This window comes from Nonomuraea jabiensis (assembly GCF_014204795.1).
In the GTDB taxonomy this organism is placed as follows: Bacteria; Actinomycetota; Actinomycetes; order Streptosporangiales; family Streptosporangiaceae; genus Nonomuraea; species Nonomuraea jabiensis.
On the sequence record NZ_JACHMB010000001.1, the window covers coordinates 6,253,547 to 6,310,529 of the forward strand.

A 56,983-nucleotide genomic window follows, 5' to 3' on the forward strand; every position below is an offset into this window, starting at 1 on the left:
TCACCAGCGGCCGCCAGGGCATCTACACCGGCGTCACGCTGTCGGCGAGCTCGTCCACCAGCGGCCACGGCGCGGCGGCGGCGGGCGACGGGAACTACCTGACCTACTGGGACAGCGACGCCGCCGAGCCCGCGCGGCTCACCTTCGACCTGGGGTCCGCCAAGCCCATCCGGTACCTGGCGGTCAACCAGCGGGAGGACTCCACCGTCTACCCGTCGTCCGGGTCGGCGCGGATCTCCGACTACCAGGTACACGTCAGCAACGACGGCTCGACCTGGGGGAGCGCGGTCAAGACCGGGACCGTGCCGAACGCTCGCGGTGTCCAGTTCATCGACCTGAACGCGGTCACCGCCCGCTACGTCCGGCTCTCCAAGACCGGGCACCACGGCGTCGCCCGCTGGCGGGTGGACGAGGCGTGGGTCGGCGGCCAGTACGCGGGCGGCGGCGGCTCCACCGGCACCCGCTACGAGGCCGAGAACGCCACGATCTCGCAGGGCGCCGTCGAGTCCAACCACGCCGGCTACTCCGGCACCGGCTTCGTCAACGGCGACAACGTCACCGGCTCCTACACCGAGTGGACGATCAACGCGCCCGCGGCCGGAACCGCCACGATCGCGCTGCGCTACGCCAACGGCACGACGACCGCCCGCCCGGCGGCCGTCACCGTGAACGGCGGCGCCGCCCAGAACCGCGACTACCCCGGCACCGGCGCCTGGACGACCTGGGTGAGCGACACGTTCACCGTCCCGCTCAACGCCGGGGCCAACACGCTGCGGGTCACCGCGACGACCGACGGCGGCAACCCGAACCTCGACTACGTCGACGTCACGACGGGAGGCACCTCATGAGAGCGGTGTTCGCGGCGCTCGCGCTGACCGCCACCTGCCTGACCGTGCCCGCGGCGCCGGCCGCCGCCTCGGACAACGGGCTGTCCATCAGGCCCGCGATGGGCTGGAGCAGCTGGAGCTTCGTCCGCCGCTGGCCCGACGAGACCAAGATGAAGGCGCAGGCGGACGCGCTGGTCAGCAGCGGCCTGGCCGACAAGGGCTACGTCTACGTCAACCTCGACGACTTCTACCAGAAGTGCGACTCCAACGGCTTCGTCGTCGACAATTACGGCCGCTGGGCGGTGGACAGCGCCAAGTTCCCGTCCGGGATCAAGGCGCTGGCCGACTACGTGCACGCCAAGGGGCTGAAGTTCGGCTTCTACGTCACCCCGGGCATCGCGAAGAACGCCGTCACCGCCAACAAGCCGATCGAGGGCACGTCGTACCACGCGAAGGACATCGCGGACACCTCGCAGACGCACAAGAACTACAACTGCAAGAACATGTACCGGCTCAACTACTCCCACCCGGGCGCGCAGGCGTTCATCAACTCGTGGGCCGACCAGATGGCCTCGTGGGGCGTGGACTACCTCAAGATCGACGGCGTGGACGCCTCCACGGTCGCGGACGTGGAGGCGTGGGACAAGGCGCTGCGCCAGACCGGCCGGCCGATCAACTTCGCGCTCTCCAACAACCTGCCGATCGCCCAGGCCACCACCTGGAAGCGGCTGGCCAACAGCTGGCGCACCCAGGGCGACGTCGAGTGCTACTGCGGCTCCGGCCCGAACGGCAGCGGCTACCCGCTCACCGACTGGTCGCACGTCGTCAGCCGGTTCAACTCGGCCGCCTCCTGGCAGCAGTACGCCGGTCCGGGCGGCTGGAACGACTACGACTCGCTGCAGATCGGCAACGGCGACCAGGTCGGGCTCACCGCCGACCAGCGCCGCTCGCACATGACGCACTGGGCGATGGCCGCGAGCCCGCTGCTGCTCGGCACCGACCTGACCGCGCTCACCTCCGTCGACCTGGCGATGCTGAAGAACGATCGGCTCATCGCGGTCAACCAGGACGGCGTGGCCGCCCAGCGCGTCGTCAACAGCGGCGTCAACCAGGTGTGGCGCAAGCGGGAGGCCAACGGCGACTACGTCATCGCGCTCTACAACACCGGCACGTCGGGCAACTCCACGGTGAGCGTCACCTGGGCGCAGGCCGGCTTCACCGGCCCGGCCGCCGTCACGAACCTGTGGTCGGGCGCCTCCGAGGGCACCATCGCCTCCTCCTACAGCGCCACCCTGCGCCCGGGGGAGACCCGCCTCATCCGCGCCCGGCCGGCCGGCGCCGCGACCCGTTACGAGGCCGAGAACGCGACGATCTCGCAGGGCGCCGCCGAGTCGAACCACTCCGGCTTCTCCGGCACCGGGTTCGTCAACGCCGACAACGTGACCGGCTCGTACGTGGAGTTCACCGTGAACGCCGCCGAGGCCGGCTCGCGCACCGTCACCATCCGGTACGCCAACGGCACCTCGGTGAACCGGCCGATGACCGTCGCGGTCAACGGCGCCGCCGTCCAGACCCGCGACTTCCCCGGCACGGGCGACTGGGACACCTGGGCGGACGCCACGCTCACGGTGTCACTGAACGCCGGGGCCAACACCGTCCGCCTGACGGGCACCACCGCCAACGGCGGACCCAACGTCGACTACCTCGACGTCTCCTGATCGGAGGTACGCCTGTGCACCCCCCACGCTTACGCCGCCTCGTCATCCTGGCCGTCTCCTGCCTGGCCGTCACCGGCCTGGTCGCGTTACCCGCCCGGGCCGCGACCGTGCGGTACGAGGCCGAGAACGCCACCAACGTCCAGGGCGTCGTCGAGTCCAACCACGCCGGGTTCTCCGGCACCGGCTTCGTCAACAGCGACAACGCCGCGGGCCCGTACACCGAGTGGACGGTGAACGCGCCCGCGGCCGGCACCGCCACCCTCGCCATCCGCTACGCCAACGGCACCACCACGACCCGCACCACCGACGTCTCGGTCAACGGCACGGTCGTCTCGGCCGGGCGCACGTTCGGCCCCACCGGGGCCTGGACCACGTGGGCCACCTCCACCCTGACCGCCACGCTCGCCGCGGGCGACAACAAGATCCGCATCACCTCGACGGCCTCGGGCGGCAACCCCAACCTCGACTACCTCGAGGTCACCATGGCCGACGCGCCCGCGACCGAGTACCAGGCGGAGGCCGCCACGCTGTCGGAGGCGACGGTGGCGACCAACCACACCGGCTACACCGGCTCCGGCTTCGTCGACTACGTCAACGCCGTGGGCGGCTACATCGAGTGGTCCGTCAACGTGGCCGAGGCCGGCACGCACACCCTCACGCTGAGGTACGCCAACGGCACGACCGTCAACCGGCCGATGAGCGTCGCGGTGAACGGTGCCGTCGTCCAGACCCGCGACTTCCCCGGCACCGGCAGCTGGGACACCTGGGCGGACGCCGCGTTGACGGTGTCGCTGAACGCCGGGGTCAACACCGTCCGCGCCACCGGCACCACCGCCAACGGCGGCCCCAACGTGGACCGGCTCTCGGTCAGCGGCTCCGGCGGGCCCGACGGGCAGGCGCCGACCGTGCCCGCGAACGTCCGCGTCACCGGCACCTCGGCCTCCAGCATCACGCTGGCCTGGACGGACTCCAGCGACAACGTGGCCGTCACCGGCTACCGCGTCTACGAGGGGACGACCGTGGTCACGACCACGCCGACGGCCGGCGCCACGATCGGCGGGCTCACCGCCGGGTCCACGCACACGTACACGGTCACCGCGATCGACGCGGCGGGCAACGAGTCCGGGCACAGCGCCGCGGCCACCGGCACGACCGGCAGCGGTGGCACCGGGCCCACGGCCGACCAGCTCCTCGCGAAGGTGACCGCGTGCAACCAGATCTCCAACGGCAAGTACAAGACGGACTCCGACGTGAGCTCGGCGACGGTCGCGGTGTGCGAGAAGACCGGGGCGGTGTTCTGGAAGGGCGACATGGACATCGACTGCGACGGGGTGCGCACGTCGCAGTGCAACGAGAACACCGACTGCTGCTTCCAGCCCGACACGGCCTGCCACACCAGCGGGGACTCGCCGCTCAACGCGGCGCAGCTCGCGTACATGGTGGTGCCGAGCTCCAGCTCCATCTGGGACTACCGGACGAAGGGCATCGGCTGCGGCACCGTGGTGGCGATCGTCTACAACGGGCAGGTGGAGTACGCCGTGATGGGTGACACGGGGCCGAGCGGGATCATCGGCGAGGCGTCCTACCGGACGGCGGCCGACCTCGGCATCAACCCCGACCCGAGCAACGGCGGCACGGACAGCGGCGTCACGTACATCGTCTTCACCGGCTCCGGCACCAAAGTCCAGACCATCGAAAACCACACCCAGGCGGTCAATCTGGGCCGCACGCTGGCTCAACGCTTCCTCGACCAGAACTGACGCGCGGCACCATCCTGCGGCGCCGCGCTCCTGCGGCGCCGCCCACCCCCATCCTTTACGGCTGCGCACGGTGGGCCGCACGCGCCGACGTCAGTGACCGTCCGTCATGGCCGGTCGTGAAGGCTCACGGGTCGCTCGCCGTGACGACGCGCATCCTGGGCCGGTTCCGTGGTTCTCCCGACCACGGAACCGGTCCGTCTTCATGAGCGGCCGAGGATCCCGGCGGCCTGCTCGCGCATCTCCACCTTGCGGATCTTGCCGGTGACCGTCATGGGGAACGCGTCCACCACGTGCACGTACCGGGGAATCTTGTAGTGGGCCAGGCGGCCCGCGCAGAACTCCCTGACGCGCTCGGCCGTCAGCGGCTCGGCGCCCGGCCGCATGACGATCCAGGCCATCAGCTCCTCCCCGTACTTCTCGTCGGGCACGCCGATCACCTGCACGTCGGCGACGTCCGGGTGGCCGTAGAGGAACTCCTCGATCTCGCGCGGGTAGATGTTCTCGCCGCCGCGGATGACCATGTCCTTGATGCGGCCCACGATGGTGACGTAGCCGTCGGCGTCCATGGTGGCAAGGTCGCCGGTGTGCATCCAGCGGGCGGCGTCGATGGCCTCGGCCGTGGCGTCGGGCTGGGCCCAGTAGCCGAGCATGACCGAGTAGCCGCGGGTGCACAGCTCGCCGGGCACGCCGCGGGGGAGCGCCAGGCGGGTCTCCGGGTCGACGACCTTGACCTCGATGTGCGGCATGACGCGGCCGACGGTCTCGGTGCGGCGGGCCAGGCCGTCGTCCCGGCGGGTCATCGTGGACACGGGTGAGGTCTCGGTCATGCCGTAGCAGATGGCGACCTCGGTCATGTTCATCTCGCTGACGACGCGTTTCATGACCTCGATCGGGCACGGGGAGCCGGCCATGATGCCCGTTCTGAGGGTCGAAAGATTGAAATTTCCGGACCCGAGCAGGGCCAGTTCGGCGATGAACATCGTCGGCACCCCGTACAGGGACGTGCACCCCTCGGCCTGCACGGCGCGCAGCGTCGCCTCCGGGTCGAAGCCCGGCGCGGGCAGCACGACGCACGAGCCGTGCGAGGTCGCGCCGAGGTTCCCCATGACCATCCCGAAGCAGTGGTAGAGCGGCACCGGCAGGCACACCCGGTCGGCCTCGGTGTAGCCGAGCAGTTCGCCGACGAAGAAGCCGTTGTTGAGGATGTTGTGGTGGGACAGCGTGGCGCCCTTGGGGAAGCCGGTCGTGCCCGAGGTGTACTGGATGTTGATCGGGTCGTCGAACGTCAGCCGCGCCGCCCGCTCCGCCAGCAGGGCCGGGTCGGCGCGCCGGCCGCTGTCGACCAGCTCGTCCCAGCCGGGCTCGCCGATGAACACCGCGTCCGCGAACCCGATCTCGCCGATCATCGCCCGGTAGTCGCTGCTCTTGTGCGCGACCGCGCTGACGAGCAGCCGCATGCCCGACTGCCGCACGACGTAGGCCAGCTCGTGAGCCCGGTACGCGGGATTGACGTTCACCAGGATCGCGCCGATCTTGGCGGTGGCGTACTGGACGAGCACCCATTCGGCGCAGTTGGGCGCCCAGATGCCGACCCGGTCGCCCTTGGCGATGCCGCGGGCCAGCAGGCCGAGCGCCACCTCGTTCACGGCGGCGTCGAGCTGCGCGTAGGTCCAGCGGCGCCCGGCCGCCACGTCCACCAGCGCCTCGCGCTCGCCGAACCGCGCCACGGTGCGCTCGAAGTTCTGCCCGATCGTCTCGCCCAGCAGGGGGACCTCGGTCACGCCCGAGGCGTAGGAGAGCAATGCGTCAGCCATGAACGGACGATTCCCCCTGTACCGGGCCGGCACGCGCTCAGTTGCCCTGCGGGTGGGTGCTCCAGTACTCGTCGGCGGCGGCCTGGATGTCCGTCAGGACCTTCTGGTAGGTGTCCGGCTTGACGACGAAGGCGCCGAAGCCGTCCAGCGCGGCGGTGAGCACCGGGGGCGGGGTGGCCTCGAAGTAGCGGTTCACCAGGCGGTACTCGCCGCTGCCCGCCGCCTTGCTGACCTCGGCGATGGCCTGGTCGGCGATGGCGACCTTGGGGTTGGCCGACACGTCGCCCCTGGCCGTGGCCCACTTCTCCTGCGCGGACGAGCTCACCCACCACTTGAGGTACTTCGTGCTCGCGTCGGGGTCGGGCGCCTTGGCCAGCGAGCAGAGCGGGCCGCTCTCGAAGATCATCGAGGTCTTGGGCAGCGCGGGGTTGACGTTCGGGATGACGAAGAAGCCGTAGTCGGTGCCCGCCTTCATGTCGCGCTGCGTCATGCTCGTGTTGAACCACGTGCCGAACGACACCATCGCGGCCTTGCCGGTCTTGAGCACGTCGCCCGGGTCGGTCTTGTCGCCGGGGTTGTTGAAGTAGCCGGCGTCGATCATCGACTTCCACCGCTTCATCACGTCGACCACGCCGGGGTCGGTGTACTTCGCCTGGCCTGCCGAGAGGCGGTCGTAGAGGTCGGGGTCGGTGCCGGCCAGGAGCTGCTCGAACCAGACGAAGGAGAACAGCACCGACGTGTGGTAGAAGGCGGTCACGCCGTTCTTCTTCAGGGTGTCGGCGACCTTGACCAGCTCGTCCCACGTCGCCGGCGGCTTGAGCTGGTACTTGTCGAAGACGCTCTTGTTGTAGAACATGCCCCAGTACGCCGCGTTCAGCGGCACGCAGTACTGCTTGCCGCTCACCGTGTAGTACTTGGCCAGGTCGGCGGACAAGTCGCCGTTCTTGATCGCCTCCTGCCAGATGGCGGTCGTGTCGGAGACCTGCTTCTGCGCGACGATCTCCGCCAGCCGCCCGCCCGTCGTCCAGGTGAACAGGTCGGGCTTCACGTTCGTGCGGAACGACGCCTTGATGAACGCCTGGTACGTCGGCTCGTCGGTGTAGCCGACCGGCTTCATGGACAGGCCGATCTGCTGCTTGGACAGGCTGCCCATCTCGTCGAAGTATTTGCTCCAGGCGCCCTTGTCGTTGTAGAGCTTCAGCTCCGTCTTGCCGGCGGCCTGCTGGGGCGCGGATCCGCCGGAGGAGCAGGCGGTGAGAGCGAGGCAGATGACGGAGGCGACACCAAGTGACCGGATCATGCCCGGCCTCCTCTTCGATCTTGGGGGGATAAGTCATCTAATCACTTGATATCTGGGCTGTCCATAGGGACGACGGCTCGCCGCGTAACCTCCCGGTAACATCGCGGGGCCATGCCGTACCGCTCCTGGAAGAGCCGGCCGAAATACGACTGGCCGGAGAAGCCGCAGCGCTGGGCGATCCGGCCGATGCCCTCCGTCGTCGTCGTGAGCAGCAGGGCGGCGTGCTCCAGCCGGCGCCCGACCACGAACCCGATCGGCGTGCATCCGTAGTGCGTGCGCATCGAGCGGGCCAGATGCCCGGGGCTGACGGCGGCGAGGGCCTGCAGCCGGGGCAGGCCCTCGCGCAGGTTCTCCTCGCGCCGCATCGCGACGCAGGCCGACACCAGCCAGCCGGGCCGCCGGTCCACGGCCGTCCCGTCGGCGCCCTCCAGCAGCGGGACGACCGCCGTCAGCAGCCCGACCAGGTCGAGCACGCGGGGCGCGCCGGAGTAGGCGGCCAGCAGGCGGGCGAACTCCGCCGCCACCGGCCCGTCCAGGTCGGCGCGGGCCGACGGCGGGAGCTCCCGGCGGTCCCAGTCCGCCGGGCCGGCCAGCCCCGCCAGGTCGGCGAAGGCCCGCCAGCGCTCGCTCGGGAAGGCGATGTTGACGAAGCGCATGCCGTCGATCGAGGCGAACTCGTGCCGGTCGTGCGGCCGTACCAGCACCAGGTCGCCGGCGCGCAGCGGCTGCTCCGCCTCGCCGACCCGCTGCACGCCCGCCCCCGCGGTCACGAGGACCAGCTCGTGGAAGTCGGCGTGGGAGTGCGGCTCGGGCCGGTCCCTGCGGCCGCCCTTCACCGGCACCAGGGCCGCGTGGTACGGCAGGCCGGCCGCGAACTCGACCCAGCGCAGGACGGTCGGCATGTCAGGAAATTAATACTTGTGGAGCGGTGATTACTAGTAACCCGTCCCGCGAAGACCGAAGAATCCGAGTGACCCCCCATCCTCACAAGGAGCGCATGGTGACAGTCGACCGGATCCTTCAGGACTACGACCGCGACGGCTACACGATCTTCCGTGACGTCCTCGACCGCGACCTGATCGCCGAGGCGAGCGAGCACGTCGCCTGGCTCCAGGCCAGGCACCCCGAGCTGCACGGCGAGGACCTGGGCACCGAGCTGGTCGCCCGCGACCCCTTCTGGGTGCGGCTGGTCAGCGACGACCGGCTGCTGGACATCGCCGAGCTCTTCGTCGGCTCCGACATCGCGCTGTTCGCCTCGCACTACATCAGCAAGCCGCCCTTCTCCGGCAAGCCGGTCCTGTGGCACCAGGACGGCGCGTACTGGCCGCTGGAGCCGATGCGCGTCGTCACGCTCTGGCTGGCGGTGGACGAGGCCACGACGGAGAACGGCTGCCTGCGCGTGATCCCCGGCTCGCACCGGCAGGACCTGCACGAGCTGCGGCAGCGCGACGACATCGACAACGTGCTCGGCTCGGAGAGCGCGGTGACGGTGGACGAGTCGCAGGCCGTGGACCTCGTCCTGGCGCCCGGCGACGTGGAGGTCCACCACCCCAACATCCTGCACGCCTCCAACGCCAACACCTCGCCGCGCCGCCGCTGCGGCCTGACCATCCGCTACATCCCGACCTCGACCCGGATCACCAGCGAGGAGCAGCCGTTCGTCTCGGCCCTGCTGTTCCGCGGGGACCCGGGCGTGAACGTCTACCAGCCGTTCCCGGCGTACGTGGAGGGCGAGCACATGCCCTTCGCCGGAGCCGAGAAGTTCGCCTGACCTCCGCCACCCCCGGGCCCGGTGCCGGCGTAGACATATCCAATGACATGTGTGCAAACTAACGGCTGTTACATTCTTTGTGCAACGGAAGGATGTGGGGCCGATGACTGCGGCTGCATGGGGCCTGGGTGCGGCGGTGCTGCTGGCCTCGATCGTGGAGATGGTCGAAGCGCTCACGATCGTCATGGCGATGGGCATGACGCGGAGCTGGCGATCGACCCTCATGGGGGTGGCGGCGGCCCTGGTGGCGCTGGCCGCCTTCACCGCCGCCGCCGGCTACGCCCTGGCGACCTGGCTGCCGGAGGCGGCGCTGCAGCTCGCGATCGGCGCCCTGCTGCTGATCTTCGGCCTGCAGTGGCTGCGCAAGGCGATCCTGAGATCGTCGGGGCGCAAGGCCATGCACGACGAGGACCAGATCTTCGCCAAGGAGGTGGCCGCCGCGAGGAGCGCGGGCGAGGTCAGCGCCAAGGGGCTCGACTGGTTCTCATTCATGATCAGCTTCAAGGGCGTCTTCCTCGAAGGCGTCGAGGTCGTCTTCATCGTGATCACCTTCGGCCTGAGCGCCGGCAACATGCCGGTGGCGATCGCGGCGGCCGTCGTCGGGGTGCTCCTCGTGCTCGTCGTGGGCATCGCCGTCAGGGGGCCGCTGTCGAAGGTGCCGGAGAACACCCTCAAGTACGGCGTCGGCCTGCTGCTGGCCGGCTTCGGCACGTACTGGTCGGTCGAGGGGCTCGGCATCTTCACCGGCAGCCGGGAGAGCCTGGAGTGGCCCGGCGCCGACCTGGCGATCCTCGTGCTCATCGCCGCCTGGTACGGGCTGTCGCGCCTGATGGTGCGCGCGCTCAGGCGTCCGTCCGTCGTCGTGCCGACTGCTTCCGGGAGCTAGACATGGGGTTCATCCGAGGATTCGGGCAGTTCTGGTATGACCTGATCGTCGGCGACGACTGGAAGATCGCCGTCGCCGTGACCGTCACGCTGGCCCTGGGCACGGCGGCGCTGCTGGTGTTCGGGCCGCCGTCGGCGGTGCTCACGCCGGTGCTCGGCGTCTGCCTGATGGCCGCCTTCGCCATCGCGCTGCGGATCGACGTGCGCGACCGGTAGCTCAGCCGGCGCCGTGCTGGAAGATCGCGCTGTCCTCGGCCTCGTAGACCGAGGACGCGAACTCCTCCAGCGTCCGCGCGCAGTCGTCGAGCGCCTCGACGACCTCCTTGCGCCGCGCCGCGCCCAGGACGTCGCGGGCCTTGACCTTCTCGAACCAGCCCCTGAGCTTGGTGAGATCCTCCTCGTTCTCCTCGAGCTCGCTGTACGTGAAGTGCTTGGCCAGCACCTCCTTCTCGACCTCCTTGTGGAAGTCGGCGCACTTGTCGAGGATCTCCTCGTACTCGTCGTCGCGGGCGGCGTTGTAGAGCGCGACCAGGTCGGACTCGCCGATGACCGACGAGGTGCTGACCAGGAACGCCTGGCCGGCCATCGACTCGACGATCTCGCTGCGCAGCGCCCGCAGGGCCCGCTCGCTCTGCGGCGTGCGCGGCGCGGCGGCCGCGGAGTTCTGCAGGTAGACGGCGCCGAGGTTGCGCAGCTTGCGCCAGACCGCGGCCCGCAGCCTGGTCGGCTCGCTGGGCACCCGGTAGATCAGCATGAGCCAGGTGACAGCCTTGGCCGGCTCGACGGCCTGTGGCTCGCCGCCCTTCGCCTCCTCCGTGCCCGGCACCGCGCCTCCTTCTCCGAACGGGACCACTCGATCGTATCCGCGCCCGATGGCGGGACGCCCCATAAGCCGGCGCGCCCCATGAGCGGTCCCGCCGGAGGGGCTACTGCGCGCGGTAGGCGATCTCCCCGTCGAGCATGGTCAGCCACGCGTCCACGCCGGACAGCGCGTCCGCGGGCAGGCTCCGGACGTCGCCGTCCAGGACCACCACGTCGGCGAGCTTGCCGGGCGTGAGCGAGCCGATCCGGTCCTCCATGCGCAGGGCGTACGCCGCGTCGATCGTGTGCGCGCGCAGCGCCTCCTCCAGGGTGATCGCCTGCTCCGCCCCGATCGGGCCGCCCTCCCTGGTGCGGCGGCGCACCGCGTTCGACACCGTCTCCATGGGCCGCAGCGAGGAGACGAACGAGTCGCTGGACAGCACCGGGCGCAGCCCCGCGTCCAGCTCCTCGCGGATCGGCTGCAGCCGGTGCGCGCGGCGCTCGCCGAGCCGGCGCACGAAGTCGGTGCCGCTGTCGTGGAGGAAGTTGGGCTGGTTGACCGGGATCACGCCGAGCGCGGCGAACTCCCTGACCTGGGCGGGCGTCGGGTGGCCGCAGTGCTCGATCCTGGGCCGGGCGTCGTCGCCCGACACCGCCACCGCGGCCTTGATCGCTTCGAGGGAGTAGCCCATGGCCCGGTCGCCCTGGGTGTGGATGCCGATCTGCCAGCCCGCCGTCGCGGCCCGCCGGACGAGGTCGACGAGCTGCTCGGGCTGGTGGTAGAGCGAGCCGGTGAAGCCCTCGCCGTACGGCTCGTCGAACATCGCCGTGCCGCCCAGCAGCGTGCCGTCGCAGTAGAACTTCATCGCCCCGAACCGCAGCCGGTCGTCGCCGAACGGGCCCGCCAGGCCGATCGAGGACAGCTCGTCCAGCATGTGCGACAGCGGCATGATCGCCGTACGCACCGGCAGCGTGCCCGCCTCCCAGGCGGACCGGTAGACGAGCAGCTCGCGGCGCGAGACCTGCGGGTCGCAGACGGTCGTCACCCCGGCCCGCAGGTACGTCTCCCCGGCCAGCTCCAGCCACGACCGCAGCTGCTCCAGGGGCAGGTCGACGTGGAAGTTCGGGCCGTGGCAGCCGATGTCCACGGCCACGGGCAGGATCAGCTCCATCGCCGAGTCCAGCACCATGCCGGTCAGCCGCCCGCCCTCGTCGCGCACGAACGCGCCGCCCGCCGGGTCGGCCACGTCGTCGCCGATGCCGCGCCAGGACAGCGCGGCCGAGTTGACCACCGCCTGGTGCCCGGACACGTGGTAGACGATCACCGGGTGCTCGGTGGTGGCCTCGTCGAGCTGCCGCCTGGTCGGCCGCCCGCCGGGATACTTGGCGTCGTCCATCCCGTACGCCCTGATCCACTGGCCCGCCGGGGTCCTGGCGGCCTCGGCGGCGACGGCGGCGACCAGGTCGGCGGCGCTGCCCACGGCCGGGTAGCGCGCGTCCACCGCCACCAGCGTCTCGGCGGTGGACAGCAGGTGGTTGTGCGGGTCGATGAAGCCGGGCAGCACGCTGCGCCCGCCCGCCCGCACGACCTCGGCCCCCGGGCCCGCCTGGGCGAGGACGTCCTCCTCGCGCCCTACGGCCAGGACGCGGCCGTCGCGTACGGCCACGGCCCCCGCGTACGGGTTCGAGGGGTCCATGGTGATGACGTTCCCGCCGGTGATGACGGTGGTGGACAATGCACTCTCCTATTCGGTGGTGATCGGAGCAGCCGGCACGCGGTCGCGGTGACGGGGCGCCACGAGCAGGCAGAGCACGCTGAGCGCGCACATGGCGACCAGCAGCGCCACGGCCGGCCACGCGGCGCCGCCGTACGCGCCGACGAGGGCGGTGGCGGCCAGCGGCGACAGGCCGCCGAAGATCGCGCCGGCGCCCTGGTAGGCGAGCGAGATCCCGGTGTAGCGGACCTGCGGCGGGAACATCTCGGCCAGGATCGCGGCCATCGGCCCGTACGTGCCCGAGGTGGCCAGCCGCATGACGCCGAGCATCAGGAAGATCAGGAACGTGTTGTGCGTGCCGAGGACCGCGAACTGCGGCACCGCCAGCACCGCCGTGCCGATCAGGAACCAGATGGCGACCTTGCGCCCGCCGAACTTGTCGCCCATCCAGGCGATGCCGAGCGTGGCGACCAGCTCCACGAACGCGGCGAAGCTCAGGCCGTTCAGGATGAGCTGCTCGGTCTCGCCGACCGACGGTCCCGTGGCGTACGACAGCAGGAACGTGGTGAGGATGTAGTAGCCGCCGATGGCCACCGGCAGCGTGCCGATGCCGAGCAGGACCGACCGCCACGACGTGCGGAAGACCTCCTTGATCGGCACCCCGGTCTTGTCGGTCTCCTCGAAGACGGGCGACTCCTCGACGCGGAGCCTGATGAGCAGGCCCACCAGCACCAGCACGGCCGAGACGATGAACGGCGCCCGCCAGCCCCACGAGTGCAGCGCGTCGTCGCCGAACAGGGTCATCAGGCTGAACGCGCCCGTCGCCAGCAGCGCGCCCGCCGGGTTGCCGAGCTGGGCGAAACCGCCGTAGAAGGTCTTCTTGTCCGGGGGCGCGTGCTCAACCGCCATCAGCGCGGCCCCGCCCCACTCGCCGCCGACCGCCAGCCCCTGCACGAAGCGGAGCAGCACCAGGAGCACGGGGGCGAGCGTGCCGATCGACGCGTACGTGGGCAGCAGGCCCACGGCGAAGGTCGCGCCGCCCATCATGAGCAGCGTGACCACCAGCGCCGACTTCCGGCCGACCCGGTCGCCGAAGTGGCCGAACACGATGCCGCCGAGCGGCCTGGCGAAGAAGCCGACCGCGTACGTGGCGAAGGACGCCATGAGCGCCACCGTGGGGCTGGAGGCGTTGGGGAAGAACAGGTCGTCGAAGAGCAGCGCGGCCGCGGTGGCGTAGACGTAGAAGTCGTACCACTCGATCGTGGTCCCGACGAAGGCGGCGCCGGCCGCCCGGGTGGCGCGATTCATGGATCCTCCGGGTCTTCAGGGGGTGCGACGACGATAAGCGCAGGTCAGCCAGACGGGGGCCGGGACGAAACGCACCACCGGCGGTGAATTAGAGTGCGGTATGCACAGCCCTGAGGAACACCCATGGCGTTGACCGTCGCCCAGGCCATGACGCTGCCCGGCATGCGCATGCGGCTGCTGGCCGGGCGCGCCGGCCTGTCCCGCGTGGTCCGCTGGGCGCACGTGTCCGAGCTGGCCGACCCCGTGCCGTGGCTGCGCGGGGGCGAGCTGGTGATGACCATCGGCCTCGGCCTGCCGGGCGACCCCGCCGGGCGGCAGGCGTACGTCGAGCGGCTGTCGGGCGCGGGCTGCGCCGGGCTCGCCTTCGCGCTCGGCGAGGCCGTGACGGCCGTCCCGGAGGAGGTGCTGGCCGCCGCCGACCTCCGGGGGCTGCCGGTGCTGGAGATCCTGACCCCGTTCATCGCGGTCACCGAGGCCGTCGCCCGGTGGCACGCCGACGAGCGCGTACGCGGGGAGCGGCGGGTCGTCGCCGCCCAGGAGGCCATGGCGCGGGCCGCGCTGCTGTCGGGCACCTCGGGCATCCTGCGTGCCCTGGCCGAGCACACCGGCGGCGAGTCCCTGCTGCTGGACCCGCAGGGCAAGTCCAGGGCGGCCACGCCGGCGGGGGAGCGGCCCTGGCACGCCCGGGCCCTGGAGATGGCGGAAGGGGCGGCCCGGCTGAGCGCGGGCGTGCTGGACGACGGCATCCAGGCCGTCCAGGTGCAGAGCCTCGGCTTCTCCGGGCCGCCGACCGGCTGGCTGGCGGTGTGCACGGGCTCGCCGCTGGAATGGCACGCCAGGATGCTGGCCAACCAGGCCGCCTGCCTGCTCGCCATGGAGCTGCTGGGCGTGCGGGCCGGCCGGGCCAAGGCGCACGCCCAGCGGGGCGCGCTGCTGGCCGCCGTGCTCGACGGCGGGCTGTCGCCGCGCCAGCTCGGCGAGCTGTGCCCGGTCGCGGCGCCGCCGTACGAGGTGGTCGTGACGGCGGCGCCGGTCGCGCCGGAGGCGGCGATCGAGGCGCTGGAGGAGGTGGCGGCGGACGCCGAGGAGCTGGCCCTCGTGTGCGCCCGGCCGGAGGGCACGGTTTTCGTGCTGCCGGAGCGTTCGGCTGGGCTCGCCGCACCCCGATGGGGGGCGGAGCTGTGCGCGCGGCTGGGCGTGCCGGGCGGCGGCTGCCGGGCGCTCGGCCTGGACGAGCTCCCCTCGGCGGTCCGGCACGCCGCCACTCTGGCCGGCCGGGGCGACGGCTACCTCCACGTCGACGACCTGGAGGCGTCCGCGCTGCTCAGGGACGCCTTCGTGCCCGACGCCGCGCACCGCTTCGCCGCGACCGCGCTCCGCCCGCTGCGCGAGTACGAGGCGCGGCACGGCGGCGACCTGGTCGACTCGCTGCGGGCGTACCTGGAGGCGGGGTCGAACCTGGAGACGGCGGCGCGGCGGCTGGGCGTGCACCGCAACACCCTGCGCCGCCGCCTGGCCGTCGCCGAACGCGTCTCCGGCCGTCCCCTCACCGACCCCGGGCACCGGCTCCAGCTCTGGCTGGCCCTCTCCCTGGGCGACCTCGTACCTCCCGGCTAGAGCTCACGGCTTCGCGCCCAGCCGGGTCAGGGCCGAAGTGCGCGCCTGGAAACGCCGGGCCGGTGCCGTGCTGGGCCAGCGGTCCCCGTGCCCGGCCCCAGGTGCGTCAGGGGCCGGGTGATCAGGTGGCGAGGGGGAGGGACAGGACGAGGCGGACGCCCCGGGTGAGGGGTTCGGCGCGGACCGTGCCGCCGTGGGCCTCGGCGATCTGGCGCACGATGGCCAGCCCCAGCCCCGAGCCGGGCAGCGAGCGGGCCGCCTTGGCGCGGTAGAAGCGGTCGAAGACGAACGGCAGGTCCTCGGTGGCGATGCCGGGCCCCTGGTCGGAGACCGACAGTGTGCCGCCCGCGGCCACCTCGACCAGCACCTCCCCGCCCGGCGGGCTCCATTTGATCGCGTTGTCGACCAGGTTGGCGGCGGCGCGTTCGACGGCGTCGGGATCGGCGTGGACCAGGCACTCGGCCAGCTCGTCCCGCAGCCGGACGTGCGGCGCCCGCCCCCGCGCCCTGGCGATCACGCGCTCCGCGACCAGGTCGAGGCGGACGTCCTCGGTGTGGATCTGGACGTCGCCGTACCTGGCCAGCTCCACCAGGTCGTTGACCAGCACCCGCAGCTCGCCGGCCTGCGCGCGGGCCTCGTGGACCAGTGCCGGGGCCTGCGGGTCGGCGGTGCCGCGCCCCTCGCCCAGCAGTTCGAGGTTGGTGATGAGGCTGGTCAGGGGGGTGCGCAGCTCGTGCGAGGCGTCGGCGACCAGGCGCCGCTGGGCCAGCAGGGACTCGTTCAGCGCGCCGGTCATCGTGGTGAACGAGCGGGCCAGCCGGGCGACCTCGTCGCGCCCGCTGCCGTCGAGCCCGCTCGCGGTGAGCGTACGGGTGGCGGTGACGTACTCGACCACCTCGGTCAGGCGGCCGATGGGGCGCAGCACGCGCCCGGCGAGCAGCCGCGCCCCCATCCCGGCGATCAGCGCGCCGCCCAGGATCAGCGCCCCCAGCAGGAGCCTCAGGTTGTTCAGCGTGTCGTCGTCCCGGTCGAGCGGGAACGCGGTGCGTACCAGCCCCTCATCCACCTGGCCCAGCGGAGCCGTGTAGACGCGGTAGCGCGCCCCGCCGTAGCTCACCTCCTGGAAGTACGGCGGGAGCTTGCCGAACGCGACCCCGGCGTCCCTGTCGGAGAGCGGGACGAAACCGGTGGTCGGCCCCGAGTTCACGGGAGGCGGGAAGAACTGCAGCAGCGTGTTGCCCACGGAGACCGGATAATCCGGCAGGGGCGCCCGGGCGGCCTTGAACGTGGCCAGCAGCTGGGGCGCCTGCCCGGCGGCCAGCACCAGCTCGCCGTCGTGCTGGCCGCCCAGCCCGCTCGCCATCGCCGGATAGACCACCAGCGAGGCGATCAGCAGGGCCGCCGCCACCACGGCCGCCCCGGCCAGGGCGACCCTGGTCCGCAGCGTCACGGCTCCTCCCGCAGCACGTACCCCAGCCCGCGCACCGTCTGGATCAGCCGCGGCTCGCCCCCGGCCTCCAGCTTGGCCCGCAGGTAGCTGATGTAGACCCACAGCGCGTTGGACGACGGGCCGAAGTCGTACCCCCAGACCGCGTCGAAGATCACGCCGCGGCTCAGCACCCGGTTCGGGTTGCGCAGGAACACCTTCAGCAGCGTGTACTCGGTCCTGGTCAAGTCGAGCACCCGCGACCCGCGGGTGGCCCGGCAGGCGGCGGTGTCCAATTCCAGGTCGGAGAAGCGCAGCACCTCCTCGGCCGCGCCGCTGCGCCGCAGCAGCGCGCGCAGGCGCGCCCGCAGCTCCTCCAGCGCGAACGGCTTGACCAGGTAGTCGTCGGCCCCGGCGTCCAGCCCCGCGACCCGGTCGGCGACCAGGTCGCGGGCGGTGAGCATCAGGATCGGCGTGCGGTCGCCGCCGGCGCGCAGGCGGCGGCACACCTCCAGCCCGTCCAGGCCGGGCATCATGATGTCCAGCACCACCGCGTCCTGCCGCCCGCCGCCGGCCGCCTCCAGGGCGCGCAGGCCGTCGGCGGCGGTGCTCACGTGATAGCCCTCACGGGCGAGCGCGCGCGCCAGCGAACGGCGCACCGCCTCGTCGTCGTCGGCCACAAGGACGTGCATGATCCCACTCTCCTCGCCGGGCCCGCCGCCGCACACCCCCGAGCGCCTGCCGATGGCCGGGCGGGATGGCCGCCGTCCAGCCGCGCAGGCTGGTCGCCCGCCCGGCCGGTCAGGATCCCGGGGTCTTGCCGGCGTCCGGCTTGACGTCCTCTCCCCGTACGAAGGACCGCTTGAAGTCGTCCAGCGCCTGGATCAGCCGCTCCGGCGACACGCCCAGCCGCTCGGCTATCGCGGCGAACTCCGGGGATTTCGGATTTATCCCGCCTTTCTGGCTGAGGAGGTTCAGCTCCTCCTCGGCGGCGGTCGCCCGGTCGAGCCCGACGCCCAGCGAGGCGGCCAGCGCCTTGGCCAGCATCCCGTTCTCGACGAGTTTGGGCTGCTCCTGCTTCTTGTCGGGCCGCTTCACGTCGGGCGAGCATTTCCCGTCGAGTTCGGCCGCCTTGGCTGCCTTGGCCTTGGCGATGTCGGCGGGCGTGCACGCCGCGTCCTTGGCGCATGGCTCGCCGGCAGGCGTGCACGCCGCCGTCTTGGCGCACGGGTCGTCGGCGGGGTCCCGCTGGGACGAGGCCGCCAGCGCCCCCGACCCGCCCAGCGTCAGCACCAGCACCATGCCGGCGGCCAGGCCGGCCTTGCGTCGGTCCATGTCGCGTCTCCTTCTCCCGACCGGCCGGCCCCTCCGGCCCGGTGGCTGCCGCCAGCCAACCCGGCCCACCTTCACCCAGCCGTCGGCGAACCTTAGAAACGCCCTAGAGCAGGCCGGGGAAATGGTCAGAGTGTTGGTGATTGCCCAAATATGTGTGGGTGGCTCATGATGGGCGGCTGTGGACCGTTCCCGCACTGCCGTGCGTGGGCGCGCCGGGTCGGGGGCTCGTAGATCAGGGGATGCCATGCTCCACATTCAGGTCCTCGGACCGCTCCAGGCCGGCCTGCACGGCCGCCAGGTGGACCTCGGCCCGGCCAGGCAGCGGGCCGTGCTCGCGCGCCTGGTGGCGGCGGGCGGCCAGGTCGTGTCGGCCGACCGGTTCATCGACGACCTCTGGCAGGGCCAGCCGCCACCCAAGGCGCTGGCCGCCCTCCAGGTCTACGTCTCGAACCTGCGCCGCGCGCTGGAGCCCGACCGCCCCCCGCGCGCTCCGGCCACGGTGATCGTGAGCGCCCCGCCCGGGTACCGGCTCCGCCTGTCCGAGGAGGACGTGGACGCGTGGCGGCTGCCCGGCCTGATCGACGCCGCCGGGAAGGCGCTGCAGCAGGGTGCGGCGGCGGCCGCGCACGACCTGCTCGACGAGGCGCTGGGGCTCTGGACGGGGTCCGCGTACGGGGAGTTCCCCGAGGAGTGGGCGGTGCCGGAGGCGACCAGGCTGGCCGAGCTGCGGCTGATCGCCGTCGAGTACCGGGCCGAGGCCGCGCTCATGCTGGGGCGCCACGCCGAGGCGGCCCCGGAGCTGCGCCGGCACGTCGACCGGCATCCGCTGCGCGAGAACGCCGTCCGCCTGCTGGCCCTGGCCCACTACCGGTCCGGCGGCCAGGCGGAGGCCCTCTCGGTGCTGCGCCGGGCCAGGGAACAGCTGGCCGACGAGTTAGGGGTCGATCCCGGCCCGGTGTTACGCGCCCTCGAACAGGACATCCTCCGCCAGTCGGACTCCCTGAACGCGCACCCCGTACCCACCCCGGAGCCCGCACCCGCTCAGGACCCGGCGCCCGCTCCCGGGCCCGCGCTCGTCGGCAGGGAGCGCGAGCTGGCCATCCTCCGGGAGGAGGCCGCGCACGCCACCCAGCGCACGGTCTGGCTCGGGGGCGAGCCGGGCGCGGGGAAGAGCGCGCTGGCCGAGGCGTTCGCGGCGGAGCTGGGGGAGCGCGGATGGCGGGTGGCCATCGGCCGCTGCCCGGAGATCGACGGCGACGCGCCGCCCGCGTGGGCGTGGAGCGAGATCGTCCGCCGGCTCGCCGCCGCCCGCCCGCCGGACGACCCGGCCGGGCTGGCGCCCCTGCTGCAGGACGGCGTGGCGATCCAGAACCAGTTCCGGCTGGCCCGGGCGGTGGCCGACTACCTGGCGGCCAACGCGCCGCTGGTCGTCGTGCTGGAGGACGTGCACCGCGCCGACGGCGAGACCCTGCACCTCCTGCGCCACCTCAAGCCCACGGCCAAGCTGCTGGTCCTCGCCACCCACCGGCCCGCCGAGGCGACCGACGACCTGGCCGCCACGCTGGCCGCCCTCGCCGCCGGGAGCAGGCACCTGGAGCTGGCCGGGCTCGGCGAGCCCGACGTCGCCGCGCTGCTCGCCCGCCACTGCGAGCGCGAGCTGGGGCCGGCGACCGTGCGCACGATCGCCGAACGCACGCTCGGCAACCCCCTGTTCGTCTGCGAGATCGCCCGGCTGCTCGCCTCCGAGGGGCCCGCCGCCGCCGAGGCGCTGCCGCCCGGCGTGCGCGACCTCATCCGGCGCCGGATCAGCCGCCTGCCCGCCAGCGCCCAGACCGTGCTGCGCAACGCCGCCGTCATCGGCAGGGACGCGGACGTGGACGTCCTGATCGCGCTGCACGACGGGGACGAGGACACGGTCTTCGACGGGGTGGAGGCCGGGGTCCTGACGGGGCTGCTGGCCGAGCCGGGGCCCGGCCGGCTGCGGTTCACGCACGTCCTGGTCAGGCAGGTGCTGTACGAGGACACCGCCAGGATCCGCCGTACCCGGCTGCACGGGCGGGTGGTGACGGCGCTGGAGCGGATCCGCCCAGGGGACGTGGCGGCGCTGGCGCATCACGCGCTGGAGGCGGCGGCGCCGAGCGCGGTGCGGTACGCGCGGGCGGCGGCCGTTCAGGCGTCCGGCCTGCACGCCCACCGGGAGGCGGCGGCGCTGTGGCGGGCGGCGCTGGAGTTCGCCGAGGACGAGGAGACCAGGCTGGAGCTGCTGTGCGGGCTGGTGTCGGCGCTCGGGCACGCGGGCGACGTCATCGGCGCCGTGGCCGCCCGCACCGCCGCCGTCGAGACGGCCCGCCCACTCGCGGGGCGCGTCGCAGGCAGACCTGTCGCCAGGGCGCTGACCTCGTACGACGCGCCCGTGATCTGGACGATCCAGCAGGACTCCCGCTACGACGAGGACTTCGTCGCGGCGGTGCGGTCGGAGCTGGCCGCGGGACCGGACGACGAGACGCGCTGCCGGCTGCTGGCGGCGCTCGTCTTCGCGCTGGAGGGCCACGACGACGCCGGGGTGGACGGCGCCGGAGCCGAGGCGGTGGCGATCGCGCGCCGGCTCGGCCGCCCCGAGCTGATCTGCCTGGCACTCAACGCGCGCTACTTCGCCGTGCTCTCACCGGATCGGCGCGACGAGCTGGAGTCCATCGGCGGCGAGCTGCTGGAGCTGGGGAGCACCCACCGGCTGGTCGCCTACCTCACGCTGGGCCACAGCGCGCTGCTCATGGCCGCGTTGGGCCGCAACGACGTGGCGGCCGCGGCGCGCCACGCCGACCGTGGCGTGGCGGTCTCCACCAGCGGCCAGCTCGGGCTGTCGCTGGTGATCCTGACGCTCTTCGGCGCGCAGCGCAAGCTGGTCGAAGGGGACTTCGACGCCGCGGAGGCCATCTACACCGGGGTCTCCCGGCAGATGGCCGAGCGCGGCGGCGCGAACGCCGAGGCGATGGGGATGCTGGGCAGGTTCGTGGTGCGGCTGGCCCGCGGCGACGTGCGCGACTCGCTGGACGAGCTCGCCTTCCTGTGGGAGCACGTGCCCAACGACGGCACGGCCGAGCTGTACGCGGCGGCGCTGGCGGCGGCGGGCGAGCCGGAGGCCGCCAGGCGGGTGTGGCGGCCCGGGGCGGTCCATTCGCTCGACTACTACTGGCTGCTGTGGGAGGGGCTGCGCGCGCAGACCGCCGTCGCCCTGGGGGACGTCGAGGTGGCCGCCCGCTGCTACCACAACCTGCGGCGGTGGGATGGGGAGCTGGCCGGGATGCACAGCGGGTCCGTCACGCTCGGGCCCGTCGCGCTGCTGCTCGGCGACCTGGCGCGCCTGATGGGCGAGGATCCGGACCCGTACTACGCGCGGGCGGAGGAGGTCGCGGAACTGGTCGGCTCGCCCCACTGGGCCCGGGCGGCCCGCGAGAGGCGCGGTCACCTGCCGTAGCCGAAGATCAGCGCCTGGCGGCGCCGGTGACCGCGGTTGAGCAGCCTGAGCAGGAGCGCGAGCACCGGCCCCGCCAGCCTGCGCAGCTCGGCCAGCTCCTCCGGCCGCGCGTACTGGCCGATCCGCGGCAGGTCGAAGCGGATGTCCCCGCCCTTGCGCACCTCGTCCTCGACCGACTTCCAGTCCGCCTCCGACACGTACTTCGCGATGACGGGGAAGAGCAGCCGCTCCTCCTCCTCAATGTGCTCGTCGAGGAGGTCGGCGAGCGTGGTCAGGGCCTTGGCCATGCGGCCGGCCGCCGCCCGGTCCGTGCCGAGCCGGGCAGCGGCGGCGGTGATCTCCGCCAGCAGCGGGTCGAGCTCGGCGTGGTCGTCGCTCAGGTCGCTCAGGTCCACCTCGGCGCCGGCCGAGCGGACGATGACGGGCCAGAGCACGTTGTCCTCGGCCTGGTGGTGATGGTGGATACCGGCGCACAGCTTGGTGGCGAACGCGGCGACGGCGTCGAGCCGGGCCCGATCCGCCCGCTCCTCACCGGCGGCGATCCCGCCCAGCAACGTGGCCAGGCGGCGGGCGTCGCCGCGCATGGCGCGGTGCGTGATGCGGAATCCGAGCATGTTGGGGGCCATCGGGTGCTCCTTCGATCGGGGGATGGCACCAGCGTGCGCCCCCGGACTTAGACCTCCCTTGGCGATGACTTGGCGTGGGCTCATCGGCACGTCACCAGTCGCGGGTCGCGATCAGCTCCTCCATGTCCGCGTCCGCGAACCCGTAGGCCGTCGCCACGAACCAGAAGTCCTCGGCGATCACCTCGCGCGCCACCGTCTCCATCTGGCTGCCGGCCGCCAGGAACTCGACCGCCAGCTCGTTGAACTCGTCCGTCGCCGCCTGCGTGAGGACGTACAGCGCCGCCAGGTCCGCGGGCCGATCGGCCTCGATCCGCTCGCACAGGCGCAGCAGGATCTCCCTGCCCTTGTCGACGAGCCGGCGAGGGTAGTAGGCGTCGTCGTACATGCCCTTGAGGAACGGGTGGCCGGCTGTCCGCTGGTCGGTGGGGGGCACCCTGATCTCCTTCGCGCCGTGATCCGGTGTGCCGATCCTGCCCGACGCCACCGACAACGGCCAGTATTGATCCGGCCGTGCGGCGGGGGCCGCCTTTCTCGATGAGCCGGCCCGGCAGGCTGTGGCCCGCAGGTGCCTGGCCCGGCCGCGGGTGGCGGCGAGCGCGATCCCGGACAGGCCCGTACCTGGGCAGCGCCCGGAATGATCGTTAATCTGCAAAAATGTCATCCCATTACCGAGCGCCTGGGGCGTTAGCACTCGCGGCGGCTGTCGCACTCACCACGACGCCGATCACGCCGGCGCACGCGGCCGCCGAGGATCGGGTCTTACGGGTCTACAACAACAACATCGAGAACCTGGTGAGGAACAACGCCGACGGCACGTGCACCCGGATCTCGGGCCCGGACCACCTCGCGTCGATGCTGGTCGACGACGACGGAAAGACGGGCACCTCCGGCGTGCAGGCGCCCGATCTCCTGATCGTGCAGCAGGTACGCGGCACCGGTCAGGCCACGGCCTACGCCGACCAGCTCTCGGGCATGTTCGGATATCCGGCGGGCACGTACAAGGCGATCGTGGCCTGGGACAACCCCGAGGAGTGGGGCAGCACGCACAAGTGCAGCCAGCAGTCGCTCGGCGACCTGAAGAAGAGGCAGACCAACGCGATCCTCTACAACACCCGAACGCTGAGCCTCGCGGCGGGCGACATCTCGAAGTACTGGAGCGCGGGCTGGCTGAAGCCCGGGACCTCGTACGACGGCGGGGCCGGCTGCACGCTGTACAAGCCGCCGGACAGCGACGACGGCACCACCAACCAGTACAAATGGAAGCGCACGAGCGCCATCGCGGCGAGGTTCACGATCAAGCAGACCGGGACGACGGTCTTCGCCGCGACCATGCACCTCCCGGAGCAGAACGGCGCGAACGCCTGCGCGGGCGCGGGCTACACGGGCATCGCGAACTCCGGCATCCACGTCGGCGCGGACGCCACGAGCCTCATGAACGCCTCGACGATCCGCGTGATCGGGATCGACGCGAATCGTACGAACATCGCCGCCACGACCCTCGGCGGCTTCGGCATGACCGGCTACGGAGCGAAGGCGACCTCCGGTTCCAGGAAGATCGACTACCTCTTCGTCAAGGGCACCGTGCGGCCGTCGAGCGTCGACCACACGGTGAGCAGCACGAAGTCGAACCATCTCGCGCTGTACGGCTTCATCGAGTTCTGAACGCCCACCTCTGTCCTCCGGGGCGGGACGGCTCGCTACAGAGGCGCTATAGGACCGCCACAATTGCGGTTCGGGTCCTGTCAAAACGATAGTGAAGGTGATCATCCCCGCCCTAAGATCGCTTCCATGCTGATTCGCCGGACATTACGGATGATCACTGCCCTGGCCGCGACCTGCACCGTCGCGATCGCCGGGGGCGTGGGGACGGCCCAGGCCGAAGCGTCCCACGCGTCATCCAAGGGGCAGTTGCTGTTCTACAACCACGCCTACAGCGTGGTGGACCGCGAGACGGCGGACGCCGTCGAGAACTCGGCGTACCTGCGCGAGTTCGCCAACTTCGAGGTCCGCACCACGACCGGTGGCGGCTTGACCTGGAAGGGCCGCTACCTCAAGGGCCGCGAGACCTACATGGAGCTGTTCGGCGAGGGCGACCTGCCCGGCCAGGACGCCCTTTTCGGCTCCGCCGGGCTGGCCGTCTCGACCGAGCGCGCCGGCGACCTGGCCAAGGTGACCGCGCAGCTGAAGGCCCAGGGCATCTCCGACCCGGCCGAATACCGCCAGACGCGTGACTTCGGCGATGGCGTCCCGATCCCGTGGTTCGACACCATCCGCACCACCTCCGCCCAGTACGAAGCCTTCGACCCGTGGGCGATGGAGTACTTCCCGGAGTACTTCGCCGACCCGCGCAGCCAGACCGAGCCGGAGAGCTACCCCGGTGACGTCAGCCGGGAGCGCTACCTGCCCGACGCCTACCAGGACCACCTGATGCGGGACATCACCTACATCCGCATCGGCGTCCCTGCGCGGGACCTGGCCACCGCGGTGCCGGTGCTGCGAGCCGGCGGGTTCAAGGTCGCGACCGTCGGGGGCGGCGCCATCGCGACCGGCGGTGGCACCACCATCCAGCTCGACTCCGTAGCGCGTGAGCAGGCGGGCCTGAAGCAGGTCACCATGTCGCTCAACCGTTCCGTGGAGACCCGGCACGAGGAGCGGATCGGGCGTTCGACCCTTGCCGTGGGTCCGGGCGCCCGCGCCGAGTGGACCTTCGACGCCCCGCGGTAAGCACTTCTCCGTACGCCCGGCCGGCCGACGACGTTGATCGTCTGCCGGCCGGGCGTCGTCGTTCACGCGGTCGTACTGGTCGTGGTGCTCCTCACGCGCCGAGGCCGTCCAGGATCGCGCCCGACGACCGGGTCGATCAGCAGCCGTAGCTCGTCGAGCAGGCCGGCGCGCAGCAGCTCCTGGACCAGCGTGACGCTGCCGGTGACCACGACGTCCTTGCCGGGCTCCCGCTTGAGCCGCGCGATCTCCTCGATGGCGCTGCCGCTGACCAGCGTGGAGTTGCGCCACTCGAGCGCGGGCAGCGTGGCGGAGTAGACGACCTTGCGGAAAGATCACCTGACTACTACGGAGTCGCCACTGGTTCGCCGCCGAGAAGCACCTACGCCACAATGGCCGCATGCTTCCTGGCGAGCCGCGGGAGGTCTCGCCCCGCGAGGCCGAGGTGCTGGCGGGTTTGGCCGAGCACCTCACGAACGCCCAGATCGCCCACCGGCTGCGGATCTCGATCCGTACCGTGGAAAGTCACGTCTCGTCGCTGCTGCGCAAGTACGGCGTGGCCAGCAGGGCGGCCCTGGTGGCCCTGAGCGGGCCGCAGCCGTCCTCCTCGGCCAGGCCGGGGCACGTCGAGGGGATCCCGGTCAGCCACACGTCCTTCGTCGGACGCGGGCAGGAGCGGCAGGAGGCACTGGCGGCGCTGGCACAGGCGGCGCCGGTGTGCCTGGTGGGCCCCGGCGGCGTCGGCAAGACCCGGCTGGCCGCCGTGCTGGCGCAGGCGGCGTCGGCGTCGTTCCCCGCCGGCGGGGCGTTCATCGATCTGACTCCGGTCGGCGAGGGGTTCGTGCTGCGGACCGTGGCTGACGCGCTGGGCCTGGCCGAGCGTCCTCCCCAGCCGCTGGAGAGCGTGGTCGCCGAGCGGCTCGCGCTGGGACGGTCGCTGCTGGTCCTCGACAACTGCGAGCACCTGCTGGACGAGGTCGGCGACCTGGTGGAGCGGCTGTGCTCGGACTGCCCCCAGGCGGGGATACTGATCGCGAGCAGGGAGCGGCCGGGCCTGCCCGGCGAGCGGGTCATCACGGTGCCGCCGCTGGCGGGGGAGGCCGAGACGCTGTTCCTGGATCGGGCCCGCGCGATCGATCCTGGATTCGCCGCCGAGCCCGAGGTCGTCGCCGAGGTGTGCGCCCGGCTCGACGGGCTGCCGCTGGCGATCGAGCTGGCCGCCTCGCGGGTCGCCGTACTGGGTATGGACGCCCTGCGGGTGGGGCTGCAGGACCGGCTCCGGCTGCTGTCGGGCGCGCGTGGCAGGCCGCCCCGGCACCGCTCGTTGCGCGCGGTCATCGGCTGGAGCTACGACCTGCTGGAAGAGGAGGAGCGCGCGCTGCTGCGTCGCCTGGCGGTGTTCGCGGGCGGGTTCGACCTGGCGGCGGCCACGGCGCTCATGCCGGACACGCCGCCCAGCGCGACGGCCGACGTCATCGGCCGGCTGGCCGACAAGAGCCTGATCGGGGTGGTGGGCGGTGGCCGGTGGCGGCTGCTGGAGACCATCCGAGCCTTCGCCGCCGACCGGCTCGCGGACAGCGGCGAGACCGACGAGACGCTCCGGCTCCGCCTGCGCTGGGCCGCGGGTACGGCTGCGACGCTGGAATCACGGCTCGACGGCACCTGGGCACCGCAGTTCGACCTGGTGGCCGACGATCTGCGGGCCACGCTCGCCGACACGCCCGCCGTACCGGACCGGCAGGCCCACCGCCTGGCCAGGTCGCTGGCGCACCTGACGTTCGCCCGGCGCTTCCACCGGGAGGCGATCGGCCACTACCTGGCCGCGGCCGACCGGGCCCGCGACGCCGTGGACGGCCACCAGGACCTGCTGAACGCGGCCGCCACGGCCGTCTCGATCGCCGACGGCCCACTGGCCTTCCGCCTGCTGGTGCGAGCCGCCGACCAGATCGAACACCCCGACCCGGCCGATCCCGCTGACCCGGACGGACCCGCCGACCCGTCTGAACCTCCCGGCGTGCGCGCGGCCACGCTCGCCTCCGCGCTCGTGGTCACCCACCGCTACAGAGGCGCGCACGACCGCGACCCGATGTCCGAACACCTGCCGGCGCTGATCGAAAAGGCGAGCGCCGCCCCCGCCGATGCGCGCACCGCGGCGCTGGTCGCGATCGCGCGGGCCTGGCACCAGGACGGCCTCGAGCTCGCCCGATCCGCCGTCGAGGCCGCCCGCGGGTGCGGCGACGTCATCGTCCTCCTGGGCGCGCTGGACGTGCTCACACGCGCCTACGCGCGAGCCGGCCGGATGCGCGCCGTCCAGCGGGTCTGTCAGGAGCGGCTCACCCTCATCGAGCACCTGCCGGCGCACGAGCCGTCCGCCGCCGCCGAGATCGTCGACACCTTCCACTCCGCGGCACGCGCGGAGCTGTGTGTCGGCGACCTGCCGGCCGCGCTCGCCGTCGCCGAGCGCGCGCAGCGCGAGGACCCCATCGGCGAGCACCCCTACCTGTCCATCCCGAAGACCATCAGACCGCTCGCCCTGAGCGGTCGTTTCCCGGAGGTCTTCCAGCAGGCGCCCGCCATGTGGGAGGCCTGGCATCAGGCGGGCAGCCCGCGCAGCGCCTGGATGGCGACCGCGATCTCCGCCGCCGCGCTCGCCCACGGCCTGGCGGGCACCGGCGAGTTCGACCTCTGGCGCTCGCGCGCGCTGGAGATGGCCAGGACGGAGGACGCGGCCTCCGCACCGGTCCTGGCCTCCTTCGCCGCCTTCGTCGACGCCAGGGTCGCCGTCCACACCCGCGCGTACGATCAGGCCGCCACCCTGGTCGAGCGCGCTTTCGCGCCCTTCACCGTGCGTTGGTACGAGGCGTACGCGCGCGCCGCCGGAGCCGAGCTGGCGGTCGTCGCCGGCCTGCCCGAGGCGGCCGAACGGGTGGCCGCCGCCATGCCGTACGCCGAGCAGAACGACTGGGCGGCCGCCTGCCTGGCCCGTACCCGCGGGATCCTGCACGGCGACCGCGACGCGCTGGCGGAGGCGGTCGAACGATGGACGTCGATCGACGCGCGGTTCGAGCGCGCCTGCACGCTGCGTTCGCTTTCAGCCCGAGAATGACGTAGCCGGGACAACGGTGGTCAGCTCGGGAGCGGGCTGCCTGCGCAGCCTCTGCCGATGCGGCCCGTCTCGAAGTACCGCACCACGTCGGCGGCGCACTTGGGCACCCGGGTGGTTGACACGTGCACGTCGTCGGCGACCGTGTAGACGGTGCCGCCGATGGCGCGCCGCGTCTGCAGCGTCCAGTCATAGGCGGACATGAACTCGTACAGGTGCCCCGCCAGCACCAGCGAGCCGCTGCCCCGCTTCAACGTGGCCTGCTGCACCGGCAGCGGCCAGCCGGCACACATGACCGGCACTCCCCAGGCCCGGCCGGTCGCCGGATGGCGCTTCACGAGCTGCTGGTAGGCACGCCAGGCGGAGTCGAAATCGGCCCGGCTGCTGTCCTCGTTGCACGCGACGGCCAGGTTCATGGTCATGTTCAGGATTTCGGGCGCGCCGGGGACGGGCGTCCCCATCATCGGCGCGCCCAGCACCTCCTTGACGGTGGGCGGGGCGGTGGTGCCCGTCGCCGTCCGGAGTTCGGCCAGCGCCTTGCCCGCACGTACCCACTCGGTCGAGTTGCGCCTGGCCAGGTCGGCGACGGCCGAGCCGTCGATGGGCCGCTGCAGGTCGGTGTAGATCTTGGGGGTCTTGTCGTACGCGCGGACCAGCTTCGCCACCTCCTCGCGCACCTGCCGAGCGGTGGCGCCGAGCCCGTAGATCTCGTCGCGGCTGGCCAGCCAGGCGGCCATGCGCCCGAAGTTGCGCTCGGCCGCCTCCGCGGCGCCCTTGGCGTGCTCGTCGATACGGGTCCACGGCGGCGCCACGCTGTCCAGGAAGGCCCGTCCGGTGTGCCCGGGGAACACGCTGCGGTACACCATGCCCAGATAGGTGCCCCAGGAGAAGCCGAGCAGGTTGAGGCTGCGCTCGCCCAGCGCGGTCCGTACCAGGTCCAGGTCCCTGGCCACGTTCTCGGTGGTGAGCTGCCCGAGGAAGGCGGGGTCGGAGCGTCCGCACTTCTCGTTGGCGGCGACCTGGGCGTCGTACGTCTTCCTGGCCGCCTCCTCGGTCAGCGTGCCGGGCTCCTGCGGGCCGTTCGGCGACATGGGGCAGGCGACCTTGGTGCTGTACCCGACGCCGCGCGGGTCGAAGCCGATGATGTCGTACCGCTCGTTGAGCCCGGCCATCTGCTCGTTCCTGAGCGCGGTCCGCAGGACCGGGTCCAGGTATCCGCTGTTGCCCGGCCCGCCCGGCAGGACGGCGACGGCGCCGAGCCGCTTGGCCTTGTCGGTGGCGGCCAGCCGGGTCACCGCGATGTCGATCTTGCGTCCGCCGGGCTCACGGTGGTTCAGCGGGACGCTGACCGTCCCGCACTCCAGGCGTTTCATCAAGGAGTGGAAGGCCGCGACCTTGTCCTCCGCCACGCCCATGCCGCGGATCACCTCATCGGAGTAGTCCGGGCAGGCTTTCCACCGCACGGAAGAGGCGCCGGCGCTGGCGGTGGCGCCCGCCGCGGGAGGATGCGCCACCAGCCCCGCCAGCGCCAGTGCCAGGGCCGTCAGTGAAGTTCGGTACGTCATGCGGATCAGTAGTAGCGCGGCGGTTGTTTCCTTACCGTTTCCGCGGAGTGGCCCGTCGCGGCCCGTTCGGTGCCCAGCAGGTCACCGGTCGGACCAGCGTCAGCCCGGAAGGGCGGCGAGCCAGTCCGTGAGAATCCGGTTGACCTGGTCCCGGCGCTCTTGCTGGATCCAGTGGCCGCAGCCGTCGAGTATGTGTGAGGCGACCAAGCCGGGCAAGGTCGCGGGATATGCGTGGATCGCCGCGGTCAGCCAGGTGGTGGAGGCGTCCAGGGCTCCGCCGAGGAACAGGGACGGCTGGGTGATGGGCCTGCCGTGAAAGGCGGCGAGGTCCTCCCAGTCCCGGTCCATGTTCCGGTAGCGGTTGAGCGCGCCGCTCATGCCCGTCCGCTCGAACTCCTCGGCGTAGACGGCGAGGTCGTCGTCGCTGAGCCAGGCGGGCAGCCGGCCGGCCGGGAACCGGTCACGCAACGTCCCGCCCCGGCTGACGAAGTGCGGGTCCGGGGCGCCGGGCGCGGGCATGGTGTCGGCGGACAGAGCGGCGTAGAAGCCCGCGAGCCACCCGCGGACGTCTGGTTCGATCTCCGCCTCGGCCCGCCCGGGGGCCTGGAAGTAGGACACGTAGAACTCCTCGTCCCCGCCCAGCTGCGCGAAGACCTCGCTGGGGCGCGGCCCGCCGGGCGGGGTGTAGGGAACGCTCAGCAGCCCGACCGCCCGGAAGACGTCCGGCCTGGTGAGCGCGGAGTTCGCGGCGATGGTCGAGCCCCAGTCGTGCCCGACGATCACCGCGGTCTCCGCACCGAGCGCCTCCACGACCGCGACGTTGTCGGCGACCAGTTCGAGCATCCGGTACGCGGACACCGGTGCGGGCCTGGAGGAACGCCCGTAACCGCGGACGTCGATGGCGACCGCGCGGTATCCGGCCGCGGCCAGCGCCGGGAGTTGATGGCGCCAGGAGTACCAGAACTCCGGAAACCCGTGCACCAGGAGCACCAGCGGCCCCGTACCCTGCTCGACGAGATGCGTCCTGCCGGCGGGCGTCGAAACCAGCCGGTGTGTGACGTCGGTGGTGAGAGAAGGCTGTGACATCAATGCTCCGGGTCCGTCGGTTATGTGTGGCGGCAATCATGGCCCGGCGGCAGGGCTACCACGAATACCGTTTGCTGTCTCGGCAAAGCCGGCACGACCAGGGCCCATGACGGGAGGTCGGCGCCGACTCGCTCATCGCGTTAGTAGCTCTCAATTCGGGGCACACCAGTGCGGGCGGCGACGCGAGTCCGACGAGTTGACTGGCAGCGCCGGTCCGGATTCGCAGCAAACTCAACAACTCCACATCAAGGGTCCGTGTTGGCCATATGGCGTCTGACGTCGAGGCGCGTTTACGAGCGGTTTCGTTCCGCGTGACCTGGCCGCGGCCGGCAGTGCCCGCCGCGCCCCGCGATCACGCGCGCGGACCGACGCCGGTTCGGTACGGCGCATCGAGCCCGCTGGTACACCTGCCCCGACTGTGCACGAGACGCCTTGCCCAGTGATCCGGCAGTTCGGAAGGAAACAGATGAGCGACACGCAGGACAACGCCCCCGCCAGCGCGCAGGGCGTGGACCAGAAGGCGGCGGCCGGCTGCCCGCTCGCGCAGGACTCCGTGACCGCGCACGGCAGCGAGAGCGAGAACCCGGCGATCGGCTCGCCGACCCAGAAGACCGGCGTTCGCCCGCGCACGAACCGGGACTGGTGGCCCAACCAGCTCGACCTCTCGGTGTTGCGCGCGCACTCGTCCAAGGGCAACCCTCTGGAAGAGGGCTTCAGCTACGCCGCGGAGTTCGAGAAGCTCGACGTCGAGGCCCTCAAGCAGGACATCATCGAGGTGCTCACCACCTCGCAGGACTGGTGGCCGGCCGACTTCGGCCACTACGGCGGCCTCATGATCCGGATGAGCTGGCACGCCGCGGGCACGTACCGCATCCACGACGGCCGCGGCGGGGCCGGCGACGGCGCCCAGCGTTTCGCCCCGCTCAACAGCTGGCCCGACAACGCCAACCTCGACAAGGCCCGCCGGCTGCTGTGGCCGGTCAAGCAGAAGTACGGCCAGAAGATCTCGTGGGCCGACCTGCTCGTGCTCGCCGGCAACGTCGCCCTGGAGTCGATGGGTTTCAAGACCTTCGGGTTCGGCTTCGGTCGTGAGGACGTCTGGGAGCCGGAGGAGATCTTCTGGGGCCCGGAGGACGCCTGGCTCGGCGACGAGCGCTACGTCACCGACACCGAGATGGTGCCGAACTTCGGCGCGACCGAGATGGGTCTCATCTACGTCAACCCGGAGGGTCCCCGCGGCAACGCCGACCCGGCCGCGGCGGCGCATTTCATCCGCGAGACCTTCGGGCGGATGGCGATGAACGACGAGGAGACCGTCGCTCTCATCGCCGGCGGCCACACCTTCGGCAAGACCCACGGCGCCGGCATCGCGGACGACCACGTGGGGCCGGAGCCCGAGGCCGCGCCGCTGGAGGCGCAGGGCCTGGGCTGGCTGAGCAGCTACGGCACGGGCAAGGGCGGTGACACGATCACCAGCGGCCTCGAGGTGACGTGGACCGACCGGCCGACGGAGTGGAGCAACCGCTTCTTCGAGATCCTCTTCGGCTACGAGTGGGAGCTCACCACGAGCCCCGGCGGCGCGAAGCAGTGGGTCGCCAAGGACGCCGAGGCCGTCATCCCGGACGCCCACGACCCGGCGAAGAAGCACAAGCCGACGATGCTCACGACTGACCTGGCACTGCGCGTCGACCCGACGTACCAGAAGATCTCTCTCCGCTTCCTGGAGCACCCCGACGAGTTCGCGCTGGCCTTCGCCAAGGCGTGGTACAAGCTGCTGCACCGCGACATGGGGCCGGTCAGCCGCTTCCTCGGACCCTGGGTCGCCGAGCCCCAGCTGTGGCAGGACCCGGTGCCGGCCGTCGACCACGAACTCGTGGGAGACGCCGACGTCGCCTCCCTCAAGGCGAAGGTCCTGGAGTCCGGCCTCACGACCGCCCAGCTGATCTCCACCGCCTGGGCCGCCGCCGCGAGCTTCCGGTCCACCGACAAGCGCGGCGGCGCCAACGGCGCCCGGCTCCGTCTGGAGCCCCAGCGCAGCTGGGAGGTCAACCAGCCCGGACAGCTCGCCACGGTCCTGGACACCCTTTCGGGCATCCAGCGCGAGTTCAACGAGGCCGGTGGCGCGAAGATCTCGCTCGCCGACCTGATCGTGCTGGCCGGTTCGGCCGCCGTCGAGCAGGCGGCACGCGAGGCCGGCGTGGCGGTGACGGTGCCGTTCCGCCCGGGCCGCACCGACGCCACCCAGGAGCAGACCGACGTCGAGTCCTTCCGGGTCCTCGAGCCGCGGGCCGACGGGTTCCGCAACTACCTGCGTTCCGGCGAGAAGACCCCACCTGAGGTGCTGCTCATCGACCGTGCCTACATGCTCAACCTGACCCCGCCCGAAATGACCGTCCTCATCGGCGGCCTGCGTTCCCTCGGGGCCAACTTCGGCGGCACCCGGCACGGCGTCCTCACCGACCGGCCCGGCGTGCTCACCAACGACTTCTTCACCAACCTGCTCTCCCCGGGCACCCGGTGGAAGGCGTCGGAGTCCGAGGAGCACGTGTACGAGATCCGCGACGTGGCCACCGATGAGGTGAAGTGGACGGCCACCGCGGTCGACCTCGTCTTCGGCTCCAACTCCCAGCTACGAGCACTCGCGGAGGTCTACGCCAGCCAGGACGCCCGCGACAAGTTCGTGACCGACTTCGTCGCAGCCTGGACCAAGGTCATGGAACTCGACCGGTTCGACCTCGCCTGACCGTCTCCATCCGACGAGCCCGGTTGAGTCACCGTGATCGACCGGGCTGGTCCACCGTCGGACCCGCGTCCCCTGGCCGGACTCCGGCCTGAACGGCTCCCGCCCTGGAGATCTACGCCTGCGGATACCCGTACGGACCATCAGGCAGGTTCCAGGCGATCGGCGAGGCGGCGGAGGGTGACCGCGAACCGGCCGCGGAGCCGCGGAAGAACGCGCCGGCGCGGGCGCGGCGGAATCATGCGTAACCGTGCGGCCTCGGCCCGCCGCTCCGCCAGGTCCGCGCGGGCGAGCCTTTCATGCATGTCATACATGAAGGCTCCTCAGGGTTCTTCGGGGAACGCGTGGTAGAAGACGAAGATCGGGCGGGTGTCCGGCGAAGCCTCGTTCGATTCGACACGCGACCTGGTCAGCTCGCACCACGGCTGCATCACGGCATTGAGCTGGTCTCCGAGCTGCGCCAACTCCTCCTTGGTCAGCCGCAGGTGGCGGCTGCTCCCGAAGGCCACGCCACGCCAGTCCTCGGGAAGCGTCATGTGAGTACGCTGGAAGTCGCGCAGCCGCTCGAACTGGTCGATCACCCACTGCGAAGTCCACGCCTGCACCACGGCCCTGGCTTCCGGGGCTTCGAAGTCCCTGTCCACTGCCAACCCGCCCATGACCGATCGCACCCAGCGCTCCCGGCTGTCCCGGGCGAGCTCCGGCACGTCCTCGACCAAGTCGTGCTTCTGCAGTTGCCGCAGGTGATAGCTCACCTGGCCGGGGTCGGCATCCATCCGCCTGGCGAGCTCACTCACCGTGACCGGGCCGATCTGGAAGAGGAGGCTGAAGAGCTTCATCCGAAACCGGCTGGTCAGCACCTTGAGCACGTCCGGGTCGTCGATCTGTCGCATGGCCACGACGGTAGGACCAGCAGGCGAAGATGCTCAAGACACCTACTGGATCTTGAAATCAAGGCGTCGAGGCCGTGACTGCTGTCTGGACGCAATGAAGATGACAGTGGGACCTGCTCCCGACCTGGGCGCTGTCACTTCGACGGGTATCGAAATACGGATGCTCGCGTCATCGACGTTGGCAGTACCGGGTCGAAGATCGATTCCTCTTGACCGGCCTCGGGCGGGGTCCTGGTCTTCGGCGGCACCACCACACGACCGGCCGCGACAGCGTCAGTCCTGGGCTCCGGTGTCAATGCCGCCGACGGTCAGGTCCGTCAGTGCCGCGATGGCCGCGGCGACGGTGGCACGCCCCCGGTTCAGCTCCGCGGCGATCGCCTCGGCCGCGCCCAGCACCCCGACACAGTGGAGCCGGAGGGCTTCCTGCGTGAGCCCGGAGTACGGCCGCAGGGCGGTGACCATCAGGTCCGTGTAGCCGTCGAGCAGCTCGCGCTCGATCTCCTCCATCTCCTGGCTCCCCTTGAGTGCGGCCGAGATGGCGGTCCACTCCGGCATGTCGGTGGCGCAGGCGAAGTAGGCGGCGCTCAGAACGCGGGCGATTTCGCGGGGGACGGCCGGGGCGTCACGCAGGGCCTCCTCCGAGGCGGCCCGGTGCCGCTCGTCGAGCCGCCGGTAGAGCGCGATCAGCAGGCCGGGGCGGGTGCCGAAGTGGTCGTAGACGATTGGCCTGCTCACTCCGGCGGCCTCCGCCAGGCTGAGCAGCGTGAGGCTGTCGGTGCCGTGGGCGCGCACGATCGCCATGGCGGTGTCGAGCAACTGCTCCCGCCTGGCCGGCTTGGACAGGCGAGTCGATCCCGTGGCCATCGTCCTCCCTTGCGTCGCCTCTCAGCTTAAGCTACAAAATGTAAGTTACAGAATGTAGGTTAGTGAGAGGACATCACCGTGGAGCACTCCGTACTGATCTTGGGTGGATCCGGCCAGGCGGGCGCGGGGACCGCGACCCTCCTGCGCCGGTGGTACCCGGAGCTGCCGCTGACGATCACGGGCCGCGATCTCGGCCGCGCCCGGCGGGTCGCCGACGAGCTCGGTGGCGCGGCAGCCGCGACCATCGATCTGCGGCGAGGCGACCTCGGCCTCCAGGAGACCGAGGGCTACTCGGCGGTCGTGGCAACGGTGTGGGACAGCCACCTGAACGGACTGCGTTTCGCACAGGACCGCGGCCTGCCGTACGTCGGCATCTCCAACGGCCTGGTCGACATCGGACCCGAGGTCGTCGCCGCCGGCTTGCGAGCCGACGCGACGCCGATCCTGCTGGCCAGCCACTGGTACGCGGGGCTCGTCGTCCTCGCGGCGCTCGACCTCGCCAGGGAGTTCGACCGGCTCGACACCATCGAGGTCAGCGGCGTGCTGGACGAACAGGACGGCGGCGGGCCCGCGGCCATGGCGGACATCGAACGCCTGCTGGCCGTCACCTCAGCGGGGCACGTCCGCCGCGACGGCGTCTTCCACTGGGTCAGCGGCCCCGACGCGGAGGTGGAGGTCACCGGCGTCGACGGCACCGTGCTGCCCGGCCAGATCGTTCCCATCCTCGACGTGCCGAGCCTGGCCCTTGCGACGGGCGCGCCCAACGTCCGCTTCGCGTTCGCGGTCGGCGAGTCGGTGGGCAGGCGGCGCGGCGGGCCCGCGTCCGCGGAGGTCAGGATCGACCTCGAAGGCGTGGACCGCGCGGGCGCGCCGCTCAGGACGAGCCGCTACCTCTTCCACCCAGAGGGGCAGCGCCCCCTGACGGCGCTCGGTGTCGCCCTCGGCGTCGAGCGACTGCTCGGCCTGCGCGGCGCCCCCGTGCCGCCCGGACTCCACACCCCCGAGGCGTTGATCGATCCCGGGTACGCGGCCGAGCGGATGGCGGAGATCGGCGCCACCTTCGTCGGCGCGCACGGCGATCGCTGACTGCGGCGATCGCTGACTGCGGCGATCGCCGGCTCCGGCTATCGAGAATCGCGGGCGGCGCGCCCGTGGCATCCGTTCCGCAGACCATCCGATCGGCCCCACGACGCGAACGCCTCCAGACGGGTGTCTCTGTCCGTTCTCCTCACCGCGAGCGGCAGCGTAGGAAAGTTCGGATGCGGCAGACCCGTCGAGCCATCGGCTGAGCGTGGTTGCGGCGTCGGTGATGTCGTCGGCGCCCATCCTCCGGCACGGAGCGGTTCCTCCCCGCTCTCGGAAGGCGGCGCAGTTGTTCGCTGAGTCATCAATGAGCAGCGCGTCTTGGAAGGACATGCCGTGCCGGCTCAGCCAGGGCCCGAAGAATCCGACGATACTTTCGCTCTTGAGTACTGTGACGTCGCTGGAACAGATCATGTCGTCGCAAAGGAGGCCCATTCGGCCATCCCCATGCCTGCGATCACCTGGGCGGAGGACACCTGACTCTTCATCCACGCGTGGGCCCCCTCGCCGGTGAAGATCCGCGCAAGGCTCTCCACGAGTTGTGAGTGAAGCGGATGCCGGGCGTTGTCTCGGATAGACGCCCAGAAAGGGTCACAAGAAGCACACCGTGCCAATCACCGAATACCACCCTGTCCGGGAACGGCACTTGCTTCATCGCTTCGGTTCCTCCCGTTGGCAAGCACGTTGCGGCGACTTCAGTGAGCCTGAACGCCGTGCGCTCGAAGCCGCGAGATGATCAGCTCCCGGAGTTCGCGTTCTTGAGCGGCGGCTTCGTGACGCCCGGTGCGATCGGCGGCTGCGGCCCAGCGTTCGAGGACATCGATCGTGAGAAGCCATTGAGCGATCGTGAGCTTGGGTTTCACGATCTCGTCCGGCGGCGGCCACGAACCGGAGCCCGGAACGCCCGGTGTCCAGTGGGCGATCTGATCCCAAGCGGCCCTTCGGATGCTGCGCGCGAGGTCGGCCCGGCGGCGATTGCCGTTCACCGTTTCGACGCTGGCGTCATTGTCCATGGATGCGTCGATGAGCCCCCACTGGCGGAGAGGCATCGCCATGATCAGGCCAGCACTCATGTCGGCATGGTGTCGAGATCATGAAAGGTGGTCAACGTGATCAGTAGGCCCCGGGTATGGCGGCGCCAAGGGCAGGGCGGCGCAGGTGCTGTGGGGTGATCATGACATTGGTGATCCGACTGGCAATTGCCAGGGCCGCCGGAATGGCGTTCTCGATGCGGTCATCGGCAGCTGGATCAATGCCGAGCTCACGAAGGTGCCGATTGAGCCGGTCCGGATCTGCGCCATGCCTTCGTCGGGGGAAGGTCGGGTCGATGTCGGTGAGGTATGCGCCGTCGACGGCGTAGGCAAGGCGGTGCCGGGCGGCGTAATCATGTCGCATTACCGCCACTGCCTGTCCGCCGTCGCGGGAAAGAGGGCAGAGGGCCTCCATATGCGAGGCTCGCCAGCCGCAGTCCTCGATGACGATCGTCCAGTCCTCGATTCGCCTCACGGTGATGATCTCCGGCCCTTCCGGCTGAGAGTAGTCCTCATCCGTGATGAGCCCGAATGTCGTCGTCTGGAGCTATCCGGCCACGCTCACTGACCGGATAGCCGTTCGCTCTCGCCCAGTCCCGGATCTGGGTGCGGCCGAGCTTGGGCGTCCGGTAGGTGACGCGGAGGGAAAGCCGTGACACAAGCGCTGGCCGGTGCCGCCACGGAGCAGCGGATCATGGACTATCTGGACCCGTGGACCGATGCGCGGGCTCGCCGCTCCTGGATGGCCATGGTGGGCGCAGCCGACAACCGCTACACGCGGGATCTCGTCCCCGCCCTGCGGCAGAACGCGACACCCAAGCTGCTGATCTGCGGTTCGCCTCGGAGATCCCGCATACCCGACTGATACGTATCCCGGATGCAGGACACCTCCCCACGGAAAACGCGCCGGGCCAGATCGCACGCGCACTCGTTGACTTCTTCACGGCATCGAGGCTGAGTGGGCGGTAGGTGAACCGCCGTCGGGTGCGGGCTGGTGACCGGCATGGTGGAGAGTTTCATGATCGCTTTTAGGGTGGTGATCTCGGGCATGGTGCCGGTCCGGGCGGCGGGGTCGACATGATCGAGGTGAGGGTGCGCACTCGGATGGGGTGCCGAATGCGAGGGTCTGGGCGATCATCCCGCCCAGCGAGGTGCCGACCAGGTGCGCGGGCTGCCATCCGAGGGCCCGGATAACGATGGCACCGGCGCTACGGGCAGCATAAGCAGCCCTGATAGTCCGTGCAGAAATCTTCGTTGGTGCTTAGCCCATGGGCAGAACAGAATGCCCACATGTCTGGTTCCACAGGCCCTCAGGCCGATGCCACACGTCATCCCCGCGAACATCTGACTGTGACGCCTTCTCCGGAAGCGTTCCGCCGGGCCAGAGCCGACGGAAATGAGCGCCTGCGCGGCAGCGGCTCGTTGTTCGAATCCTTCTTCGCGTTGGACGGAGCAGCGTACGCGCCCGGCGCCCTGCCCGTCTCGGTCAAGGAACTGCTCGGCCTCGTGGTGTCCGTGATGAAGGACTGCGAGGAATGCGTCTACTACCACCTCGAACGATGTGGCGAAGAGCGGGTCGCTCGTGACCAGGTGCTCGAGGCGCTGCAGATCGCCCTCATTGGAGGCGGGTCGGTCACCATTCCGCTCCTTCGCCGGGCCGTCTCTTACATGGAGAAGCTCCCGAACCTCGGCGATGGGAAAGCGTGAGTGAAGTTCAGCAGCACAACTTAGCGTGACGTTACGGCACCTTCCGTCACCATCGAATCTGCGACAGAGCCACTGACTACTGGACACACCTGGGGCGCCTGGTCGCGGTCACCGCCCGCGTGGACCGGATATCCGTGGACTGGATTGCTCAGTGTCCTGTATGGGTGGGGATGGTGAGGTTCACCTGACTCTCGGTACCGGGTTTGACGATCACGAATTGCCCCATCATGCCGGAGTCCTCGTGGCGGAGGATGTGGCAGTGGTACATGTACGGCGAGGCCGGGTCGGTGAAGCCGCCGAACTGGACCGCGAGCCGTACGACGCTCTTGGACGGCACGTAGACGGTGTCCTTGTAGCCGGTGGCGTAGGCGGGCGGCGCTGAGCCGCCCGTCTCCAGCACCTGGAAGGCGACCTCGTGAATGTGGAAGTTGTGGGAGTAGACGTTGTTCTCGATCTCCCAGATCTCGATGGCACCGGCGGGCACGACCTCGTCGATGCGCGCCATGTCCATCTCCTTGCCGTTGATGGCGTCGTGACCGCTGAGCCTGAAGCGCCGTACCTTCGCGCCGGCAGGGGCGGAGATGGGCGCCAGGGGTACCAGGCGGGCGGGGACGTCAGGAGCCGGCTTGAGATCGTCGGCGGCGATGAGCTTCAGCAGGTCGAAGTCGCCCTTGCCGATGTCGACGCCGTTGTCGGTGGTGCGCAGTACGACCTGCTCGCCGGGTGCGAAGGCCACGATGATCTCCGCGCGCTCGCCGGGGGTGAGTGAGAACGTCTCGACCTCGACCGGGGTACTGAGCAGGCCGCCGTCGTTGGCGATGACGTGGAAGCGGCGTTTGTCGGCGAAGGCCAGGTTGTACATGCGGGCGTTGGAGCCGTTGAGCACGCGAAAACGCACCCGCTCGGTGGTGACGGTCAGGTGGGGGTTGTAGGTGCCGTTGACGAGGATGTGGTCGCCCAGAATGCCGAAGGTGCCCTTGAGCGGGTCACCGTCGAAGGAGCCGTCGGCGGCGAACTTCTTGTCCTGCAGGATCAGCGGGAAGTCGTTGACACCGTAGTCGGCGGGCAGGTCGAGATCGTGGTCGTCGTCGAGGATGAACATTCCGGCCAGACCGCGGTAGACGTGCTGAGCCGTGGTGCCGTGGGGATGTGGGTGGTACCACGAGGTGGCGGCGGGCTGGTCGATCGTCCAGTGCGGCGTCCAGACGGTGCCTGGCTCGATGGGCTGGTGCGGGCCGCCGTCCATTCGGGCCGGCAGGCGCATACCGTGCCAGTGCACGGTGCTGACCTCGGGTAGCTGATTGCGTACGGCCATCTGGACCTTGTCGCCGCGGCCGGCGCGCAGTGTCGGACCGAGGAAGGTTCCGTTGAAGCCCCAGGTGGGTGTCTGTTTGCCGGCCAGGATCTGCGTCCGGCCCGCCTGCATGGACAGCTCGAAGCGCCGTACGCCGTCCTTGCCCGGCTCGGGGTGAAGCAGCGGGGGCACCCGCAGGGGATTGCCGAAATCGAGTGCGGCCGCCTGAGACGGGGAACTGGTGTCGGAATCGGAGCTACAGGCCGCTGCCAGGCTGGACAGGGCTGCGACTGTGAGGAACTTACGTCGATGCACGGTCGAAAACCTTAGCGATCTATCCCATTCGCTATGAATGGCGGGTTTGGCGACGGCCGATGCGGCGAGGCCGTGATGAGCAAGCAAGCGGAATCCGACAACCCAGCCTGAACACCGACGCGAGCACCGACAACAAGGTGCGAACGCCAGCAGCCGCAACTGCAACCGACACCGGATGTCCTTTCCAAGGGAATGGCGTTGCTCAGCCCGGTGGCAAGGAGACGCAGCACCTCCAGTTCCCGAGGTGTCAGCTCCGACAGCTCCCGGTGTACGGCTGGTCTGGCCTCCTCAGCGGCGGGCGAACCGCTCGACCAGGCGGCGTGTGATCGCCGCTAGACGTTAGCGGGGATCCGCTCGCGTGCTGGGGCTGGATCAGCGTGGTCTGGTGAGGTCCGGACTGATCCCAGGCAATCGCCCGCGCGGGTTTGTCGACTTGTTCAAGGACGCGGCGTCGTCGGACTTCGCGCTCATGCGATGAGCGGATCAGCCCCGCTGGCCGGGACGGTCCACGATCACTGATGCCAGCAGGGCCGTGCTCCACACCGCTCCCTTGCGGGCGACGGGTTCCGCCACGCCGGGCTGCATCTCATCCTGCAGCCAGACTTTCCGGCTGCCCAGGTAGCGGTAGGTGGCAGGATCCAAAATCTCGTATTTGCGGTAGGGCCGTGCATCGCCGGGTTGCTCCCGCCAGACGCCCAGCCCGCTGCGGCCGGCGGCGTCGCTCACGCCCTGCTCGATCTGGACGCCTGGGATGAGCGCGAGAGCACGGAACATGGCAGCCTCCAGTCGCGGGGGCATCGAGCCGTACTCCCTCAGGTAGAGCATGATCACGTTATACGCCCGAACGTCGTCGGGCACGACGGTCTTGGGCACCCCCTCCTCACGCGCTCCCTTGATCCAGTGGCGGTCACCCGTGACCTCGGCCAGCAGCTTCCTCGGGTCGGTCGGCAGTGCGCGGAGCTTGGCGTCGTACTGCTGCGGCGACAGCTCGTCGTCGCCCGGATCCAGGGGGTTACCCTCGGAGCCCACGTGCAGTCTTCCGTCCTCACCGAAGCCGGCGGCCTGCATGCCGTCATAGCGCATCCAGTGCTCACTGGTCTCGATCGTGTCCGAATTCGGCTGCTTGTCCAGGGTCTTGGTGTAGCGCCACTGCGTCGGCAGCGGCACCGGGGCGCTCTCGCGCCTGCTCGCCACCTCGGCGGCGCGGGCCAGCACCACACCGGAGTCAAGTTGGACGACCGAGGGGGTAGCCGCCGGCTCCTGAGTGGGAGATTGCGGCCGAAAAGTCGCCACGGCGACCGCGGTGGCGGCCCCCAACGCCCCAACCACGAGCAGACGACGCCCCAGTGCCCACCTGCGCCCCCGCATCCGCATCAGCAGCCGCCGCCGCTCCGGGATGATCCACTCCTCGCCGGGCTCGGGCACCTCGGTGCGCCACTCGCGCACCCATCGCAGCTCATCCATCCGAGGGCTCCTTTCGCATCATCGCAGGGTCGGAATCGCCGAGCGCCTGGCGTGTCCTGGCCCGGGCCCGGTTCAGGCGGGATCTGACGGTGCCGACCGGAATGTCCAGCGCGCGGGCCACGTCGTCATACGACATGTCGGCCCAGGCCACGAGTAACAACACCTCCCGGTCCCGGGGTGACAGCTCCATCAGAGCCGCCGCCAGTCCGGCCTGCTGCGCGGCAACCCGGTCGTCGACACGTTCGGCGTACGGCTCGACGATCTCGTCGACGCCGCTGCGGACCAACGCCCGGTAGAACCGGACCTCCACCCGCCGATGCCGGCTGACGAGCCGGGCGGCGATGCCGTACAGCCAAGGCCGCGCGTCAGAATGGCTCAGGTCGTAGCGGCCGCGACGCCGGAAAGCGGCCAAAAACGCGTCGGAGACGATGTCGTCGGCCAGGGAAGGACCCAGCCGCCGGGCAACATAGCGCCGCAACGCGGGTGCGTGCCTGTTGAACAGGTCGGCGAAGGCCTCCGGATCGTGCTCCGAGCGCCGTATCAGCTCGGCGTCATCGGCCCTGCCGGATTCGTCGGCGATCACATGCTGCTCCCGTCCCTACGTATCGATTCGCCAGCTTTCGCCCGGACGACCGACACAAGTTCACGTTATGAGATGTGATCTGTGTCACTTCACAGGCTCATCCAGCCTGGAGGCCGAAGCCGGCTGGTGGTTGAAGCGGAGGATCTGCGTCGCAACGCCGACTCTGCCGGCCTCGCCTGCGCGCCAGATTACGCTCCGCGTTCAACATGGAACTGGCGGGGGGAAGCGCCGCGCGAGCAGGTCGGCGTACAACCAGTGGACGGTCGTCCGGCGCCCGTCGAGCAGGCCCGCGGCGGCCAGCACGAACGCGCCCGAGCAGAGCGAAACGACCCGCGCCCCGGCCTCGTGGGCCGCCCGCACGGCCGCGACCAGGCCGGGCGGCTGGGCATCGTGCACGTCGGCGCACGCGGGAACGATCACGGTGTGCGCCGTGGCCAGCTCGTCCAGGCCGTGCACGGTGCCGGCCACGAAGCCCGCCCCGATCGTGGTGCGGCCAGGTTCGGCCGCGCACACCGTGGAGTCGTAGGGCCATGGGTCGGCCAGGTCGAGACGGGCCCGGCCGAAGACCTCGCACGGAATGGCGACCTCGAAGATCGGCACGTCGATCGACCCACGACGCGAACGACTCACCGGACGCCGGTGGCACCACCAACGCCAGCCGCCGTGGCCAGACCGCCGCCATCCCGGTTCGAACCTCTTGCCGTACCTGCCGCTACTGCCAACTTCGATGGCGCGCTTCCATGTCCACCTCCAGTTGCCGCGGCGGACTGTCGTCTTCAAAGCCGTCAGACAACTGCCCGGGAGCGGGAGGTGTGCTTGACGTATCAAATGAACAATCTTTAAATTCACTCATGGGTCGCATCCCCGGCGTCACCGCCGCCGAGACGCGTGAGCGGTTGTTGAAGGCGGCCGCCGAGGTGTTCGCCGCACGCGGGTACGACGGCACGCGCGTGGCCGACATCGCCGCCGCCGCCGGCGTGAGCAACGGCGCGCTGTACGCGCACTTCGGCTCCAAGGCCGAGCTGCTCGTCGCCGCGCTGCGCGCCCACGGGCGGCGGATACTGGCCGGGCTGTTCGCCGCCGACCCCGACAGGTCGGCCGCGGAGCTGCTCCTGGTTCTCGGGCGGCGGCTGCCGCACGCCCGCGAGGCGGCCGGTTACCTCGTCGTCGAGGCGCTGGTCGCGGCCAGGCGGGACGAGGACGTCGCCCGGCCGATGCGTGACTACGTGGGCGAGCGGGCCGACTGGATCGCCGAGCTGGTACGGGCGGGCCAGGGCGACGGGGAGCTGGACCCCGGGTTGTCGCCGGAGGCGCTGGCCCACTTCTGCCTGCTGCTGGCGATGGGCAGCGCGCTCATCACGCCCGACCTGCACGCCGTCGACGACGCCGAATGGTCGGCGCTGCTGACCCGCGTCGTGGCGGCCATCGCCCCACCGGACAGAGCGGAGGACCCGCAGTGAAAGTACAGATCGATCCCGGGCGCTGCCAGGGACACGGCCGCTGCTACGACCTGGCCCCGGGCCTGTTCGCCGAGGACGGCGAGGGCTACGGGCAGGTCGTCGGCGACGGCGTCGTGCCGCCGGGGGAGGAGCCGGAGGCGCGCCTGGCGGTGGCCAACTGCCCGGAACGGGCGATCGACCTCGTGGAGGAGGCGTGAGATGACCGTTGACGACCGTTTCAGCCAGGACTTCCGGGGCACGGGAGACGACCCGCCCCTCGGCACGCGCAACGAGATCGTCACCGGCCCGGTGTCCGACTGGGCGACCGACTTCTCCCACCTGGAGCCCGAGTGGGCCGCTGACCCGTACCCCATCCAGGACGAGCTGCGGCAGCGCTGCCCGATCGCGCACACCGACCGCTTCGGCGGGGGCTGGCTGCCGACCCGGCACGAGGACGTGGCGGCCATCGCGTACGACACCGAGCGCTTCTCCTCGCGCTCGATCATCATGAGCAACTTCCGGCCGCCCCGCGAGGTCGCGCCGATCGGCGGCTCGCCGCCGATCTCCTCCGACCCGCCGTTCCACCACGACGCGCGCAGGCTGCTGCTGCCGGCGTTCACCAAGACCGCCGTCGCCAGGCGGGAGGCGTCCACGCGGGCGCTCTGCCACGAGCTCATCGACGGGCTGGCCGGCCAGGACGTCGTGGACGCGGCCCGCGACTACGCCCAGCACATCCCGATGCGGGTCATCGCCGACATGCTCGGCTTCCCGCCCGAGGACGGGCCCCGCTTCCGCCAGTTCATCGAGAACGCGCTCGAAGGCGTGAACCGGCCGCCGGAGGAGCGGATGGAGGGGATGGAGCAGCTGTTCGACTACCTGCTCGTCCAGATCCGCGACCACGTGGACCACCCGCGCGACGACCTGACGACCTATCTAATCGACGCCGAGCTGTACGGGCGGAAGCTGGAGTCCTCGCACGTGGCGGGGACGATGGCGCTGCTGCTGATCGCCGGGATCGACACCACGTGGAGCGCGATCGGGGCGTCGCTGTGGCATCTGGCCAAGACGCCGCGCGACCGCGAGCGGCTGGTGGCCGAGCCCGAGCTGCTGCCGACCGCGATGGAGGAGCTCCTGCGGGCCTACGCGCCGGTCACCATGGCGCGGCTGGTCAAGGAGGACATGCGCTGGAACGGCGTCGACATGAAGGCCGACGACTGGGTCCTGCTGTCGTTCCCGGCGGCCAACCGCGACCCGGAGCAGTTCGACCGGGCCGGCGAGGTCGTCATCGACCGGGAGGTCAACCGGCACGCCGCCTTCGGCCTGGGCATCCACCGCTGCGTGGGCTCGCACCTGGCCCGCATGGAGCTGCGGATCGCCCTGGAGGTGTGGCTGGAGCGCATTCCTGTCTTCGGCCTCGACGACCCGGCGGCGGTCACCTGGGCCACGGGGCAGGTCCGCGGCCCGCGTACGCTCCCGATCCGCATCGGCTGACCCCGACACTTGATCATCTTCGGGGTGGCTCGCTAGGGTTGGGCGCCTTTGCCCGATGCGCTCGCCCCCCGAGGATGTCCCGTGCGCCGCTACCGTTTCGGCCGGATCGCCGCGCCGCTCGCCCTCGCCTACGCGGCCCTGGTCGTCGCGCTCGGCGTCGTGGCGCTGGTCACCCGTGACCCCGCGCTGCTGCGGCGGCTGGTCGCGGGGGAGTGGGACCCGCGCGAGGTTCCGTTCATGTGGTGGGTGGAGCTCCCCGTCGTGGCGGCCGGGCTGCTGCAGGGCTGGGCCTACTGGCAGGCGCTGCGCGGGCGCGCGGCCGGCACGCTGACCAGCAGGGGCAGGCGGGTCGCGCTGTTGCGCGCGGCCCTGTACGCCGGCGTCGTCCTGGTGCTGGTCGCCCGGCTCCCGATCCCGTACGCGTGGTGGACGGGCGTGCTCAGCGGCCTGCTCCAGCTGCTGGTCGTCTGGTTGTACCCGCTGGTCCTGGCCCCGGTGCTGCCGCGGGCGTGGCGGCTCGTCGCGCTCGTGGGCGGCACGCTCAGCGCCGTCTCGCTGATCGCCACCAGCGTCGCCTACTGGTTCGACCTGGCCGCCCTCATGCGCATCGGCTCGTTCGGCGGGCTGGACGAATTCGTCGGGCTCCTGTGGCTGGTGCCGGTCCTGGTGGGCCAGGCCAGGGATCCGCGCTGGAGCCGTACCACGGTGTGGATGGGCGCGGTCTCGGGGGTGATGTCGTTCGTGTCACCCTCGTCGTACTCGTACATGTCGGTGTTCGGCGAGGTCAACTACGCCCTGGTCTACCACATGCTCCTGGGCGCGGTGAGCGTCTTCGGCGTGGTGTGGGAGGCCCGCTCCGCCCACGAGCTGGCCAACCCGGTCCCGCGGGCGCCCCTGGTCCGGCCCGCGCCCGAGCGGGCGGCGGCGCGGCCCTGGCCGCTCGCGGCCGTGGCCGTCGCGCTCCCGCTCATCCCCGCGGCCGTCAACCTCGCGCAGGGCACGGTGCTGTGGATCGGCCCCAGGGGCGAGATCGAGAGGTTCCTGCGCGAGGAGACGGGCAGCGCCGCGATCATGACGTGGTTCGCCCTCGACGTGCTGGTCGGCGTGGGCGCGCCCGCCGTGCTGATCCTGGTCGCGGTCGTCCGCAGGACCCGGCCGCTGCTGCGCGTCACGACCAACGCTCTGGCGCTCGCCGCCGTGATCGGCGCCGTCTCCTTCTTCACGTACGAACCCGACCCGAACGAGGAGTCCCTCTACCGCGGGATGCTGATCTACCCGGAAGCGCTGCTGAGCAGGGGCGAGGACGGCGGGCTCCGGTCAGGGGTCTCGCCGCTGTGGTACGCCGCCGCCCTCGGCGCGTCCGCCCTCATCCTGACCTTCCTGTACGGCGCCGCCCCGAAGCGCCGCCCCCTGCACCACCTGCTGGCCGTGGCCGCGGCGTTGTGCGTCGTCCCGGCCGCGGACCTGGCACGCGGCCCCGTCACCACGGCCGAGGACTGCTCGCCGGACGATTCCTGGGCGTACGAGGAGGAGCCGCCGCCCCCGACGGGCGAGCGGGCGTTCGTGTGCGCCGTACGCACCGGCCGTACGTTCGCCTTCGCCGCCACCACCCCCGACCAGGTGCTGCTCGCCCACGGCCGCCGCCTGTGCGACGCCTATACCCGCGACGACCGGCGGGAGCTGGCCCGCCTGCGGGTGAACGCCGAGAGCCTGGCCTCGACGCTCGCCGGGATCTGTCCGCGCGCCGACGCGGCGGTCAAGGCCGAACGCGTCGCCGAGGACCGGGAGTTCGAGGAATGGGAGGCGGAGGAGCAGCGCAAATGCGATGCGGCCCCGCGCCACCGCCCCCTCGTCCCGCCCGCCCGATCCTCCGTGCTCAAGGAGCCCGAGTGGCCCGAGGGGGGCCTGGCGATGTACGAGGAGACCGACGACGGCGAGGACCCTGCCGAGGTCTACGCCAAAGCCGCGGACAACGGACTGGTCGCGAGCGGCCCCGGCCACCTGGTCGTGACGACCAACTCCGACCTCCACGTCTGCGTCACCCTCGAAACCTACACCCGCCGCCCGCCCGTGGAGACCAAGGGCTGGGACCACGTGGTGGAGGTCGGCTACCGGAGCTCGTCCGGGCGGATGGTGCTGTCGGACGGCCTCAGCGGCACCGAGCTGCCCGACCTGTCCCTTCATGGCCGCAAGGGCCACTACCGCATCCGGGTGCACTTCGCCTGGGTCCCCTGGAAGGGCGACAAGTACGGCACCCAGCGGTTGCTGATCATGGCCTATCCGGCGAACGGCGACAAGGTCGTCACCTACCGCAAGCCCGCCCGGTCACGCTGACGCGGGCTGGTGGCGGTGACCCCGCCACCAGCCCGGCACCCGGGTCACACCGTCGTGGTGAACGTGTGGGTCCCGGCGCCCACCTCCTGCGGGATGGCGCCCGGCAGGTCCACCTCGGCGACAGTCCCCGGGGGCACGGTCGCCGTGACCGTGAGCGTCTCGCCGTCCCGCTCCCACGAGACGGACGCGAGGCCGTACGGCGTGTCGAGGCGGGCCGAGGCGTGGGTGAGGTCGCCACCCGGCCGGGGCGCGACGCGCAGCCGGCGGTAGCCGGGGGCGGCCGGGGCGAGCCCGGCCACGGTGCGGTGCATCCAGTCGGCCACCGCGCCGAGCGCGTAGTGGTTGAAGGAGGTCATCTCACCGGGGTTGACCGAGCCGTCGGGCAGCAGGCTGTCCCAGCGCTCCCAGATCGTCGTGGCGCCCATCGTCACCGGGTACAGCCAGGACGGGCAGTTGCGCTGGAGCAGCAGCCGGTACGCCGTGTCGTACGCCCCGACCGAGCAGAGCGCGTCGCAGATGAGCGGCGTGCCGACGAACCCGGTGCCGATGCGGTGGTCGTCCTGGTCGACCAGTTCGACCAGGCGCCGCCCGGCCCGCTCCCGCTGCTCGGCCCCGTCCAGCAGGTCGTAGGTCAGGGCCAGGGCGTAGGCGGTCTGGGTGTCGCACGCCAGCCGCCCCGACGGGGTGACGAACTCCCGGCGGAACGCCTCGCGCACCTCCCGGGCCAGGGCCGCGTAGTGCGCGGCGTCGGAGTCGTGCCCCAGCAGGGCCGCCGTCTCGGCCAGGACCGCCGCGGTGTGGGCGTGGTAGGCGGTGGCGACGAGCGCGTGGTCGGTACGGGCCTTGCCGGGGTTGTCCGGCGGCGCGGCCGGGTCGAGCCAGTCGCCGAACTGGAAGCCCTCGTCCCAGAGGTGGTTCTCCCCGGCCAGCCCGGCCACCTGGTCCACCCACGCCTTCATGCTGGCGTACTGCCGGCCCAGCAGCCCGAGGTCGCCGAACCGCTGGTAGAGCGTCCACGGCACGAGCACCGCGGCATCGCCCCACGCGGCGGTGGGCGAGTTGCCGAACAGCAGCGGCACCCACGGCACGTAATGCGGCACGGTGCCCTCCTGGACCTGCTCGACGGCCAGGTCGGCGAGCCAGGACGACAGCGGGCCCGAGCAGTCGAACAGGAAGGCGGCGGCCGGCGCGAAGACCTGGATGTCGCCGGTCCAGCCGAGCCGCTCGTCGCGCTGGGGGCAGTCGGTGGGCAGGTCGACGTAGTTGCCGCGCATGCTCCACACGACGTTGTCGTGCAGCCGGGACAGCAGCGGGTCCGAGCAGGTGAAGTCACCGGTCCTGCGCATGTCGGTGTGGCAGACCACGGCCACGACGTCGGAGGCCGGGTCCAGCTCGCCGGGCCAGCCGTCCACCTGGGCGTAGCGGAAGCCGTGCGTGGTGAAGCGCGGCTCCCACTCCTCCGGCCCGTCGTCGCCGCGCAGCGTGTACTGGTCGAGCGCGGCGGCGTCGCGCAGCGGGCGGATGGCCAGCGCGCCGTTCTCCAGGACCTCGGCGTGCCGGAGCGTGACGGTGTGCCCGGCCGGGCCCTGGACGCGGATGCGCAGGCGGCCGGCGATGTTCTGGCCGAAGTCGAGGATCGTCTCCCCGTCCGGCCCGGTCAGCACCTCCACCGGCGCCAGCGTCTCGACGCGCCGGACCGGCGGGCCCGTCGGCGCGACGAGCAGGGCGGGGTCGTGCGGCAGGGCGTCGGCGGGCAGCCAGGCGGCGTCGTCGAAGCCGGGGCCCGACCAGCCGGACGGCAGCAGGCGGGCGTCGTACTTCTCGCCGTCGTACAGGCTGGCGGCGGTGACGGGCCCGCTCGCGCAGCGCCAGCTCCCGTCGGTGGTCAGCACGTCGGTGGTGCCGTCGGCGTAGGCGATCTCGAGCTGGGCGATGAGCGCGGTACGGTCGCCGTACAGGTCGGTCTTGCCGCCACGGAAGCCGATCCGGCCCCGGTACCAGCCGTCGGCGAGGGTGGCGCCGATGGCGTTGGCGCCCTCGGTCAGCAGGTCGGTGACGTCGTGCGTGCGGTAGCGCAGGCGGTGGCCGTAGCTGGTCCAGCCGGGCGCCAGGACGTCGTCGCCCACGACGCGGCCGTTGATCTCGGTCTCGTGGACGCCGTGGGCGGTGACGTACAGGCGGGCCCGCTCGATCGGGCCGCGGACGGTGAAGTCGCGGCGCAGCAGCAGCGCGGGGCCGTCGGGCAGGCCCAGCAGCTCCAGCGGCGGCGCCGCCGCGCCCGCCGTCCAGTCGGCCGGCTCCAGGAGGCCGGCCTCCGCCCACGACCAGGGGCTCCAGTCGCTGACCGAGCCGTCGCGGCCGTAGACGCGCACCCGGGCGCCGCGCCGTTCGCGCGAGCCGAGCTCGCCGCCCGGCCAGGGCACGAGCACCGACTCCGCCGACTCGACCCGGCCGGTGGCCGTGCCGTCGCTGAGCTCGATCTCGTACGCCTGCTGCCGCCAGCCGGGGAGTTCGGTGGCCACGGTCCACGACAGACGCGGAGCGCTTTCGCCGATGCCGAGGGGGTCGTGGTGGTGTTCGAAGACGGGCGCTTCGACATGCACGAGAGTCACGGGTCTCCTAGCCCTTGATGGCGCCGGCGGTCATGCCGGCGACGATCTTGCGATTGAAGAAGATGAAGAGCAGCAGCGGGGGGATCGTGATGAGCACGATGTCCATGAAGAGCAGGTTCCACTGGGTGTTGTACTGGCTCTGGAAGTTGTAGAGGGTGACCTGCACGGTGGCGTTGTCGTCGCCGGGGGTGAAGTACAGCGGGTTGACGAAGTCGTTGAAGATGGCCACCGACGTCGTCAGGACCACGGTGATGGTGACCGGCCGCAGCAGCGGGAAGATCACCCGGAAGAACAGGCCGAGCCCCGTGCAGCCGTCGATCTGCGCCGCCTCGTCCAGCTCGCGCGGGATGGCCGCGATGAACGCCCGGAACAGCAGCACCGAGTACGCCATGTGGAAGGCCACCTCGATGAGGATCAGCCCCGGCAGGGTCTTGAACAGGCCGAGCGCCTGCAGCAGCCAGATGGTGGGCACGATCGCGGGCGGGATGATCAGCCCGGTCAGCACCAGGAAGTTGGCCACCGAGCCGAGCCGGCTCGCACGGCGCTGCAGCACGAACGCGGCCATGGAGGCGAACACGACGATCAGCACGACCGACGCGACGGTCAGGACGGTGCTGTTGACGTAGGCGCGCAGCAGCACGTAGTCGCGGGCCTCGATCACGTCCACGAAGTTCTGCACGATCGGCCAGTTGGCCGGCCAGGCGAAGTCCAGGTCGGTGGCCTGCGTCTGGTCCTTGACCGCGGTCAGCAGCATGAGCGCGAACGGGATCAGGAAGATCACCCCGGCCAGCACCAGCGCGATCGCCTCGGCACTGAGCCTTCTCAGTGCGGTCATGCGGCCACCTGCCTTTTGCCGAGGAAGTAGTTGAGCGGGACGACGATGGCGGTGACGACGATGAACAGCAGCACGTTGCCGGCGGTGGACAGGCCGAAGAAGCCGGCCTGGTACTGCTTGTAGATGATCGAGGCGATGGTGTCGCTGGTGAAGCCGGGGCCGCCGCGGGTCATCGTCCAGATGAGGTCGAAGGAGCGCAGGCCGCCGATGAACGACAGGATGATCACGGAGTAGGTGGCGGGCCAGCTCAGGGGCAGCGTGACGTGCCGGAAGCGGTGCCAGGCCCCGCCGCCGTCCACGGCGACGGCCTGGTAGTAGTCGCGGGGGATGGACAGGATGCCGGCGATGTAGATGACGGTGGCGATGCCGACGCCCTTCCACACGTCGACGAGGGCGACCGACAGCAGCGCGGTGTTGGCGTCGCCGAGCCAGTCGGGGCCGTCGATGCCGATCACGGCCAGGGCCTTGTTGACCAGGCCGGTGTCGGGCCTGAGCAGGGCGCTGAAGGTGATGCCGACCGCGACCGTGGAGACCAGGACGGGGAAGAAGACCACCGAGCGCAGGAATCCGCGCAGCCGCAGCTTGCCGGTGAGCAGCACGCCGAGGAGCAGGCCGAGGACCACCTTCAGGCCGCTGGTGACGACGGCGTAGAAGAGGGTGTTGGCGAAGCCGATGCGCAGGTTCTGCTCGGACAGGAAGTCGCGGAAGTTGTCCAGGCCCACGAAGGTGCTGTCGAACAGGGTCCAGCGGGTCAGCGCGAAGTAGAAGGCCATCACCGTCGGCACCAGGAAGATCACCAGGTAGACGACGGCGGCCGGCAGGTACAGCGCGTACGGGTAGGCCGACTTGCGCTTGGCCGGACCGGCGGGCGGCCGCGTGAGTGCCGGGCCGGGCCCCGTGCGGGGCCCGGCGTCCTGCCTGGTCACCACCCCGCGAGCCCCAACTGCTTGGCCTGCTTCTCCACGTCCTTGTCGTACTGGGCGGCCCCCTCCGCGGCCGGCGTCAGCCCGGAGCCGACGGCGACGGTGATCTGCTCCAGCGACGGGCCCTTGACCGGGGACAGGAACTCCAGGGCGGGCGCGGTGGCGCTCTTGTCGATGTACGCCTGCAGGTCCTTGGCCACCTGCACGGCGTCGTCCGGCAGCTTGGCGCCCGTGATGCGGTACGGCCCCGACGGCTGCACGACCTTGCTGACCGCCTCGGTCGCGGCCGGCGAGGCGACGAAGGCCAGGAACTTCTTGGCCGCGTCCAGGTTCTTGGTGGTCTTGGGGATGTAGACGCCGCCCGGCTCCCAGAGGGTGGCGCCGTTCTTGGCCGGGTCGGTGCCCGGGATGCCGAAGAAGCCGACGTCGGTGGCCGCCTGCGGCATCGAGTCCACCAGCGGCGGGACCTGGGCGCTGAGCATCGGATAGTGCGCGCCCTTGCCCTCGACCAGCATCTTCATGCCCTGGTCGGCGGTCGCCGAGCCGAAGCCCTCGTTGAGGTAGCCCTTGGCCTTGACATCGGCCAGGTGCTGGAACCCGGCCAGCGCCGCCGGCGTGGTGGCGAACTTGGCCTTGCCCGCGGTGTAGTCGGCGGCGAAGTTCGGGACGGCGGCCTGCACGTTGTAGAAGTCGCCGAGCACGAACAGCTGCGAGGTCCAGGTGTCCTTGAACGTCGAGATCACCGGCGCGATCCCGGCCGCCTTGATCTTCTCGTTGTTGGCCATGAACTCGTCCCACGTCTTCGGGACCTGCAGGCCGAGCTTCTCGTAGACCTTGCGGTTGTAGAGGATGCCGCCGCCCAGGGCGGTGCCGGAAGGCACGCCGAACACGTGGTCGCCCTGGCTCACCACCGGCAGGAAGTCCTTCTGGACGTTCTTGATCACCGGGTCGCCGGCCAGGTCGACCAGGGTCTGCGCCGGGTTGAGCGCCTGCAGCAGCGATCCGGAGTTGTACGCGAACACGTCCGTCATGTCGCCCGTCGAGAGCCTGGTCTTGACGATGTTGTCGCCCTCGCTGCCGGGCGGTCGCGTCTCCGTCTCGATCTTGATCTTGGGGTTGGCCTTCATGAAGGCTTCCGTCATGGCCTTGGCCGTGTCGACCGAGCCCTGGCCGTTGTCCACGAGGTACTTCAGGGTGACCGTGCCGTCGGCTGCCGGCTCGGCGCCCGAGCCCGAGCCGCAGGAGGTCAGGGCCGTCATCGTGAGAACGGCCAGAGCCGCTCCCAGCGCGCGGTGAGAGGTCTTCACAACGCCCCTCCGGGTCCGTTGAATCGTTTTAACGCCCCCCGATGCGAGTTAACGTAAGCGTTACAGGGCATGGTGGTCAAGGCTCGATTTGAGGAACGGTCCCCAATCGTGATCCACGTGGGACGGATGGACCTCTGGTTGTCCGATCTCTTGAATGGGTAACGTTATTCATCGCGGAACCGGCCCGGAGCTCGTACAATCGGGTCGCGTCGAGTCGAACGGGGTGCGTCACATGGTCACGCGCGACGGGCGGCGACGGGTGACGATCACCGATGTGGCGAGCCACGCCCGGGTCTCCACCACCGCCGTGTCGAAGGTGCTGCGCAACGCCTACGGGGTCAGCGAGGCGATGCGCGCCAAAGTGCAGGCCGCCATCGACGAGCTCGGCTACCGGCCGCAGGCCGCGGCCCGGGCGATGCGGGGGCGCACGTTCACGTTCGGCGTGGTGCTGCCGCACATCAGGAACCCGTTCTTCGCCGACATCCTCGACGGCTTCGACGAGCAGATCGCGGGCGCCGGCTACCAGGCCATCATCGTCCAGGGCAGCGGCAGGGACGCCGAGGCCGAGGTCCGCGCCATCGACGCCCTGGTGGACCGGCAGGTGGACGGCATCCTCGTCGTCGCCGCCGTCGTCCCCAGGGCCCGCCTCGAAGAGATGGCCAGGAACACGCCCACGGTCGTGCTCGGCCGCCACGACCGCTCGGCGGTCTACGACTCCGTGCTCGACGACGACGAGGCGGGGGCCGAGCTCGCCGTCGAGCATCTCATCGCGCTCGGCCACCGCCGCATCGCGCACATCACGCAGAAGGATGTCGGGACCGTCCGCTCCGTGACGCTGCTGCACACCATCAGGGCCAGGGCGTACGAGCGGGTGATGGCCGAGCACGGCCTGGCCGAGCACATCGCTCTCGCCGCCACCGCCTACACCGAGGAGGGCGGCCACCAGGGGACGCGCGAGCTGCTGGCCCGCACGCCCCGGCCCACCGCCATCTTCGCCGGCGCCGACCAGGCCGCCTTCGGCGCGCTCGCGGCCATCCACGAGGCCGGGCTGGCCGTCCCCGGCGACGTCTCCGTGGTCGGCTACGACAACGCCCGCGCGGCGGCCCTGTCACACATCTCGCTGACCAGCGTGGATCAGGACGGGGTCATCATGGGCAAGACGGCGGGGCGGCTGCTGCTGGAGCGGATCGAGGGCCGCACGACCGCCGTGCGCTTCTCCGTCACCCCCACCCTGGTGACCCGCCGCTCCACCGCCCCGCCCGCCTGAGGTCCCGGTCGTCAGAAGGAGTACGGGCCGAAGCGGCCCCAGGCCACCACGGCGGCCAGCACGAGGAGCACCGCGTTGATGACGATCCCCTGGTACTCCTTGCGCCGGGCGTGCGTGACCGCGGCCCCGATCATGACGATGACCAGGCCGGCGGCGGCCAGCGGGGTCAGCGCCGGGACGATGCCCAGCGCCGCGGGCAGGACGAGCCCGATGGCGGCCAGCAGCTCCAGGGCGCCGATGCCCTTGACGGCGCCCGCGGAGAAGTCCTCCGTCCAGGCCAGGCCGGACGCGGCCAGCTTCTCCTTCGGCTGGGACAGCTTCATCAGGCCGGCGCCGAGAAAGGCCAGGGCGAGTAGGCCGGCGATGATCCACAGAGCGACGTTCATCGGGAGTCCGATCGATTGCGGGATGACTTAAAGCTTCAACCGGAATGTACGCAGGGCGCACTTGAAGCGTCAAGCGTCAATGGAGGCGTGATCACTTGACCCGTCAAGTTAGAGTGGAGAACATGGAGCACCCGCAGGAGCCGCGCTGGCTGACCCCCGAGGAGATGGAGAGCTGGCTGGCGCTGGTCAGCGTGCTGATCAAGTTGCCGGCCGCGCTGGACGGGCAGTTGCTGCGCGACGCCGGGGTCAGCCACTTCGAATATCAGGTGCTGGCGGGGCTGTCGATGACGCCCGAGCGCACCATGCGCATGAGCGACCTGGCGATGATCTCGGAGGGGTCGCTGTCCCGCCTGTCCCACGTCGTCAACCGGCTGGAGAAGCGCGGCTGGGTGCGCCGCGCCCCGGACCCGGACGACGGCCGCTACACCCTGGCCATCCTCACCGAGGAGGGCTGGGAGAAGGTCGTCGAGACCGCCCCCGGGCACGTCGAGGCCGTACGCGGCTTCGTCTTCGACGCCCTCACCAAGGCGCAGATCCGGCAGCTGCGCGAGATCGGCCGCCGCATCACCCACGCCATCGACCCCGGCGACAGCTGCCTCGACCGGCACCCGGCCACCGCGCGCCCGGAGCCCGACCCCGACCCCACCCTCAACCGGGAGCCCTCATGACGTCCATCCTCAACCCGGACATCCCCGCCGGAGCCTACGACGCGTTCCTGCCCGGCGCGCTGCCCCGGGCGCGTGCCCAGCGCCCCTGGACGCCCGCCGACGGCCCGCTCCCCGCCCTGTACATCAGCCACGGGGCGCCCCCGCTCTTCGACGACGGGCCCTGGATCGGCGAGCTGTTCGCCTGGGCGCAGTCGCTGCCCAAGCCCAGGAGCGTCCTCATCGTCTCCGCCCACTGGGAGGCCGCGCCGCTGGCCCTGTCCGCGCCCGCCGCCGGCACCCCGCTGGTGTACGACTTCGGCGGCTTCCACCCGCGCTACTACGCCATGACGTACGACACCCCCGACGCCGGCGCGCTCGCCCGGCGGGTGGCCGCGATGATGCCCGACGGCGAGCCGGTCCACCAGCACCCCAGCCGCGGCCTGGACCACGGGGCGTGGGTGCCGCTGATGGCCATGTACCCGCTGGGCGACATCCCGGTGCTGCAGCTCAGCATGCCGACCCACGATCCCGGCCGGCTGCTGGAGCTCGGGGCGCGGCTGGCCCCGCTGCGGGAGGAGGGCGTGCTGGTGATCGGCTCGGGGTTCATGACGCACGGGCTCCCGTTCGTCACCCCGGAGATGCTCCACCAGGGGGCCGTCCCCGCCTGGTCCTCCGACTTCGACGCCTGGGCGGCCGACGCCCTGGCCAGGGGCGACGTGGGGGAGCTGGCGGCGTTCCGGACCCGCGCGCCCGGCATGCCGTACGCCCATCCGACCGTCGACCACTACATCCCGCTGTTCGTCACGCTGGGGGCGAGCGGCCGGGTGGACCAGCCGGTGACGACGGTCATCGACGGATACATGATCGGATTCTCCAAGCGGTCCTTCCAGACGGTGGCGTAGCGCCGATACGTAC

51 protein-coding genes (1 of these 51 only partly in view) are annotated in these 56,983 nt (G+C 71.1%); 22 read left to right on the forward strand and 29 right to left on the reverse strand.

The features are described 5' to 3' along the window. The 3 genes in view from HD596_RS28700 to HD596_RS28710 are tightly spaced (at most 14 nt apart) and all read left to right on the forward strand, a layout consistent with a single transcriptional unit that may run on beyond the window. On the forward strand, positions 1-848 hold the final stretch of the coding sequence (locus HD596_RS28700) for a discoidin domain-containing protein (protein ID WP_221519563.1). 1,285 nt of this gene lie to the left of the window's left edge; only the last 848 of its 2,133 coding nucleotides appear in the window; its start codon lies beyond the left edge, outside the window; its stop codon occupies positions 846-848. Then, positions 845-2,545 carry a CBM35 domain-containing protein gene (locus tag HD596_RS28705; protein ID WP_185072417.1) on the forward strand — a complete coding sequence of 567 codons (1,701 nt, stop codon included), beginning with the start codon at positions 845-847 and terminating at the stop codon, positions 2,543-2,545. Before HD596_RS28700 ends, HD596_RS28705 begins: the two co-directional genes overlap by 4 nt. Positions 2,546-2,559: 14 nt before the next feature. Next, positions 2,560-4,305 (forward strand): CBM35 domain-containing protein, encoded by a 1,746-nt coding sequence (locus HD596_RS28710; protein WP_185072418.1) that lies wholly within the window; start codon positions 2,560-2,562, stop codon positions 4,303-4,305. A gap of 200 nt (positions 4,306-4,505) precedes the next feature. Here HD596_RS28710 and HD596_RS28715 read toward each other — a convergent pair whose 3' ends face one another. From HD596_RS28715 to HD596_RS28725, 3 genes are read right to left on the reverse strand one after another with little or no spacing between them, the layout of a single operon-like run. Continuing rightward, the gene (locus HD596_RS28715) at positions 4,506-6,119 is read right to left on the reverse strand and encodes an AMP-binding protein (RefSeq protein WP_185072419.1); all 1,614 of its coding nucleotides are present in this window, start codon (positions 6,117-6,119) and stop codon (positions 4,506-4,508) included. Positions 6,120-6,156: 37 nt separating this feature from the next. Beyond that, positions 6,157-7,419 (reverse strand): ABC transporter substrate-binding protein, encoded by a 1,263-nt coding sequence (locus HD596_RS28720; RefSeq protein WP_185072420.1) that lies wholly within the window; start codon positions 7,417-7,419, stop codon positions 6,157-6,159. A gap of 41 nt (positions 7,420-7,460) precedes the next feature. Further along, on the reverse strand, positions 7,461-8,321 hold the full coding sequence (locus HD596_RS28725; protein WP_185072421.1) for an AraC family transcriptional regulator: 861 nt from the start codon (positions 8,319-8,321) through the stop codon (positions 7,461-7,463). Positions 8,322-8,416: 95 nt separating this feature from the next. Here HD596_RS28725 and HD596_RS28730 point away from each other — a divergent pair, with 95 nt between their 5' ends. The 3 genes from HD596_RS28730 (at position 8,417) to HD596_RS28740 (ending at position 10,291) form a co-directional block, all read left to right on the forward strand. Continuing rightward, positions 8,417-9,190, forward strand: a complete 774-nt coding sequence (locus HD596_RS28730; protein WP_185072422.1) for a phytanoyl-CoA dioxygenase family protein — start codon at positions 8,417-8,419, stop codon at positions 9,188-9,190. Between the two features lie 103 nt (positions 9,191-9,293). Continuing rightward, the gene (locus HD596_RS28735; RefSeq protein ID WP_185072423.1) at positions 9,294-10,076 is read left to right on the forward strand and encodes a COG4280 domain-containing protein; all 783 of its coding nucleotides are present in this window, start codon (positions 9,294-9,296) and stop codon (positions 10,074-10,076) included. A 2-nt stretch (positions 10,077-10,078) separates the two neighbouring features. Continuing rightward, on the forward strand, positions 10,079-10,291 hold the full coding sequence (locus HD596_RS28740; protein ID WP_185072424.1) for a hypothetical protein: 213 nt from the start codon (positions 10,079-10,081) through the stop codon (positions 10,289-10,291). 1 nt (position 10,292) lies between these two features. Here the strand turns inward: HD596_RS28740 and HD596_RS28745 are convergent, their stop codons facing one another. From HD596_RS28745 to HD596_RS28755, 3 genes are all read right to left on the reverse strand, one after another. Then, positions 10,293-10,901, reverse strand: a complete 609-nt coding sequence (locus tag HD596_RS28745; RefSeq protein WP_313044901.1) for a Chromate resistance protein ChrB — start codon at positions 10,899-10,901, stop codon at positions 10,293-10,295. Positions 10,902-11,001: 100 nt separating this feature from the next. Beyond that, positions 11,002-12,573 (reverse strand): amidohydrolase, encoded by a 1,572-nt coding sequence (locus HD596_RS28750; RefSeq protein WP_185078776.1) that lies wholly within the window; start codon positions 12,571-12,573, stop codon positions 11,002-11,004. A gap of 48 nt (positions 12,574-12,621) precedes the next feature. Next, positions 12,622-13,899 carry an MFS transporter gene (locus HD596_RS28755; RefSeq protein ID WP_185072425.1) on the reverse strand — a complete coding sequence of 426 codons (1,278 nt, stop codon included), beginning with the start codon at positions 13,897-13,899 and terminating at the stop codon, positions 12,622-12,624. Positions 13,900-14,022: 123 nt separating this feature from the next. Here HD596_RS28755 and HD596_RS28760 point away from each other — a divergent pair, with 123 nt between their 5' ends. After that, entirely contained in the window at positions 14,023-15,516 is a 1,494-nt protein-coding gene (locus HD596_RS28760) for a PucR family transcriptional regulator (protein WP_185072426.1), read from the forward strand. Positions 15,517-15,637: 121 nt separating this feature from the next. On the opposite strand, the gene HD596_RS28765 is transcribed toward HD596_RS28760, so the two are convergent. The 3 genes from HD596_RS28765 to HD596_RS28775 all read right to left on the reverse strand — a co-directional run bounded on the left by HD596_RS28765 (position 15,638) and on the right by HD596_RS28775 (position 18,277). Then, a complete protein-coding gene (locus HD596_RS28765) occupies positions 15,638-16,966 on the reverse strand; it encodes a sensor histidine kinase (protein WP_185072427.1) in 1,329 nt (442 codons plus the stop codon). After that, a complete protein-coding gene (locus HD596_RS28770) occupies positions 16,963-17,634 on the reverse strand; it encodes a response regulator transcription factor (protein ID WP_185072428.1) in 672 nt (223 codons plus the stop codon). Before HD596_RS28770 ends, HD596_RS28765 begins: the two co-directional genes overlap by 4 nt. 109 nt (positions 17,635-17,743) lie before the next feature. Further along, complete coding sequence (locus HD596_RS28775; RefSeq protein WP_185072429.1) at positions 17,744-18,277, reverse strand: hypothetical protein; 534 nt, start codon at positions 18,275-18,277, stop codon at positions 17,744-17,746. A gap of 244 nt (positions 18,278-18,521) precedes the next feature. Between HD596_RS28775 and HD596_RS28780 the strand changes: the two genes are divergently transcribed. Continuing rightward, the gene (locus HD596_RS28780; RefSeq protein ID WP_185072430.1) at positions 18,522-21,752 is read left to right on the forward strand and encodes an ATP-binding protein; all 3,231 of its coding nucleotides are present in this window, start codon (positions 18,522-18,524) and stop codon (positions 21,750-21,752) included. Here the strand turns inward: HD596_RS28780 and HD596_RS28785 are convergent. Further along, positions 21,740-22,378, reverse strand: coding sequence for a hemerythrin domain-containing protein (locus HD596_RS28785; protein WP_185072431.1), 639 nt, complete (start codon positions 22,376-22,378; stop codon positions 21,740-21,742). The genes HD596_RS28780 and HD596_RS28785 overlap by 13 nt on opposite strands. A 91-nt stretch (positions 22,379-22,469) precedes the next feature. Continuing rightward, the gene (locus tag HD596_RS62155) at positions 22,470-22,811 is read right to left on the reverse strand and encodes a DUF5713 family protein (protein ID WP_185072432.1); all 342 of its coding nucleotides are present in this window, start codon (positions 22,809-22,811) and stop codon (positions 22,470-22,472) included. Between the two features lie 221 nt (positions 22,812-23,032). Here HD596_RS62155 and HD596_RS28795 point away from each other — a divergent pair, with 221 nt between their 5' ends. Next, positions 23,033-24,040, forward strand: coding sequence for a hypothetical protein (locus HD596_RS28795; RefSeq protein WP_185072433.1), 1,008 nt, complete (start codon positions 23,033-23,035; stop codon positions 24,038-24,040). Between the two features lie 126 nt (positions 24,041-24,166). Continuing rightward, the gene (locus HD596_RS28800; protein WP_221519565.1) at positions 24,167-25,102 is read left to right on the forward strand and encodes a DUF5829 family protein; all 936 of its coding nucleotides are present in this window, start codon (positions 24,167-24,169) and stop codon (positions 25,100-25,102) included. A 62-nt stretch (positions 25,103-25,164) separates the two neighbouring features. Here the strand turns inward: HD596_RS28800 and HD596_RS28805 are convergent, their stop codons facing one another. Continuing rightward, the gene (locus HD596_RS28805; RefSeq protein WP_313044905.1) at positions 25,165-25,311 is read right to left on the reverse strand and encodes a dihydrofolate reductase family protein; all 147 of its coding nucleotides are present in this window, start codon (positions 25,309-25,311) and stop codon (positions 25,165-25,167) included. 188 nt (positions 25,312-25,499) lie between these two features. Between HD596_RS28805 and HD596_RS28810 the strand changes: the two genes are divergently transcribed. Then, positions 25,500-28,205, forward strand: coding sequence for an ATP-binding protein (locus HD596_RS28810; RefSeq protein ID WP_185072434.1), 2,706 nt, complete (start codon positions 25,500-25,502; stop codon positions 28,203-28,205). 20 nt (positions 28,206-28,225) lie between these two features. Here HD596_RS28810 and HD596_RS28815 read toward each other — a convergent pair whose 3' ends face one another. Both HD596_RS28815 and HD596_RS28820 read right to left on the reverse strand, forming a co-directional pair. Further along, complete coding sequence (locus HD596_RS28815; protein WP_185072435.1) at positions 28,226-29,767, reverse strand: alpha/beta fold hydrolase; 1,542 nt, start codon at positions 29,765-29,767, stop codon at positions 28,226-28,228. Between the two features lie 99 nt (positions 29,768-29,866). After that, a complete protein-coding gene (locus HD596_RS28820) occupies positions 29,867-30,853 on the reverse strand; it encodes an alpha/beta fold hydrolase (protein WP_185072436.1) in 987 nt (328 codons plus the stop codon). A gap of 466 nt (positions 30,854-31,319) precedes the next feature. On the opposite strand from HD596_RS28820, the gene katG reads away from it, so the two are divergent. Further along, positions 31,320-33,596, forward strand: coding sequence for a catalase/peroxidase HPI (gene katG, locus HD596_RS28825; RefSeq protein ID WP_185072437.1), 2,277 nt, complete (start codon positions 31,320-31,322; stop codon positions 33,594-33,596). Between the two features lie 140 nt (positions 33,597-33,736). Here the strand turns inward: katG and HD596_RS28830 are convergent, their stop codons facing one another. The 3 genes from HD596_RS28830 to HD596_RS28840 form a co-directional block, all read right to left on the reverse strand. Next, on the reverse strand, positions 33,737-33,907 hold the full coding sequence (locus HD596_RS28830) for a hypothetical protein (protein ID WP_185072438.1): 171 nt from the start codon (positions 33,905-33,907) through the stop codon (positions 33,737-33,739). A gap of 9 nt (positions 33,908-33,916) precedes the next feature. Then, positions 33,917-34,486, reverse strand: a complete 570-nt coding sequence (locus HD596_RS28835) for an ArsR/SmtB family transcription factor (protein WP_185072439.1) — start codon at positions 34,484-34,486, stop codon at positions 33,917-33,919. A gap of 273 nt (positions 34,487-34,759) precedes the next feature. Beyond that, on the reverse strand, positions 34,760-35,350 hold the full coding sequence (locus tag HD596_RS28840) for a TetR/AcrR family transcriptional regulator (RefSeq protein WP_185072440.1): 591 nt from the start codon (positions 35,348-35,350) through the stop codon (positions 34,760-34,762). Between the two features lie 78 nt (positions 35,351-35,428). On the opposite strand from HD596_RS28840, the gene HD596_RS28845 reads away from it, so the two are divergent. Further along, positions 35,429-36,436: a saccharopine dehydrogenase family protein gene (locus tag HD596_RS28845; RefSeq protein WP_221519566.1), complete on the forward strand. Its 1,008-nt coding sequence runs from the start codon at positions 35,429-35,431 to the stop codon at positions 36,434-36,436. Positions 36,437-37,128: 692 nt separating this feature from the next. Here HD596_RS28845 and HD596_RS28850 read toward each other — a convergent pair. Genes HD596_RS28850 through HD596_RS66150 form a run of 3 tightly spaced genes read right to left on the reverse strand, consistent with a single transcriptional unit; the run spans position 37,129 to position 38,123 of the window. Beyond that, positions 37,129-37,506, reverse strand: coding sequence for a hypothetical protein (locus HD596_RS28850; RefSeq protein WP_185072441.1), 378 nt, complete (start codon positions 37,504-37,506; stop codon positions 37,129-37,131). Positions 37,507-37,546: 40 nt separating this feature from the next. Then, positions 37,547-37,939, reverse strand: coding sequence for a DUF6461 domain-containing protein (locus tag HD596_RS28855; RefSeq protein ID WP_185072442.1), 393 nt, complete (start codon positions 37,937-37,939; stop codon positions 37,547-37,549). A 37-nt stretch (positions 37,940-37,976) separates the two neighbouring features. Beyond that, positions 37,977-38,123 carry an Lsr2 family DNA-binding protein gene (locus HD596_RS66150; RefSeq protein ID WP_185072443.1) on the reverse strand — a complete coding sequence of 49 codons (147 nt, stop codon included), beginning with the start codon at positions 38,121-38,123 and terminating at the stop codon, positions 37,977-37,979. Here HD596_RS66150 and HD596_RS60510 point away from each other — a divergent pair. Together HD596_RS60510 and HD596_RS28870 are read left to right on the forward strand one after the other, a co-directional pair. Continuing rightward, positions 38,117-38,329, forward strand: a complete 213-nt coding sequence (locus tag HD596_RS60510; protein WP_221519567.1) for a hypothetical protein — start codon at positions 38,117-38,119, stop codon at positions 38,327-38,329. The genes HD596_RS66150 and HD596_RS60510 overlap by 7 nt on opposite strands. Before the next feature lie 425 nt (positions 38,330-38,754). Next, positions 38,755-39,171 (forward strand): carboxymuconolactone decarboxylase family protein, encoded by a 417-nt coding sequence (locus tag HD596_RS28870; protein WP_185072444.1) that lies wholly within the window; start codon positions 38,755-38,757, stop codon positions 39,169-39,171. Positions 39,172-39,319: 148 nt separating this feature from the next. On the opposite strand, the gene HD596_RS28875 is transcribed toward HD596_RS28870, so the two are convergent. The 4 genes from HD596_RS28875 to HD596_RS62160 all read right to left on the reverse strand — a co-directional run bounded on the left by HD596_RS28875 (position 39,320) and on the right by HD596_RS62160 (position 43,457). Further along, positions 39,320-40,657: a multicopper oxidase family protein gene (locus HD596_RS28875; protein ID WP_221519568.1), complete on the reverse strand. Its 1,338-nt coding sequence runs from the start codon at positions 40,655-40,657 to the stop codon at positions 39,320-39,322. 606 nt (positions 40,658-41,263) lie between these two features. Continuing rightward, the gene (locus HD596_RS28880) at positions 41,264-42,244 is read right to left on the reverse strand and encodes a CU044_5270 family protein (protein ID WP_185072446.1); all 981 of its coding nucleotides are present in this window, start codon (positions 42,242-42,244) and stop codon (positions 41,264-41,266) included. Beyond that, entirely contained in the window at positions 42,237-42,827 is a 591-nt protein-coding gene (locus HD596_RS28885) for an RNA polymerase sigma factor (RefSeq protein WP_185072447.1), read from the reverse strand. Before HD596_RS28885 ends, HD596_RS28880 begins: the two co-directional genes overlap by 8 nt. 201 nt (positions 42,828-43,028) lie before the next feature. Next, positions 43,029-43,457 carry a DJ-1/PfpI family protein gene (locus HD596_RS62160; protein WP_313044911.1) on the reverse strand — a complete coding sequence of 143 codons (429 nt, stop codon included), beginning with the start codon at positions 43,455-43,457 and terminating at the stop codon, positions 43,029-43,031. 221 nt (positions 43,458-43,678) lie between these two features. Here HD596_RS62160 and HD596_RS28895 point away from each other — a divergent pair, with 221 nt between their 5' ends. The 4 genes from HD596_RS28895 to HD596_RS28910 all read left to right on the forward strand — a co-directional run bounded on the left by HD596_RS28895 (position 43,679) and on the right by HD596_RS28910 (position 48,091). Further along, positions 43,679-44,287, forward strand: coding sequence for a TetR family transcriptional regulator (locus HD596_RS28895; RefSeq protein WP_185072448.1), 609 nt, complete (start codon positions 43,679-43,681; stop codon positions 44,285-44,287). Beyond that, the gene (locus HD596_RS28900) at positions 44,284-44,484 is read left to right on the forward strand and encodes a ferredoxin (protein WP_313044914.1); all 201 of its coding nucleotides are present in this window, start codon (positions 44,284-44,286) and stop codon (positions 44,482-44,484) included. Before HD596_RS28895 ends, HD596_RS28900 begins: the two co-directional genes overlap by 4 nt. 1 nt (position 44,485) lies before the next feature. Continuing rightward, complete coding sequence (locus tag HD596_RS28905) at positions 44,486-45,757, forward strand: cytochrome P450 (protein ID WP_185072450.1); 1,272 nt, start codon at positions 44,486-44,488, stop codon at positions 45,755-45,757. 81 nt (positions 45,758-45,838) lie between these two features. After that, positions 45,839-48,091: a hypothetical protein gene (locus HD596_RS28910; protein ID WP_185072451.1), complete on the forward strand. Its 2,253-nt coding sequence runs from the start codon at positions 45,839-45,841 to the stop codon at positions 48,089-48,091. A 44-nt stretch (positions 48,092-48,135) separates the two neighbouring features. Here the strand turns inward: HD596_RS28910 and HD596_RS28915 are convergent, their stop codons facing one another. From HD596_RS28915 to HD596_RS28930, 4 genes are read right to left on the reverse strand one after another with little or no spacing between them, the layout of a single operon-like run. After that, positions 48,136-50,703 (reverse strand): family 78 glycoside hydrolase catalytic domain, encoded by a 2,568-nt coding sequence (locus HD596_RS28915; RefSeq protein ID WP_313044917.1) that lies wholly within the window; start codon positions 50,701-50,703, stop codon positions 48,136-48,138. Positions 50,704-50,710: 7 nt separating this feature from the next. Beyond that, positions 50,711-51,538 (reverse strand): carbohydrate ABC transporter permease, encoded by an 828-nt coding sequence (locus HD596_RS28920; RefSeq protein ID WP_185072452.1) that lies wholly within the window; start codon positions 51,536-51,538, stop codon positions 50,711-50,713. After that, entirely contained in the window at positions 51,535-52,464 is a 930-nt protein-coding gene (locus tag HD596_RS28925) for a carbohydrate ABC transporter permease (RefSeq protein ID WP_221519569.1), read from the reverse strand. Before HD596_RS28925 ends, HD596_RS28920 begins: the two co-directional genes overlap by 4 nt. Beyond that, on the reverse strand, positions 52,461-53,768 hold the full coding sequence (locus HD596_RS28930; protein WP_221519570.1) for an ABC transporter substrate-binding protein: 1,308 nt from the start codon (positions 53,766-53,768) through the stop codon (positions 52,461-52,463). The genes HD596_RS28925 and HD596_RS28930 overlap by 4 nt, the downstream gene beginning before the upstream one ends. 232 nt (positions 53,769-54,000) lie before the next feature. Here HD596_RS28930 and HD596_RS28935 point away from each other — a divergent pair, with 232 nt between their 5' ends. After that, positions 54,001-55,035, forward strand: a complete 1,035-nt coding sequence (locus tag HD596_RS28935; RefSeq protein WP_185072453.1) for a LacI family DNA-binding transcriptional regulator — start codon at positions 54,001-54,003, stop codon at positions 55,033-55,035. Positions 55,036-55,046: 11 nt separating this feature from the next. On the opposite strand, the gene HD596_RS28940 is transcribed toward HD596_RS28935, so the two are convergent. Next, positions 55,047-55,421: a DoxX family protein gene (locus tag HD596_RS28940; RefSeq protein ID WP_185072454.1), complete on the reverse strand. Its 375-nt coding sequence runs from the start codon at positions 55,419-55,421 to the stop codon at positions 55,047-55,049. Positions 55,422-55,543: 122 nt separating this feature from the next. On the opposite strand from HD596_RS28940, the gene HD596_RS28945 reads away from it, so the two are divergent. Together HD596_RS28945 and HD596_RS28950 are read left to right on the forward strand one after the other, a co-directional pair. After that, a complete protein-coding gene (locus tag HD596_RS28945; RefSeq protein ID WP_185072455.1) occupies positions 55,544-56,089 on the forward strand; it encodes a MarR family winged helix-turn-helix transcriptional regulator in 546 nt (181 codons plus the stop codon). Further along, positions 56,086-56,970: a dioxygenase family protein gene (locus tag HD596_RS28950; RefSeq protein WP_185072456.1), complete on the forward strand. Its 885-nt coding sequence runs from the start codon at positions 56,086-56,088 to the stop codon at positions 56,968-56,970. The genes HD596_RS28945 and HD596_RS28950 overlap by 4 nt, the downstream gene beginning before the upstream one ends. Positions 56,971-56,983 lie beyond the last annotated feature (13 nt).

Excerpts from the sequence above, each read along its gene's own strand:
- HD596_RS28705 (WP_185072417.1), top strand. The coding sequence starts at position 845 with ATGAGAGCGGTGTTCGCGGCGCTCGCGCTGACCGCCACCTGCCTGACC.
- HD596_RS28715 (WP_185072419.1), bottom strand. The coding sequence starts at position 6,119 with ATGGCTGACGCATTGCTCTCCTACGCCTCGGGCGTGACCGAGGTCCCC.
- HD596_RS28720 (WP_185072420.1), bottom strand. The coding sequence starts at position 7,419 with ATGATCCGGTCACTTGGTGTCGCCTCCGTCATCTGCCTCGCTCTCACC.
- HD596_RS28725 (WP_185072421.1), bottom strand. The coding sequence starts at position 8,321 with ATGCCGACCGTCCTGCGCTGGGTCGAGTTCGCGGCCGGCCTGCCGTAC.
- HD596_RS28730 (WP_185072422.1), top strand. The coding sequence starts at position 8,417 with ATGGTGACAGTCGACCGGATCCTTCAGGACTACGACCGCGACGGCTAC.
- HD596_RS28735 (WP_185072423.1), top strand. The coding sequence starts at position 9,294 with ATGACTGCGGCTGCATGGGGCCTGGGTGCGGCGGTGCTGCTGGCCTCG.
- HD596_RS28740 (WP_185072424.1), top strand. The coding sequence starts at position 10,079 with ATGGGGTTCATCCGAGGATTCGGGCAGTTCTGGTATGACCTGATCGTC.
- HD596_RS28750 (WP_185078776.1), bottom strand. The coding sequence starts at position 12,573 with ATGGACCCCTCGAACCCGTACGCGGGGGCCGTGGCCGTACGCGACGGC.
- HD596_RS28755 (WP_185072425.1), bottom strand. The coding sequence starts at position 13,899 with ATGAATCGCGCCACCCGGGCGGCCGGCGCCGCCTTCGTCGGGACCACG.
- HD596_RS28760 (WP_185072426.1), top strand. The coding sequence starts at position 14,023 with ATGGCGTTGACCGTCGCCCAGGCCATGACGCTGCCCGGCATGCGCATG.
- HD596_RS28770 (WP_185072428.1), bottom strand. The coding sequence starts at position 17,634 with ATGCACGTCCTTGTGGCCGACGACGACGAGGCGGTGCGCCGTTCGCTG.
- HD596_RS28775 (WP_185072429.1), bottom strand. The coding sequence starts at position 18,277 with ATGGACCGACGCAAGGCCGGCCTGGCCGCCGGCATGGTGCTGGTGCTG.
- HD596_RS28780 (WP_185072430.1), top strand. The coding sequence starts at position 18,522 with ATGCTCCACATTCAGGTCCTCGGACCGCTCCAGGCCGGCCTGCACGGC.
- HD596_RS28785 (WP_185072431.1), bottom strand. The coding sequence starts at position 22,378 with ATGGCCCCCAACATGCTCGGATTCCGCATCACGCACCGCGCCATGCGC.
- HD596_RS28795 (WP_185072433.1), top strand. The coding sequence starts at position 23,033 with ATGTCATCCCATTACCGAGCGCCTGGGGCGTTAGCACTCGCGGCGGCT.
- HD596_RS28800 (WP_221519565.1), top strand. The coding sequence starts at position 24,167 with ATGCTGATTCGCCGGACATTACGGATGATCACTGCCCTGGCCGCGACC.
- HD596_RS28810 (WP_185072434.1), top strand. The coding sequence starts at position 25,500 with ATGCTTCCTGGCGAGCCGCGGGAGGTCTCGCCCCGCGAGGCCGAGGTG.
- HD596_RS28815 (WP_185072435.1), bottom strand. The coding sequence starts at position 29,767 with ATGACGTACCGAACTTCACTGACGGCCCTGGCACTGGCGCTGGCGGGG.
- HD596_RS28820 (WP_185072436.1), bottom strand. The coding sequence starts at position 30,853 with ATGTCACAGCCTTCTCTCACCACCGACGTCACACACCGGCTGGTTTCG.
- katG (WP_185072437.1), top strand. The coding sequence starts at position 31,320 with ATGAGCGACACGCAGGACAACGCCCCCGCCAGCGCGCAGGGCGTGGAC.
- HD596_RS28830 (WP_185072438.1), bottom strand. The coding sequence starts at position 33,907 with ATGTATGACATGCATGAAAGGCTCGCCCGCGCGGACCTGGCGGAGCGG.
- HD596_RS28835 (WP_185072439.1), bottom strand. The coding sequence starts at position 34,486 with ATGCGACAGATCGACGACCCGGACGTGCTCAAGGTGCTGACCAGCCGG.
- HD596_RS28840 (WP_185072440.1), bottom strand. The coding sequence starts at position 35,350 with ATGGCCACGGGATCGACTCGCCTGTCCAAGCCGGCCAGGCGGGAGCAG.
- HD596_RS28850 (WP_185072441.1), bottom strand. The coding sequence starts at position 37,506 with ATGAGTGCTGGCCTGATCATGGCGATGCCTCTCCGCCAGTGGGGGCTC.
- HD596_RS28870 (WP_185072444.1), top strand. The coding sequence starts at position 38,755 with ATGTCTGGTTCCACAGGCCCTCAGGCCGATGCCACACGTCATCCCCGC.
- HD596_RS28880 (WP_185072446.1), bottom strand. The coding sequence starts at position 42,244 with ATGGATGAGCTGCGATGGGTGCGCGAGTGGCGCACCGAGGTGCCCGAG.
- HD596_RS28895 (WP_185072448.1), top strand. The coding sequence starts at position 43,679 with ATGGGTCGCATCCCCGGCGTCACCGCCGCCGAGACGCGTGAGCGGTTG.
- HD596_RS28905 (WP_185072450.1), top strand. The coding sequence starts at position 44,486 with ATGACCGTTGACGACCGTTTCAGCCAGGACTTCCGGGGCACGGGAGAC.
- HD596_RS28920 (WP_185072452.1), bottom strand. The coding sequence starts at position 51,538 with ATGACCGCACTGAGAAGGCTCAGTGCCGAGGCGATCGCGCTGGTGCTG.
- HD596_RS28935 (WP_185072453.1), top strand. The coding sequence starts at position 54,001 with ATGGTCACGCGCGACGGGCGGCGACGGGTGACGATCACCGATGTGGCG.
- HD596_RS28940 (WP_185072454.1), bottom strand. The coding sequence starts at position 55,421 with ATGAACGTCGCTCTGTGGATCATCGCCGGCCTACTCGCCCTGGCCTTT.
- HD596_RS28945 (WP_185072455.1), top strand. The coding sequence starts at position 55,544 with ATGGAGCACCCGCAGGAGCCGCGCTGGCTGACCCCCGAGGAGATGGAG.
- HD596_RS28950 (WP_185072456.1), top strand. The coding sequence starts at position 56,086 with ATGACGTCCATCCTCAACCCGGACATCCCCGCCGGAGCCTACGACGCG.